At 72.1% G+C, this 57671-nt stretch carries 44 protein-coding genes, 1 tRNA gene and 4 pseudogenes (2 of these 49 only partly in view); 31 read left to right on the top strand and 18 right to left on the bottom strand.

Going from position 1 to position 57671, the window contains the following annotated elements:
• Together DJ476_RS22955 and DJ476_RS22950 are read left to right on the top strand one after the other, a co-directional pair.
• Positions 1–1560: the 3' portion of an acyltransferase family protein gene (locus DJ476_RS22955; RefSeq protein ID WP_112491415.1), read on the top strand. Its footprint begins 1434 nt before the window's first position; 1560 of the gene's 2994 nt are visible here — the last part of the coding sequence; its start codon lies beyond the left edge, outside the window; the stop codon is at positions 1558–1560.
• A 133-nt stretch (positions 1561–1693) separates the two neighbouring features.
• Complete coding sequence (locus DJ476_RS22950; RefSeq protein WP_112491414.1) at positions 1694–3880, top strand: protein kinase domain-containing protein; 2187 nt, start codon at positions 1694–1696, stop codon at positions 3878–3880.
• Between the two features lie 69 nt (positions 3881–3949).
• Here DJ476_RS22950 and DJ476_RS22945 read toward each other — a convergent pair whose 3' ends face one another.
• From DJ476_RS22945 to DJ476_RS22935, 3 genes are all read right to left on the bottom strand, one after another.
• Positions 3950–4573 carry a TetR/AcrR family transcriptional regulator gene (locus tag DJ476_RS22945; RefSeq protein ID WP_112491413.1) on the bottom strand — a complete coding sequence of 208 codons (624 nt, stop codon included), beginning with the start codon at positions 4571–4573 and terminating at the stop codon, positions 3950–3952.
• A 293-nt stretch (positions 4574–4866) separates the two neighbouring features.
• Complete coding sequence (locus DJ476_RS22940) at positions 4867–5532, bottom strand: GOLPH3/VPS74 family protein (RefSeq protein WP_112491412.1); 666 nt, start codon at positions 5530–5532, stop codon at positions 4867–4869.
• A 256-nt stretch (positions 5533–5788) separates the two neighbouring features.
• The gene (locus tag DJ476_RS22935; RefSeq protein WP_093756302.1) at positions 5789–6424 is read right to left on the bottom strand and encodes an SACE_7040 family transcriptional regulator; all 636 of its coding nucleotides are present in this window, start codon (positions 6422–6424) and stop codon (positions 5789–5791) included.
• A gap of 110 nt (positions 6425–6534) precedes the next feature.
• On the opposite strand from DJ476_RS22935, the gene DJ476_RS22930 reads away from it, so the two are divergent.
• The 7 genes and pseudogenes from DJ476_RS22930 (at position 6535) to DJ476_RS22900 (ending at position 14330) form a co-directional block, all read left to right on the top strand.
• Positions 6535–8157, top strand: coding sequence for a carboxyl transferase domain-containing protein (locus tag DJ476_RS22930; RefSeq protein WP_103418306.1), 1623 nt, complete (start codon positions 6535–6537; stop codon positions 8155–8157).
• Positions 8158–8164: 7 nt separating this feature from the next.
• Positions 8165–10123 carry an acetyl-CoA carboxylase biotin carboxylase subunit gene (locus DJ476_RS22925; RefSeq protein ID WP_112491411.1) on the top strand — a complete coding sequence of 653 codons (1959 nt, stop codon included), beginning with the start codon at positions 8165–8167 and terminating at the stop codon, positions 10121–10123.
• Positions 10120–11090: pseudogene (locus DJ476_RS22920) on the top strand (hydroxymethylglutaryl-CoA lyase). Before DJ476_RS22925 ends, DJ476_RS22920 begins: the two are co-directional and overlap by 4 nt.
• A gap of 8 nt (positions 11091–11098) precedes the next feature.
• Positions 11099–12265: an acyl-CoA dehydrogenase family protein gene (locus DJ476_RS22915; RefSeq protein ID WP_112491410.1), complete on the top strand. Its 1167-nt coding sequence runs from the start codon at positions 11099–11101 to the stop codon at positions 12263–12265.
• 205 nt (positions 12266–12470) lie between these two features.
• Positions 12471–12957 (top strand): annotated as a pseudogene (locus DJ476_RS22910) (SAM-dependent methyltransferase).
• A 28-nt stretch (positions 12958–12985) separates the two neighbouring features.
• The gene (locus DJ476_RS22905) at positions 12986–13633 is read left to right on the top strand and encodes a YdcF family protein (protein WP_112491409.1); all 648 of its coding nucleotides are present in this window, start codon (positions 12986–12988) and stop codon (positions 13631–13633) included.
• Between the two features lie 40 nt (positions 13634–13673).
• A complete protein-coding gene (locus DJ476_RS22900) occupies positions 13674–14330 on the top strand; it encodes a YdcF family protein (protein ID WP_112491408.1) in 657 nt (218 codons plus the stop codon).
• A 51-nt stretch (positions 14331–14381) separates the two neighbouring features.
• On the opposite strand, the pseudogene DJ476_RS22895 reads toward DJ476_RS22900, so the two are convergent.
• Together DJ476_RS22895 and DJ476_RS22890 are read right to left on the bottom strand one after the other, a co-directional pair.
• Positions 14382–14842: pseudogene (locus DJ476_RS22895) on the bottom strand (MarR family transcriptional regulator).
• Entirely contained in the window at positions 14839–15333 is a 495-nt protein-coding gene (locus DJ476_RS22890; RefSeq protein ID WP_103418260.1) for a MarR family winged helix-turn-helix transcriptional regulator, read from the bottom strand. The pseudogene DJ476_RS22895 and the gene DJ476_RS22890 overlap by 4 nt, the downstream one beginning before the upstream one ends.
• A 396-nt stretch (positions 15334–15729) precedes the next feature.
• Here DJ476_RS22890 and DJ476_RS22885 point away from each other — a divergent pair, with 396 nt between their 5' ends.
• The 9 genes from DJ476_RS22885 to glmS all read left to right on the top strand — a co-directional run bounded on the left by DJ476_RS22885 (position 15730) and on the right by glmS (position 26121).
• Positions 15730–16386, top strand: a complete 657-nt coding sequence (locus DJ476_RS22885) for a GNAT family N-acetyltransferase (RefSeq protein ID WP_070201305.1) — start codon at positions 15730–15732, stop codon at positions 16384–16386.
• Between the two features lie 262 nt (positions 16387–16648).
• The gene (locus tag DJ476_RS22880) at positions 16649–17512 is read left to right on the top strand and encodes a siderophore-interacting protein (protein WP_103418258.1); all 864 of its coding nucleotides are present in this window, start codon (positions 16649–16651) and stop codon (positions 17510–17512) included.
• Positions 17513–17746: 234 nt separating this feature from the next.
• Positions 17747–19195, top strand: a complete 1449-nt coding sequence (locus DJ476_RS22875) for a pyridoxal phosphate-dependent decarboxylase family protein (protein ID WP_103418257.1) — start codon at positions 17747–17749, stop codon at positions 19193–19195.
• A complete protein-coding gene (locus DJ476_RS22870; RefSeq protein WP_103418256.1) occupies positions 19179–20456 on the top strand; it encodes a lysine N(6)-hydroxylase/L-ornithine N(5)-oxygenase family protein in 1278 nt (425 codons plus the stop codon). Before DJ476_RS22875 ends, DJ476_RS22870 begins: the two co-directional genes overlap by 17 nt.
• On the top strand, positions 20453–21049 hold the full coding sequence (locus DJ476_RS22865) for a GNAT family N-acetyltransferase (protein ID WP_103418255.1): 597 nt from the start codon (positions 20453–20455) through the stop codon (positions 21047–21049). Before DJ476_RS22870 ends, DJ476_RS22865 begins: the two co-directional genes overlap by 4 nt.
• A complete protein-coding gene (locus tag DJ476_RS22860) occupies positions 21046–22824 on the top strand; it encodes an IucA/IucC family protein (RefSeq protein ID WP_112491407.1) in 1779 nt (592 codons plus the stop codon). The genes DJ476_RS22865 and DJ476_RS22860 overlap by 4 nt, the downstream gene beginning before the upstream one ends.
• 123 nt (positions 22825–22947) lie before the next feature.
• Positions 22948–23838, top strand: a complete 891-nt coding sequence (locus DJ476_RS22855) for a DUF4429 domain-containing protein (RefSeq protein WP_070201311.1) — start codon at positions 22948–22950, stop codon at positions 23836–23838.
• 97 nt (positions 23839–23935) lie between these two features.
• Positions 23936–24211 carry a hypothetical protein gene (locus tag DJ476_RS22850; RefSeq protein WP_018488852.1) on the top strand — a complete coding sequence of 92 codons (276 nt, stop codon included), beginning with the start codon at positions 23936–23938 and terminating at the stop codon, positions 24209–24211.
• 80 nt (positions 24212–24291) lie between these two features.
• A complete protein-coding gene (gene glmS, locus DJ476_RS22845) occupies positions 24292–26121 on the top strand; it encodes a glutamine--fructose-6-phosphate transaminase (isomerizing) (RefSeq protein WP_103418253.1) in 1830 nt (609 codons plus the stop codon).
• A 196-nt stretch (positions 26122–26317) separates the two neighbouring features.
• Here the strand turns inward: glmS and DJ476_RS22840 are convergent, their stop codons facing one another.
• On the bottom strand, positions 26318–26839 hold the full coding sequence (locus tag DJ476_RS22840) for a universal stress protein (protein WP_053561136.1): 522 nt from the start codon (positions 26837–26839) through the stop codon (positions 26318–26320).
• Between the two features lie 903 nt (positions 26840–27742).
• On the opposite strand from DJ476_RS22840, the gene DJ476_RS22835 reads away from it, so the two are divergent.
• From DJ476_RS22835 to DJ476_RS22825, 3 genes are all read left to right on the top strand, one after another.
• Complete coding sequence (locus DJ476_RS22835) at positions 27743–28963, top strand: helix-turn-helix domain-containing protein (protein WP_053561135.1); 1221 nt, start codon at positions 27743–27745, stop codon at positions 28961–28963.
• A 10-nt stretch (positions 28964–28973) separates the two neighbouring features.
• Positions 28974–29612, top strand: coding sequence for an oligoribonuclease (gene orn / locus DJ476_RS22830; protein WP_029395639.1), 639 nt, complete (start codon positions 28974–28976; stop codon positions 29610–29612).
• Positions 29613–29699: 87 nt separating this feature from the next.
• Positions 29700–29772: transfer RNA gene (locus DJ476_RS22825), tRNA-His, on the top strand.
• 113 nt (positions 29773–29885) lie between these two features.
• Here DJ476_RS22825 and DJ476_RS22820 read toward each other — a convergent pair.
• From DJ476_RS22820 to DJ476_RS22790, 7 genes are all read right to left on the bottom strand, one after another.
• Positions 29886–30476, bottom strand: coding sequence for a lytic polysaccharide monooxygenase auxiliary activity family 9 protein (locus DJ476_RS22820; protein ID WP_103418252.1), 591 nt, complete (start codon positions 30474–30476; stop codon positions 29886–29888).
• Between the two features lie 237 nt (positions 30477–30713).
• Positions 30714–32780 (bottom strand): TerD family protein, encoded by a 2067-nt coding sequence (locus tag DJ476_RS22815; RefSeq protein ID WP_162638877.1) that lies wholly within the window; start codon positions 32778–32780, stop codon positions 30714–30716.
• A 166-nt stretch (positions 32781–32946) separates the two neighbouring features.
• Complete coding sequence (locus DJ476_RS22810; RefSeq protein WP_019766520.1) at positions 32947–33978, bottom strand: LacI family DNA-binding transcriptional regulator; 1032 nt, start codon at positions 33976–33978, stop codon at positions 32947–32949.
• 195 nt (positions 33979–34173) lie between these two features.
• On the bottom strand, positions 34174–35637 hold the full coding sequence (locus DJ476_RS22805; RefSeq protein WP_112491406.1) for a GH1 family beta-glucosidase: 1464 nt from the start codon (positions 35635–35637) through the stop codon (positions 34174–34176).
• 70 nt (positions 35638–35707) lie between these two features.
• Positions 35708–36628 carry a carbohydrate ABC transporter permease gene (locus DJ476_RS22800; protein WP_103418249.1) on the bottom strand — a complete coding sequence of 307 codons (921 nt, stop codon included), beginning with the start codon at positions 36626–36628 and terminating at the stop codon, positions 35708–35710.
• Positions 36625–37647: a carbohydrate ABC transporter permease gene (locus DJ476_RS22795; RefSeq protein WP_103418248.1), complete on the bottom strand. Its 1023-nt coding sequence runs from the start codon at positions 37645–37647 to the stop codon at positions 36625–36627. The genes DJ476_RS22800 and DJ476_RS22795 overlap by 4 nt, the downstream gene beginning before the upstream one ends.
• Before the next feature lie 97 nt (positions 37648–37744).
• On the bottom strand, positions 37745–39070 hold the full coding sequence (locus tag DJ476_RS22790; RefSeq protein ID WP_103418247.1) for an ABC transporter substrate-binding protein: 1326 nt from the start codon (positions 39068–39070) through the stop codon (positions 37745–37747).
• Between the two features lie 398 nt (positions 39071–39468).
• Between DJ476_RS22790 and aspT the strand changes: the two genes are divergently transcribed.
• Together aspT and DJ476_RS22780 are read left to right on the top strand one after the other, a co-directional pair.
• Positions 39469–41145, top strand: a complete 1677-nt coding sequence (gene aspT / locus DJ476_RS22785; RefSeq protein ID WP_112491405.1) for an aspartate-alanine antiporter — start codon at positions 39469–39471, stop codon at positions 41143–41145.
• Between the two features lie 23 nt (positions 41146–41168).
• Positions 41169–42824 (top strand): bifunctional aspartate transaminase/aspartate 4-decarboxylase, encoded by a 1656-nt coding sequence (locus DJ476_RS22780; protein ID WP_112491404.1) that lies wholly within the window; start codon positions 41169–41171, stop codon positions 42822–42824.
• A gap of 430 nt (positions 42825–43254) precedes the next feature.
• Here the strand turns inward: DJ476_RS22780 and DJ476_RS22775 are convergent, their stop codons facing one another.
• Positions 43255–44727: a sensor histidine kinase gene (locus DJ476_RS22775; RefSeq protein ID WP_103418244.1), complete on the bottom strand. Its 1473-nt coding sequence runs from the start codon at positions 44725–44727 to the stop codon at positions 43255–43257.
• Positions 44728–44909: 182 nt separating this feature from the next.
• Positions 44910–45638: pseudogene (locus tag DJ476_RS22770) on the bottom strand (response regulator transcription factor); the annotation flags it as partial.
• 191 nt (positions 45639–45829) lie between these two features.
• Here DJ476_RS22770 and DJ476_RS22765 point away from each other — a divergent pair.
• Positions 45830–46396, top strand: coding sequence for a hypothetical protein (locus DJ476_RS22765; protein WP_112491402.1), 567 nt, complete (start codon positions 45830–45832; stop codon positions 46394–46396).
• Between the two features lie 16 nt (positions 46397–46412).
• Here the strand turns inward: DJ476_RS22765 and DJ476_RS22760 are convergent, their stop codons facing one another.
• Positions 46413–47309 carry a spermidine synthase gene (locus tag DJ476_RS22760; RefSeq protein ID WP_112491401.1) on the bottom strand — a complete coding sequence of 299 codons (897 nt, stop codon included), beginning with the start codon at positions 47307–47309 and terminating at the stop codon, positions 46413–46415.
• A gap of 139 nt (positions 47310–47448) precedes the next feature.
• Positions 47449–47919, bottom strand: coding sequence for a hypothetical protein (locus DJ476_RS22755; RefSeq protein WP_181006520.1), 471 nt, complete (start codon positions 47917–47919; stop codon positions 47449–47451).
• A 252-nt stretch (positions 47920–48171) separates the two neighbouring features.
• Between DJ476_RS22755 and DJ476_RS22750 the strand changes: the two genes are divergently transcribed.
• The gene (locus tag DJ476_RS22750; RefSeq protein ID WP_112491400.1) at positions 48172–49620 is read left to right on the top strand and encodes a tetratricopeptide repeat protein; all 1449 of its coding nucleotides are present in this window, start codon (positions 48172–48174) and stop codon (positions 49618–49620) included.
• Positions 49621–49771: 151 nt separating this feature from the next.
• Here DJ476_RS22750 and DJ476_RS22745 read toward each other — a convergent pair whose 3' ends face one another.
• On the bottom strand, positions 49772–50386 hold the full coding sequence (locus DJ476_RS22745) for a histidine phosphatase family protein (protein ID WP_103418239.1): 615 nt from the start codon (positions 50384–50386) through the stop codon (positions 49772–49774).
• A 241-nt stretch (positions 50387–50627) separates the two neighbouring features.
• Between DJ476_RS22745 and DJ476_RS22740 the strand changes: the two genes are divergently transcribed.
• The 6 genes from DJ476_RS22740 to DJ476_RS22715 all read left to right on the top strand — a co-directional run.
• Positions 50628–51668: a phosphatase PAP2 family protein gene (locus tag DJ476_RS22740; protein WP_112491399.1), complete on the top strand. Its 1041-nt coding sequence runs from the start codon at positions 50628–50630 to the stop codon at positions 51666–51668.
• Positions 51574–52779, top strand: coding sequence for a hypothetical protein (locus DJ476_RS22735; protein ID WP_241565570.1), 1206 nt, complete (start codon positions 51574–51576; stop codon positions 52777–52779). Before DJ476_RS22740 ends, DJ476_RS22735 begins: the two co-directional genes overlap by 95 nt.
• The gene (locus DJ476_RS22730; RefSeq protein WP_112491398.1) at positions 52770–54386 is read left to right on the top strand and encodes a hypothetical protein; all 1617 of its coding nucleotides are present in this window, start codon (positions 52770–52772) and stop codon (positions 54384–54386) included. Before DJ476_RS22735 ends, DJ476_RS22730 begins: the two co-directional genes overlap by 10 nt.
• Positions 54387–54411: 25 nt before the next feature.
• Positions 54412–55746: an AAA domain-containing protein gene (locus DJ476_RS22725; RefSeq protein ID WP_070201325.1), complete on the top strand. Its 1335-nt coding sequence runs from the start codon at positions 54412–54414 to the stop codon at positions 55744–55746.
• 155 nt (positions 55747–55901) lie between these two features.
• Complete coding sequence (locus DJ476_RS22720; protein ID WP_019764739.1) at positions 55902–56249, top strand: hypothetical protein; 348 nt, start codon at positions 55902–55904, stop codon at positions 56247–56249.
• 1053 nt (positions 56250–57302) lie between these two features.
• A protein-coding gene (locus DJ476_RS22715) for a Cys-Gln thioester bond-forming surface protein (RefSeq protein ID WP_162638770.1) crosses the window boundary here: on the top strand, positions 57303–57671 show its 5' portion. The gene runs 1152 nt beyond the window's last position; 369 of the gene's 1521 nt are visible here — the first part of the coding sequence; the start codon lies at positions 57303–57305; its stop codon lies off the right edge, out of view.

Below are 57671 nucleotides of genomic sequence, written 5' to 3'. Positions count from 1 at the left end.
CAGGTCGCCCCGGAGGTGACCCGCAGCCCGCAGTGCCTGTTCGGGGCGGTGGACAGCCCGGACCGGATCGTGCTGCTCGGTGACTCGCACGCGGGCCAGTGGTTCTCCCCGATGCTGGCGCTGGCCGCCCAACGCGGCTGGGCGCTCCAGGAGTTGGTCAAGCAGGGCTGCCCGCTGCCGCAGTTGACGGTGGACAGCCCGCAACTGGGGCGCGCCTACCGGGAGTGCGACACCTGGCGCGCCGACGCCCTGGACCGGTTGCGTACGGGGCCGAAGCCCCGGCTCATCGTGATCGCCTCGCTCAACCGGTACACCACCGACCGTGAACTCCTCGCCGCCGCCTGGGAGAAGACGCTCGGGCCGCTGCGGAAGATCGGCGCCCCGATCGTCTACATCGAGGACACCCCGGTCCCCGGCACGGACATCCCGGCCTGTGTCTCCGGCGCCCCGGCCGACGCGGCCGCCTGCGCGTTCGACCGGGCGGAGGCGGTCCGGGACGATCCGCTGGCGCGCCGGATCGCGTCGGGCGCGGTGCCGGGCGTGCGGACCATCAGCGTGAACCCGGCCCTCTGCCCGGGCGACGGCCCGACCTGCCCGGCGGTCCGGGAGCGCATCCTGCTCTACCGCGACGACGCCCACCTCACCAATGTGGCGGCCGTCGTGCTCACCCCGCGCCTGGAGCGGCTGCTGACGGAGGCGGGCGCACTGCCCACCACCGCAACGCCCACAACTGCCCCGGTCCCCGGGCCTGATGGCTGGACCGAACTGCTGCGGGACGACTTCGACGGCCCGGCGGGCACCCGCCCCTCCCCCGCCCACTGGCAGTACGACCTCGGCACCTGCTACCCCGGCTGCCCGGCCCCGCAGTGGGGGACGGGCGAGATCACGGCCATGACCGACTCCACGGAGAACGTGCGCCTGGACGGCCGGGGCGTGCTGGAGATCGTCCCCACGAGGAAGGGGGACCAGTGGAGTTCGGGGCGGATCACGACCGTACGGTCCGACTTCGCGCCGCCGCCCGGCGGGGTGCTGCGGATCGAGGCGTCGATCGCGCTGCCGGAGGTGACCGGGGCCGGGGCGGCGGGGTACTGGCCCGCGTTCTGGACCCTGGGCGCCTCGCTGCGCGACGGGTACACCGGCTGGCCGGGCGTCGGCGAGCTGGACATCATGGAGTCCGTCAACGGCCGTGACTCCGTGTTCGGTTCGATGCACTGCGGGGTGCTGGAGGGCGGCCCGTGCCGGGAGCCCGTGGGGCTGACCTCGGGTCCGCAGGCGTGCGCGACCTGCCGTACGGAGTTCCATACGTACGCCGTGGAGGTCGACCTCGGCGCGGACGAGGTCCGCTGGTATCTGGACGACCGCGTGTACTTCCGGGTGCGGGCGGAGCAGATGGACCGGCGGACCTGGCAACAGACTGTGGACCACGGGGTGTTCCTGATCCTCAACGTGGCGATCGGCGGTGCACTCCCGCTGGCGGACGGGGCGACGGCGGGTCCCGCCACCGAGCCGGGCCGTCCGATGCGGGTCGACCACGTCACCGTACGGACCAGGGAGGGCTGAGCGCAGACCCCCGGAGGCCGTGGACTGGCGCACACGCTCCCGTGTCGGGCAGGCTACTGCCACGATCGCAAGATCGGCTTCGACCGGCGGTGCGCAGGCGCCGGACGCCAGGTTTCACGGGGGAGGACCGAACATGTGGCCGCTGGATCAGGCGGATCCCGCCCGGATAGGGCCGTACCGGCTGCTGGCCCGGCTGGGCGAGGGCGGCATGGGGACGGTGTACCTCGCGGTGGGCGGCGGGGGTGAGCGGGTCGCCCTGAAGTCCATCCGGTACGGCTTCACCGAGGACCCCGACTTCCGGGTGCGCTTCGCCCGCGAGATCGAGGCCGCGAGTCTCGTACGGGCCGGGGGCATCGCCCAGGTCGTCGCCGCGGAGCCCGGGGCGGACGGCCAACGGCCTTGGGTGGCGACCGAGTTCGTCCCCGGCCTGCCGCTCCAGCGGCTGGTGGCCACGCAGGGCCCGCTGCCCGCCGCCTCCGCCGGAGCCCTCGCGGCCGGGCTCGCCCGGGCCCTGGAGGCGGTGCACGCGGCGGGGCTGGTGCACCGCGATGTGAAGCCGTCGAACATCCTGCTCACCGTCGAGGGGCCCCGGCTCATCGACTTCGGGGTGGCCAAGCTCGTCGACGCCTCGACCGGCGGCGGGCTCACCCGCACCGGCGCGTCCGTGGGGTCACCGGGCTATATGTCGCCCGAGCAGGTGCTCGGCCGCGCCCTCACGCCCGCGAGCGATGTCTTCGGGCTGGGCGGCGTCCTGGTGTTCGCGGCCACCGGGCGGCTGCCCTTCCCCGTACCGGACTCCACCAACCAGCACGCGCTGATGTACGCCGTCGTCCAGGACTCCCCCGCCCTGGACGACGTCCCCGACGAACTGCGCCCCCTCGTCGCGGAGTGCCTGGCCAAGGACCCCGCCGACCGCCCCGACGCCCCCGCCCTGGCCTCCCGGCTGGCCCCGTACGCAGCGCTGCTCGACGGCGATGGGGACGGCGATGGGAACGGGGCCGGCAGCACCGGGGCTGGTGCCGGGGCCGCCTTCGCCGACCCCTGGCTGCCCGCCCGTGCCCTCGCTGAGGTCGCGCGGATCTCCGGCCGGGCGGCGGCCCAGGGCGAGTGGCGACCGGGCGGGGCCGGTGGGGAGGCCGCGGGAAGCACGCCGGAACCAGTGGGTCCGGGTCCGGCTGCGGGATCGGGCGCGGGCTCGGGTGCGGGCTCGGGTGCGGGTGCGGGTGCGGGCAGCCCGTCGGAGCCGCCCGCCGCCTCGGCCGCCGCTGGGAGCGCCCCTTCAGCCCCGCCCGCCGCCGGGCACACCCCCTGGGCCCCGCCCGTCCCGGGCCACCGCCAGCCCGTCTCGCCGCCACCGCCGCCGTCCGCCCCGCTCGCGTACGTACCGACGATCGCCGCGGCGCCGGGCCCCGCCCCGCAGGCGGCCCCGCGCCCACCCGGGTCCGTACCACCGCCGACGCCACCGGAGCGGCCCGCGGCGGCACCCCCCGCCCGGGCCCCGGAACCGGCCCCCGCACCGGCGGACCCCGCCCGACCCCACTACGTACGTCAGGAGCCGTCCCCCGCCACGCCACCACGCCCGGCCCCGGCCCCGAACCCGGCCTGGTCGGCGCAGCGGGCGGTGTTCCGGTCGCCGGAGAGTCTGGCCATCGCGCTGTCGTGGCTCTACGGGGTCTACATCGCCTTCAAGTGCGTGGCCGTCGTGATGCACCTCGGCTTCGCGGGCGAGATCGGTGACTGGAAGAAGGCGGACTTCGCCCTGTGGACCGATGTCGAGACGCTGGTCGGGAAGGCGGACACCCTGATCCTGGTCGACAGCCTGCTGGCGGTCGCGGCAGGCGTCACCACCCTGGTCTGGTTCTGGCGCGTACGGATCAACGCGGAGGCCTTCGCGCCGCGCGAGCACCGCTACTCCCCCGGCATGGCGATCGGCAGCTGGTTCATCCCGGTAGCCGGCTGGATCATCCCGGGGAAGATCACCTTCGACATCTGGTACGCCTCGCTCCAGGAGCGGCACCGCGGCAGGCCCGACGAGTGGGGCTGGCAGACGACCCGGCGGTGGCCGGGGCGGCGGTTGCTCGGCCTGTGGTGGGGGTGGGGGATCGTCTTCTCGGTCAGCGCATCCGTCGTCTACTTCCTCCCCGATGTGATGCGGGGCGCGGTCGACTATCCGAACGCGATCCACTTCGACCGGATGCTGTCGGCCGTCCACTGGGGCACGTTCCTGAACCTGCTGTGCATTCCGGGCGTCGCCCTGTCCATCGCCGTGGTGCGGCGGCTGACGGAACTCCAGGACATCCGCTCCGCCGGGCCCAGCTGAGGAGGGGTGGCGGACCGGTGTGATCCGGCGCGTGCAGGACCGCGCCAGGTCGGCGCTCACCGCCGTGCGTCAGACCGGTTCGGGCTCCGCCCCGTCCGGGAGCGGGCGGAGGGAGGCCCAGATCCGGTCCGGGAGGATGCGGGCGGCCTGCCGGAGGTCGATGTCGTACGTGCTGGAGAGCCAGCGGCGGGCGGTCTCCTCCACCGGGCCCATCACCAGCACTTCGAGCATCGGGGTGGGCAGCGGCAGCACCGCGCCGGACGCGACGTGCGGGCGCAGCCAGTCGGCGATCGCCGCGAACTTGGTCTCCTTGAACGAGCGGATCTCCTGGGCGTGGGCGGTGAGATGGCCGGAGTACGCGGAGGCGTGGAGGAAGAGGGCGATGTCGCGGTGTTCCTCGGTGAACCTCAAGTAGTGCTGGACGATGGCCCGTACGCCGGCCCGTACCGTACGCGTACGGGTCAGCCCCGCGAACACCTCGTCGCACAACTGCCCCATGCAGCGGAGGTAGAGCTGGGCGGCGAGCCCGTCGAAGCTGCCGAAGTGGTGGTAGAGGCTTCCCAGGCTGACCCCGCTGGCCGCCGTGACCGCGTTCACCGTGAAGCCCTGGCGGCCGCAACTGGTGTGCACCTGGAGGGCCGTGGTCAGGAGGCGGTCGACGGTGGCCTCGCCGCGCTGCTGCTTAGGAGTCATGCATCAGGAGTCGTGCTCGGGAGCCGTCACGTTCATGACGGCGAGCCTAGCGCAGGCGCCCCTTCCCCGGACCTCGGCGGTCGGGGCCTCTGACCAGGGCTTCCGGCGGTCCTTCGGCTGCGCGCGGCAGGCCGTGCGGAGAGATCGGCCACGCGCGGGTCCCTCCCCCGTTGCCCGGGGACCCGCGCGCGCCGTCGTACCGGAAGTATCACCCCACGCACGGCGCGGAGTCGAATGATTTTCTAGAATTCTCTTCTACTCAGGGGCAGTTCACGCACGTGGCCGACGGCAGCTCACGGCACCACGGAGAGCACCGTCACCACGGTCACCGTGGAGATCGCGGCCTGGAGGTTGCGGATGGCCTCCCGCACGCTCACACCCGCCCAGTGGCCGTCGGAGATCTCCGCCATGCGCGGGGCCACCTGCTTCTTCGGCAGCCCGGGGAAGGTCTGCGGGTGCATCCCCGTGGCGTGCACCAGGGCGACCAGGGCGCTCGTCCGGGCGTCCGGCACCGCCCCGTGCAGCACCACCGCGGCGAGCCGCGCCCGCAGCTCCCGCTCGACGGACCCGTCGGCCTCCGGATAGCGGCGTACGGGGAAGAGACCGAGGGCCCGGTGCCGCTCCTCGGTCACCAGGCCGCGGGCGCAGAGGCTGTCGACGACGTCCTGGGAGCCCTTCACATGCTCCCGGGTCAGCCAGTCGACCACCTTGCGGCTGCTGGAGGCCCCGTGGACCCAGCGGACCAGCCGGTCGAGCCGCCCGTCCAGGAGGGGGTCACCGGTGGGCGTCGGGTCGAAGACCTCGACGCGGCCGCCCTTCACCGTGACGCGGCCCGCCATCACCAGCTCCAGGAGCATCCCGGCCGCCACGCCCCAGCGGGCCGCCGACTCCCCCTTCGCCGCGCCGGTCGTGTCGTCCAGCGACAGCAGCATGATCTCTTCGCCCAGCGAGACGGCCATGGCGGAACTCCCCCGTGCTCTCTTCACTCTCTGTCACTCTCTTCGTTCTGACCGGACAGACGTGAAGAACCGGCCCAGGGTTGCCCGCCGGGTGAAACTCCTGCTCAGACGGGGTGCACGGGCCGTCGGCCCCCGCTCGGGCAGGGCGTCTCCCCCTCGGGCAGGGCGTCTCCCCCTCGGGCAGGGCGTCTCCCCCTCGGGCAGGGCGTCTCCCCCTCGGGCCGGGCGCCGCCCGCTCAAGCCGGATGTCTCCCGCTCAGGCCGGTTCCGCGGCCGCCGCCGCGAAGGCGCCGCGCGCCAGCCGGTGCAGCAGCGCGGCGGTGGCCTCGCGGCCGGGGCGGGCGTCGGGGCGGGACTCCGGCCGGGCCAGGTGCGGGGTGGAGTTCAGCAGGCCGAAGACGGCGTGCACGGTGACGCGGGCCTCGTTCTCGGCGAGGGCGGGGTAGAGGGCGCGGACGACGCCGACCCAGACCTCCACGTACTCCCGCTGGAGCCGCCGCACCCGCTTGCGGTCCGTGTCGCGCAGCCGGTCCAGCTCGCGGTCGTGGAGGGTGATGAGGGGGCGGTCGTCGAGGGCGAAGTCGATGTGGCCCTCGATGAGCGCGTCCAGGAGCGCCTCCGGGGAGCCGTCACCCCGGGCCGCGTCCTCCGACACCCGCAGACGGCCGCCCTCGAGGAGCCGCTCGCTGATCCCGACCAGCAGTTCGGCGAGCATCGCGTCCTTGCCGGGGAAGTGGCGGTAGAGGCCGGGGCCGCTGATCCCGACCGCCGCGCCTATCTCGTCAACGCCGACACCGTGGAAGCCGCGCTCGGCGAAGAGGCGCGCGGCCTCCCGCAGGATCTGCTCGCGGCGGGTGGGGGCCGCGACGCGGGCGGCGGCATGGGTGCTCATGAGGATTCATTCTAGACAGGGTCGTTAGCGCTCGTTAACCTGAGGGAAATGCGTTAACGCTCATTAACGGAGCGCAGATGATCGCGGTACGGGCAAGGGGGCTCGACACGATGCAGCAGGCACCGGTCCTGGCGAGCGCGGCCGATCCCGCCTCGGAGGCCTGGCAGGCCAACGAGGCGGCGCATCAGGCGCTCTCCGACGAGCTGGCGGGGCGCCTCGCCACGGCGCGGCTGGGCGGGGGTGAGAAGGCCCGGGCCCGCCACGAGGCGCGCGGCAAGCTGCTGCCCCGGGACCGGGTGGACACCCTCCTGGACCCGGGTTCGCCGTTCCTGGAGCTGGCCCCCCTGGCGGCCGACGGGATGTACGGGGACCAGGCCCCGGCCGCCGGGGTGATCGCGGGGATCGGGCGGGTCTCGGGCCGGGAGTGCGTGATCGTCGCCAATGACGCGACCGTCAAGGGCGGCACGTACTACCCGATGACTGTGAAGAAGCACCTGCGCGCCCAGGAAGTGGCCCTGGAGAATCGTCTCCCCTGCCTCTACCTGGTCGACTCGGGCGGTGCCTTCCTGCCGATGCAGGACGAGGTGTTCCCCGACCGGGACCACTTCGGGCGGATCTTCTACAACCAGGCCCGGATGTCGGCGGCCGGGATCCCGCAGATCGCTGCGGTGCTGGGCTCCTGCACGGCGGGCGGGGCGTACGTCCCGGCGATGAGCGACGAGGCGGTCATCGTCCGGAACCAGGGCACGATCTTCCTCGGCGGCCCGCCGCTGGTGAAGGCCGCGACCGGTGAGGTCGTGACGGCGGAGGAGCTGGGCGGCGGCGAGGTCCACTCCCGGATCTCCGGCGTCACCGACCACCTCGCGGAGGACGACGCGCACGCCCTCCGCATCGTCCGCAACATCGTCGCCACCCTCCCGGGCCGTGCCCCGCTCCCCTGGTCGGTCGAGCCGGCCGAGGAGCCGAAGGTGGACCCGGCGGGGCTGTACGGGGCGGTGCCCGTGGACTCCCGTACCCCCTACGACGTACGCGAGGTGATCGCCCGGGTGGTGGACGGCTCCCGCTTCCAGGAGTTCAAGGCGGAGTACGGGCAGACACTGATCACCGGCTTCGCCCGGATCCACGGCCACCCGGTCGGGATCGTCGCGAACAACGGCATCCTGTTCGCGGAGTCGGCCCAGAAGGGCGCGCACTTCATCGAGCTGTGCGACCAGCGCGGCATCCCGCTCGTCTTCCTCCAGAACATCTCCGGCTTCATGGTCGGCAAGGACTACGAGCACGGCGGCATCGCCAAGCACGGCGCCAAGATGGTCACGGCGGTCGCCACCACCCGCGTCCCGAAGCTGACGGTCGTGGTCGGCGGTTCGTACGGCGCGGGCAACTACTCGATGTGCGGCCGGGCCTACGGACCCCGCTTCCTGTGGATGTGGCCCAACGCCAAGATCTCCGTCATGGGCGGCGAGCAGGCGGCCTCGGTCCTGGCCACCGTCAAGCGCGACCAGTTGGGCGACGAGTGGAGCGCCGAGGACGAGGAGACGTTCAAGGCCCCGATCCGCGCCCAGTACGAGACCCAGGGCAACGCGTACTACGCCACCGCCCGGCTCTGGGACGACGGTGTGATCGACCCCGTGGACACCCGCCAGGTCCTCGGCCTCGCCCTGACCGCCTGCGCCAACGCCCCGCTGCCCGAGAAGGACCCGGCCGGGCCCGGCTTCGGCGTCTTCCGGATGTGAGGAACAGATGACGACGATGTTCGACACCGTGCTGGTCGCCAACCGCGGCGAGATCGCCGTCCGGGTGATCCGGACCCTGCGCGAGCTGGGGGTGCGCTCGGTCGCGGTCTTCAGCGACGCGGACGCGGACGCCCGGCACGTACGGGAGGCGGACACGGCGGTCCGGATCGGCCCGCCGCCCGCCGCCGAGAGCTATCTCAACGTGCCGGCGCTCCTGGCGGCGGCCCGCCGCACGGGCGCACAGGCGGTCCATCCCGGGTACGGATTCCTCGCGGAGAACGCCGAGTTCGCGCAGGCGTGCACGGACGCGGGCCTGACCTTCATCGGCCCCCCGGCCTCCGCCATCGCGCTCATGGGCGACAAGATCCGGGCGAAGGAGACGGTCGCGGCGTACGGGGTCCCGGTGGTCCCCGGCTCCTCGGGCAGCGGCCTCACGGACGCCCAACTGGAGGAATCGGCACGGGAGATCGGCACCCCGGTCCTCCTCAAGCCCTCGGCGGGCGGCGGCGGCAAGGGCATGCGCCTGGTCCGGGACGCGGCGGTGCTGGGCGAGGAGATCGCGGCGGCGCGACGGGAGGCCCGCGCCTCCTTCGGCGACGACACGCTGCTCGTCGAGCGGTGGATCGACCGCCCGCGCCACATCGAGATCCAGGTGCTGGCCGACGCCCACGGCAACGTGGTGCACCTGGGCGAGCGCGAGTGCTCGCTCCAGCGCCGCCACCAGAAGATCATCGAGGAGGCGCCGAGCGTCCTGCTGGACGAGGCGACCCGGGCGGCGATGGGCGAGGCAGCAGTCCAGGCGGCGCGGAGCTGCGGCTATGTCGGGGCGGGGACGGTGGAGTTCATCGTCCCGGGCAGCGACCCGTCCTCGTACTACTTCATGGAGATGAACACCCGCCTCCAGGTCGAGCACCCGGTCACCGAGCTGATCACCGGCCTGGACCTGGTGGAGTGGCAGCTGCGGGTGGCGTCGGGCGAGCAACTCCCGTACGCCCAGGAGGACATCACCCTGACCGGCTGGGCGATCGAGGCCCGGGTCTGCGCCGAGGACCCGTCCCGCGGCTTCCTGCCCTCCGGCGGTACGGTGCTGGCGCTGAGCGAGCCGCAGGGCGGCGGGGTGCGGACGGACTCGGGGCTCAGCGAGGGTGTGCCGGTGGGCAGCCTGTACGACCCGATGCTGTCGAAGGTCATCGCGTACGGTCCCGACCGGGCGACGGCCCTCCGCAAGCTGCGGGCGGCCCTGGCGGACACGGTGATCCTGGGCGTCCCGACCAACGCGGGCTTCCTGCGCCGCCTGCTGGCCCACCCGGACGTGGTCTCCGGCAACCTGGACACGGGGCTGGTGGCACGCGAGGCGGAGGGCCTGGTGCCGGACGGCGTCCCGGACGAGGTGTACGCGGCCGCGGCGGCGGCCCGCCTCGACGCGCTGGCGCCCCGGCCGGACGCGGAGGGCTGGACGGACCCGTTCTCGGTGCCGAGCGGGTGGCGGACGGGGGGTGTGCGGGCGCCGCTGCTCTTCCCCTTGCGCGTAGCGGGAGTTGAACCCGTCACTCGGAGCGCTCCGGCTGCCGCGACCGTCACACCCACCCGGGTCACGGTCGAACTCGACGGCGTGACGCACCACTTCCACCGCAACGGCGACTGGCTCGGCCGGGACGGCGACACCTGGCACGTCCAGGACCACGACCCGGTGGAGGCGTCCCTGAGCGGGGCGGGCCGGGCCGGGGCGGACACGCTGGCGGCCCCGATGCCTGGCACGGTCACGGTGGTGAAGGTGGCCGTCGGGGACGAGGTCGAGGCGGGGCAGAGCCTGCTCGTGGTGGAGGCGATGAAGATGGAGCACGTGATCTCGGCCCCGCACGCGGGAACGGTGACGGAGCTGGACGTCACGGCCGGAGCGACGGTGGCGATGGACCAGATCCTGGCAGTCGTGGCCCCGCTGACCGAGGGGGAGGACGCGTCATGAGCGCACAGGGTCTCCCCATGAAGGTCCCGGCGGCCGGGCTGCCGCCCCGGGTCCGCATCCACGAGGTAGGAGCGCGGGACGGCCTCCAGAACGAGAAGGAGACGGTCCCGACGGAGGTGAAGGCGGAGTTCATCCGCCGCCTGGCCGTGGCCGGTCTCACCACCATCGAGGCGACGAGCTTCGTCCACCCCAAGTGGGTGCCCCAACTGGCGGACGCGGAGGCGCTGTTCCCCTCCTAGGCGACATCGCGGAGGCACGGGAGGTCTCCCTCCCGGTCCTGGTGCCGAACGAACGCGGCCTGGAACGGGCGCTGGCGCTCGGGGCCCGGTCGATCGCGGTGTTCGGCTCGGCCACGGAGACGTTCGCGGCCCGCAATCTGAACCGTACGGTCGACGAGTCGCTGGCGATGTTCGAGCCGGTGGTGGCGCGGGCGAAGGCGGAGAAGGTCCAGGTGCGCGGGTACCTGTCGATGTGCTTCGGGGACCCGTGGGAAGGCTCGGTGCCGGTCGCCCAGGTGGTGAAGGTGGCCAAGGCCCTGATGGACCTGGGCTGCGACGAGTTGTCGCTGGGCGACACGATCGGGGTGGCGACGCCGGGCCACGTAACGGAGTTGCTGGCAGCGTTGAACGCGGCGGGGGTCCCCACCCCGTCGATCGGCGTCCACTTCCACGACACGTACGGCCAGGCGCTGTCGAACACCCTGGCGGCGCTCCAGCACGGTGTGACCACGGTGGACGCGTCGGCGGGTGGCCTGGGCGGCTGTCCGTACGCGAAGAGCGCCACGGGCAACCTGGCCACCGAGGACCTGGTGTGGATGCTCGACGGCCTCGGCATCGAGACGGGCGTCGACCTGACCGCCCTGACCGCCGCCAGCGTCTGGCTGGCCGAACACCTGGGCCGACCGAGCCCATCCCGCACGGTCCGAGCCCTGACCCCTCCCTCTTCTTCCCCCTCCCACAAGGAGTGAGTGACCCCATGTCCCTGGACCACCGGCTGACCGCCGAGCACGAGGAACTGCGCCGCACGGTCGAGGAGTTCGCGCACGACGTGGTCGCGCCGAAGATCGGCGACTTCTACGAGCGCCATGAATTCCCGTACGAGATCGTGCGCGAGATGGGGCGGATGGGCCTGTTCGGGCTGCCGTTCCCGGAGGAGTACGGCGGCATGGGCGGCGACTACCTCGCGCTCGGGATCGCCTTGGAGGAGCTGGCCCGGGTCGACTCCTCGGTGGCGATCACCCTGGAGGCCGGGGTCTCGCTGGGCGCGATGCCGCTGCACCTCTTCGGCACGGAGGAGCAGAAGCGCCAGTGGCTGCCGAAGCTGTGCGCGGGTGAGGCGCTGGGCGCGTTCGGCCTCACCGAGCCGGACGGCGGCTCGGACGCGGGCGGCACGCGGACGACGGCGGTGCTGGACGAGGCAACGGACGAGTGGGTGATCAACGGCTCGAAGTGCTTCATCACCAACTCGGGCACGGACATCACGGAGTTGGTCACGGTCACGGCCGTGACGGGCCGCAAGGAGGACGGCCGCCCCCGGATCTCCGCGATCATCGTCCCCTCCGGCACCCCCGGCTTCACGGTCGCGGCCCCCTACTCCAAGGTCGGCTGGAACGCCTCGGACACCCGCGAACTGTCCTTCACCGACGTCCGCGTCCCCGCCACCAACCTCCTGGGCGAGGAGGGCCGGGGCTACGCCCAGTTCCTGCGCATCCTGGACGAGGGCCGCATCGCCATCTCCGCCCTGGCCACGGGCCTGGCGCAGGGCTGCGTCGACGAGTCCGTGAAGTACGCGGCCGAACGCCACGCCTTCGGCAAGCCGATCGGCGCCAACCAGGCCATCCAGTTCAAGATCGCCGACATGGAGATGCGCGCCCACATGTCCCGCATCGGCTGGCGCGACGCGGCCTCCCGCCTGGTGGCGGGCGAACCGTTCAAGAAGGAGGCGGCGATCGCCAAGCTGTACTCCTCCACGGTCGCGGTGGACAACGCCCGGGACGCCACGCAGATCCACGGCGGCTACGGCTTCATGAACGAGTACCCGGTGGCGCGGATGTGGCGCGACTCGAAGATCCTGGAGATCGGCGAGGGCACGTCCGAGGTCCAGCGGATGCTGATCGCCCGGGAGTTGGGGCTGCCGGCCTGAGCCTGTCGCTGTCTGCTGTTGCTGTTCCGACCTGACCGCCCCGGCCGCCGTGGAACGTTCCATGGCGGCAGGGGCGGTCGCGCCAGCCCTTCGACGAGCTCGGCAACCGGCCCGCGGCCGTGCCGGGGCCAGTAACCTGATCACGCTGCCGCCGGGAGCGGTGCGTAACTCGACTGCTGGCTTCCACCCGAGGTGAGAGAGATCCGTGTTCACAGCTGCGTTCGAGGTACGGCCTGTGGCCCACGTGGTCGGCGGTCACAGTAGACCGGCGGACGACTTCCAGGGTGGGGTGCGGTCCATCATCCGCCTCGACGAGGAGTACCCGCTCGAAACCCTCCAGGGGATCGAGGAGTTCTCGCACCTCGTCGTCACCTGGCACTTCCATCTGGCGTCCCCCGACGATGTCGCTCTGCACGCGCGCAGCCCCCGGAGCAACACGGACTGGCCCGCAACCGGCACGTTCGTCCACCGCAACCATCGTCGCCCGAACCAGTTGGCCACCTCCTTCCCCTCGTCTGCTCTCGGTGGAGGGCCGCGACCTCCAGGTGACGGACCTGGACGCGGTGGACGGCACACCGGTCATCGACCTCGCGCCCTACTTCCGGGAAATGGGCCCTCGCGGAGCGGTCAGGGAGCCGAGCTGGCCCACGGAGATGCTGGGCGACTACTGGCGGGATGCCGACTCGCGGTGAGGGCAGCGACGAAGGAAGCGCTCGTACGGTGATCCCCCTGTCCGCGTGGTCCGACGCCCGGTGTCTCTGGGACCACCACCTCATGCACCACACCCCCCGCCCCTGCTCGGTCATCGTCGGGCTCGGCAGCCATGACCTGGGCGTGGCCGACGCGGCGGTGGGGCTCTACCTGCGTGGCCTGGCCCCCGTCATCGTGTTCACCGGCTCGACCAGCCCCACCACCCGCGAACGGATGCCGCGCGGCGAGGCCGTGCACTACCGGGAGCGGGCCATCGAGTTGGGCGTGCCGGAGTCCGCCGTGCTGATCGAGCCGAAGGCCCGCAACACCGGGGAGAACATCCGCTTCTCGCGGGCCGTCCTCGGCTCGGCCGGCATGGAGGTGGACTCCGTACTGCTGGTCAGCAAGCCGTACGAGGAGCGGCGCGCCTACGCCACGGCCCGCAAGCTCTGGCCGGAGGTCGACATCGTGAGCGCGTCGGGCCCGATGACGTTCGAGGAGTACGTGGACTCGATCGGGGACGACCGGATGGTGATCGACATGCTCGTGGGGGCCCTGCAGCGGCTGCTCGTCTACCCGGCGCGGGGCTTCATGATCGAGCAGCCCGTGCCGAACCAGGTCGTGGCCGCGTACGAGCGGCTGGTCGGGGCCGGGTTCACCGGCCGACTGATCACGTAGAGCACCGGGCCCCGCCCCTCCGATACGCCGAGGAGTACGCATGACCTCGATCACCGGCGCCGACCGGGACGACGCCCGCGTGCTCTGGGACTTCCACCAGTTGGACCATCGCGTCCGCCCCGTCTCGGCCGCCGTCGCCCTGGGCGGGTGCGACATCGGAGTCGTCTCCGCCGTGGCCGAGCTCTACCGGGCCCGGCTCTTTCCCACCGTGGTCTTCACCGGCGCTGTCACGGCGGCGACCTCGGGCCGCTTCCCCCGGGGCGAGGCCGTGCACTTCCGTGAGGCGGCTCTCGCCCTCGGTGTGCCGGACGAGGCGATCCTCCTCGAACCCGACGCCACCAACACCGGGCAGAACATCACCTTCGCCCGCCGGGTGCTGGTGGGCGCCGGAAAGCGCGTGGACTCGGTGCTGCTGGTCTGCATGCCCTACATGCAGCGGCGCGCGTACGCCACGTGCCGTCGGCAGTGGCCGGAGGTGGAGGTCCGGTGCGCCTCGCAGCGGGTGTCCTTCGACGCGTACGCCGAGGCGCAGGAGGACGAGGCGGAGTTCATCGCCATGATGGTGGGCGACACGCAGCGCGTCATGGAGTACCCGGGCCGGGGGTTCGCCGTCGAGCAGGACGTACCGGAGCGTGTACGTGACGCCTTCGAGCGGCTGTGCGGACGCGGCTACGACGCCTGGCTTCTGCGCGACTGACCTCTGTCCCCCCCCCCCCCCCCCCCCCCCCCCCGGGGGGAACCGGATCGGTCAGGCGGTCAGGGCCGCGAGTTCCGCGTTGGCGCGCTCGGTGACCAGGGTGAGGACACGGCCGGTGGCGGCCAGGTCCTCGGCGGGGATTCCGTCCCAGATACGGGCGGAGAGGGGGCGGTCTCCGCGCTGACCGCGGCGAGGAGTTCGCGGCCCGCGTCCGTGGGGCGAAGGTGCGGACCGTCCGCGACGAGCAGCCGCCCGGACCGCAGGTGGTCGATCGTGGTGCGGATGCCGGCCGGGTCGGCCTTGAGGGACTCCTGTACCCGGGCGAGGAGACCGTCGGGCGTCTGCGGGGTGTCGGCGGTGATGGCGGCGCGCAGGGTGACCTGCTGCTGGAACGTGATGCCGTGCCGGGCGAGGACGGTCTCCAGGACGCCCCGGGCCGCGTAGTGGGCCAGGGCGAGGTCACGGGCGTCGGCGGCCGGTGCGGTGGCGGGGGTGGACGCGGGGGTCGTCATGGCGTGGTCCTCCGGTTGCTCTCGTCGTACGGCGGGGGCGGCGCGAGAGGCGCGTCCAGCAGGGTCGTCAGTTCGCCGGTGAACGCGCGCGCCCGTGGGGCGTCGGGGCCGCCGAGGGGCTCCAGCAGTTGCTGGACCAGCTGCTGGACCACCTCGATGGCCTGTCGCGTGACCGCCTCGCCCTGCTCGGTGAGCGCGAGCCGCACAGCGCGTGGGTCACGGGGATCGCGGGTGCGGTCGACCAGGCCCGCCGACTCCAGGGCACGGGCCAGCTTCGACACGTACAACGCCTCCAGGCCCGTGTGGTCGGCCAGTTGGCGCTGGCTGGGGCGCTCACCGGCGCCCTGCATCCCGTGCAGCGAGGCGACCAGCGAGTACTGCGCGTGGGTGAGCCCCAGCGGGGCCACCGCACGGTCGACCGCGACGCGCCACTTGTTGGCGAGCCGCCACACCAGGAATCCGGGCGTGGGACCCGGTGAACCCTTGCTCATGACGGATACCGTACATGGACATTATGTCCATGGCTAGCATGTGGTGACCCCCGGGCCCGGGGAGAGCGGAGGCAGCAGGCGCGCAGGCACGCACGCATGACAACGTTGTCCAATCCCCGTCCGGGCGCGGGCACCACAGTGCTCGGCACAGTTTTCCCGTAGCGGACCGCCATGGGAAGACCTGGCCAACACTCCCGTCCCGAACACGTCACGCGGACGTGGTAGCGGCCTTCTCCTCCTCGGCCTGCCCGGTGTGGCGTTCGTGCCGGGTTCGGACCCCGGCCTCGGCTCCGGCCCCGGTTCAGATCCCGGCCCTGGTTCCGGCCCCGGAACAGGCCCGGGCCTCGCCCCGAATTCCGTTCGACAGACCGGCCTCCCGTCCGGCAAAGTCCCTGCATGAGCCACCCTTACCCAAGCCACCGCTACTGGCCCCTCCGGGCGCTCCGGATCCGTACGCCCCGCCTCGAACTGCGCCTGCCCGACGGGGAGCTGCTCGACGAGCTGGCGGCGGTCGCCGCCGACGGGGTGCACGCCCCGGACCGGATGCCGTTCCTCGTACCGTGGACCGACGGCGAGCCGGACGAGGTCGGCCGGGCCACCTACCAGCATGTGCTGGGCACCATCGCCGGGTGGACGGCCCAGGACTGGACGCTCTCCCTGGCCGTCCTCCACGAGGGCAAGGTCGTGGGGCGGCAGGACGTGATGGGCCGGGAGTTCGGCGTACGGCGTGAAGTGCTGACCGGGTCGTGGCTCGGCCTCCCCCATCAGGGGCAGGGCATCGGCACGGAGATGCGGGCCGCCGCCCTGCACCTGGCCTTCGAGGGGCTCGGCGCCCGGTACGCCGTCTCCGACGCCCGGACGGACAACGCCGGTTCGCTCGGCGTCTCGCGGCGGCTCGGCTACCGGCCCGACGGCCTCCAGATCCAGGTGATCCGTGGGGAGGCCGCCACCCTGCAGCGGCTGCGGCTGGACCGGGCCGGCTGGGAGAAGCACCGCACGGTCGACGTCACTGTGGAGGGGCTCGACGCCTGCCTCTCCGACTTCGGGGTGTAGGCGCCCGGGCGGGGCGAGTCGGGCCTCGCCGTACGCCTCCCGCGGCCCTCACGCACGCCACCCCACCCCCGTACGGCACCAATAGCCGCAGGTGGGAGCCGTGGCGGCCCATCCCGCGCAGCGCCGGCGCCCGACACCCCGGACGGGAACCCGCACGACACCGTGACCCCCTAGCAAGGTTAGGCTAACCTTCCTTCGAATTGCCCTCGCCGGAGCCGGGCCTGTCCGCCCGCTGCTCCTGCCCGTTCCGGAGGAGCCCTCGTTGACGACGACTGCCGCCGTTCCCCATGTCGCCCCGTTCCGGTTCTTCGACCTGACCGTCCTGCGGGTCAGGCGGCTCGGCCCCTCCATGCTCCGGGTCACCCTGGGCGGGCCCGGGACCGAGGGGTTCAGGGCCGGAGGGCGGGACCAGAGCCTGTCGATCTTCCTGCCGCACCCGGGCCAGAGCGAGGCCGTGGTGCCGGAGGGCGAGGACGGGGCCTGGTACCCGAAGTGGCGGGCGCTGCCCGAGGACGTACGGGCGGTGATGCGCTCGTACACCGTGCGGGCCCAGCGCGTGAGGGCCGACGGCTCCACCGAGGTGGACATCGACTTCGCGCTCCACGGTGACGGCGGGCCCGCCTCCCGCTGGGCGCTCATGGCGGCGGCGGGCGACCGGCTCAAAGTCCTGGGGCCGGCCGTCGAGGACAACACGTCCGTACGCTTCCGGCCGCCGAAGGACACCGACTGGGTGCTGATCTGGGCCGACGAGACGGCCCTGCCCGCCGCATCCGCCGCCCTGGAGTGGCTGCCCGCCGGAATGCCCGCCCGGGTCTGGCTGGAGGTGCCGAAGACGGAGGACCGGCAGGCCCTCAACACCGCCGCCAAGGCCCGGATCAGCTGGCTCGTCCGGAGCGAGGGTGCCCTGCCCGCCGTGGAGGCCGTGCGCGCCGCCGAACTGCCGGAGGGCACCCCGTACGTCTGGATCGCGGGCGAGTCGTCCGAGGTGCGGGCGCTCCGCCGCCATCTGGTCCAGGAGCGCGGCTTCGACCGCAAGCGGGTCACCTTCGTCGGGTACTGGCGGCGCGGGCTCAGCGAGGAGCAGCTGCGGGCGGAGACCATCGCACGCGCCGGGGCCGCGGAGTAGCCGCCCCCGGGCACGGAAGGCCGCGGGCAGGGAAAACCCCGGGCGTCGACCGGAATACCACCCGCCAAACACCCACCAAAGCGGACAACCACCCCTCTCAGGGGGGCGAGAACAGTCGTGATCGAAGTTAGGTTAGGCTAACCTCACTTCGACATCGCGTCTCTCGTCCCCCCTTTCTTCTTCCCCTGCCCGGAGGGACGCGATGAAGTTCCCCTCACCCGGGAGGACCCCTTCATGCGTTCGCACCTGCTCAACAACACGACTGCGGAGCACTACCGGCGTACCGTCACCGCAGGAGTGGAACGGGTCGCGGCCAAACTAGCCGCCACCGAGCGCCCCTTCAGCGGGGTCGGTGTCGACGAACTCTCCCCCGTCCTCGACGCGATCGACCTCGACCGGCCGCTGGGCGACGCCACCGCCGCCCTCGACGAGCTGGGCGAGGTCTACCTCCGCGACGCCGTCTACTTCCACCACCCCCGCTACCTGGGCCACCTCAACTGCCCGGTCGTCATCCCCGCCGTGCTCGGCGAGGCCGTGCTCTCCGCGGTCAACTCCTCCCTGGACACCTGGGACCAGAGCGCGGGCGGCACCCTCATCGAGCGCCGGCTGATCGACTGGACGAACGAGCGCATCGGCCTCGGACCGGCCGCCGACGGGATCTTCACCAGCGGCGGTTCGCAGTCCAACCTCCAGGCCCTGCTGCTGGCCCGGGAGGAGGCGAAGGTCCGGCCCGAGCACTACACCCGGCTGCGGATCTTCACCTCGGAGTGCAGCCACTTCAGCGTGCAGAAGTCCGCCAAACTGCTCGGCCTCGGGCCGGACGCGGTGGTCACCGTCCCCGTCGACAGCAACAAGCGGATGCAGGCCGTCGCCCTCGCCCGCGCCCTGGAGCAGTGCGTCGCCGAGGGTGCCGTGCCCATGGCCGTCGTCGCGACCGCCGGGACCACGGACTTCGGCTCCATCGACCCGCTGCCCGAGATCGCCGCCCTGTGCGAGCGGTTCGCCACCTGGATGCACGTGGACGCGGCGTACGGCTGCGGGCTGCTGGCCTCCCCCGAGCGGCGCGGGATGCTCGAAGGCATCGAGCACGCCGACTCGGTGACCGTGGACTACCACAAGTCCTTCTTCCAGCCGGTGAGTTCCTCGGCCGTGCTGGTCCGCGACCGGGCCACCCTGCGCCACGCCACGTACCACGCGGAGTATCTGAACCCGCGCCGGATGGCCGAGGAGCGGATACCCAACCAGGTCGACAAGTCCCTTCAGACGACCCGCCGGTTCGACGCGCTCAAGCTGTGGATGACGCTGCGCGTCATGGGCGCCGACGGCATCGGTGAGCTGTTCGACGAGGTCTGCGACCTGGCCGCCGAGGGGTGGAAGCTGCTCGCCGCCGACCCGCGCTTCGACGTGGTGGTCCAGCCGCAGCTCTCCACGCTCGTCTTCCGCTACATCCCCTCCGGGATCACGTCCCCGGACGGGATCGACCGCGCCAACCTCTATGCCCGCAAGGCCCTGTTCGCCTCCGGTGAGGCGATCGTCGCGGGCACCAAGGTCGGCGCCCGCCAGTACCTGAAGTTCACCCTCCTCAACCCCGAGACGACCGTGGAGGACATCGCCGCGGTCCTCGACCTGATCGCCGGCCACGCCGAGCAGTACCTGGGAGACTCCCTTGACCGCGCTTCCTGACCCCCACGACTTCATCGGGATCGGACTCGGCCCGTTCAATCTCGGCCTTGCCTGCCTCACCGAGCCGATCGACGAACTGAACGGTGTCTTCCTGGAGTCAAAGCCGGACTTCGAGTGGCACTCCGGAATGTTCCTCGAAGGGGCCCATCTCCAGACGCCGTTCATGTCGGACCTGGTCACGATGGCCGACCCGACCTCGCCGTACTCGTTCCTCAACTACCTCAAAGAGCGCGGCAGGCTCTACTCGTTCTACATCCGGGAGAACTTCTACCCGCTGCGGACCGAGTACAACGACTACTGCCGCTGGGCCGCGGGCAAACTCGGCAGCATCCGGTTCAACGAGACCGTGGAGGCGGTGACGTACGACGAGGGCGAGGCGCTCTACACCGTGACCACCGCCGCCGGGACGACCCTGCGCTCCCGCCATCTCGTCCTCGGCACCGGCACTCCGCCGTACGTCCCCGAGGCCTGCCACGGTCTCGGCGGGGACTTCCTGCACAACTCCCGCTACCTGGAGGGGAAAGCCGAACTCCAGAAGAAGAAGTCGATCACCCTGGTCGGCAGCGGGCAGAGCGCGGCGGAGATCTACTACGACCTGCTCTCCGAGATCGACTCCCACGGCTACCGGCTCAACTGGGTCACCCGCTCACCCCGGTTCTTCCCGCTGGAGTACACCAAGCTCACGCTGGAGATGACCTCCCCGGAGTACATCGACTACTTCCACGCACTGCCCGAGGAGACCCGCTACCGGCTGGAGACCGGGCAGAAGGGGCTGTTCAAGGGCATCGACGGAGAGCTGATCGACGCGATCTTCGACCTGCTCTACCAGAAGAACCTGCCCGGCCCCGTGCCGACCCGGCTGCTCACCAACTCGGCGCTCCTCAGCGCGCGTTACGACGAGGAGGGCGGCGCGTACAGCCTGGGGCTGCGCCAGGAGGAGCAGGGCAAGGAGTACGAGCTCACCACCGAGGGGCTCGTCCTCGCCACCGGCTACCGCTACGAGGCGCCCGCCTTCCTGGACCCGGTCCAGCACCGGCTGCGCCACGACAGCCGGGGCCGCTTCGACGTGGCCCGCAACTACAGCATCGACACCACCGGGCGCGGGATCTTCCTGCAGAACGCCGGGGTGCACACCCACTCGATCACCTCGCCCGACCTGGGCATGGGTGCCTACCGCAACGCGTACATCATCGGCGAACTGCTCGGCCGTGAGTACTACCCGGTCGAGAAGTCCATCGCCTTCCAGGAGTTCGCGATATGAACCGCCCCGAAACCAGCAGCGACAAAGAGCCCGGAAAAGACAACACCACCGGAAAAATCGGTACGTTCACCGTCAGGCCGCTGGACCCCGCCTCCGACGCCGAGCTGGTGCACGGCTGGGTGACCCACCCCAAAGCCGCCTTCTGGCTGATGGGCGGGGCGCAACTCCAGGACGTGGAGCGGGAGTACAGGGACATCGCCGCCCACCCGCACCACGACGCGTTCATCGGCCTGCACGACGGGGAGCCCGCCTTCCTGATCGAGCGGTACGACCCCACCGAGGTCGAGCTGAAGGGGCTGTACGAGGCGGAGCCCGGCGACATCGGGATGCACTTCCTGGTCGCGCCGACCGACACCCCGGTGCACGGCTTCACCCGGGCCGTGATCACCGCCGTGATGGATTTCCTCTTCGCCGACCCCTCGGTGCGCCGGGTCGTCGTCGAGCCCGATGTCACCAACAGCGCCGTGCAGGCCCTCAACAAGGCCGTCGGCTTCGAGGTGCTGCGGGAGATCGCCAAACCGGAGAAGGACGCACTGCTCAGCGCCTGCACCCGCGAGCAGTTCGAAGCAGCAACCGGAGGAACCGACCGATGACGACCGCGCTCACCGACAGCGTCGCCCACCTCTCCCCGGGCCGCTGGGCCACCGCAAACCGACTGCTGGTCCGCAAAGCACTGGCGGAATTCAGCCATGAACGGCTGCTGACCCCCGTTCCCGTCGGCGAGGACCGCTACACCCTCCGTAGTGACGACGCGGGGACGGAGTACCGTTTCACCGCACGGCTCTTCGCCCTGGACCACTGGCAGATCGAGGCCGAGTCGATCACACGCCACCGGCACGGCTCCGAAGTGCCGCTGGACGCGCTGGAGTTCTTCATCGAGCTGCGGGTCGCGCTCGGACTGAGCGATGATGTCCTGCAGGTCTATCTGGAGGAGGTCTCCTCCACTCTGGCCGGAACCGCCTACAAACTCACCAAGGAACCGGCCACCTCCCGGCAGCTCGTCGCCGCCGGTTTCCAGGCCATCGAGACCGGGATGACCGAGGGGCACCCCTGCTTCGTGGCCAACAACGGCCGGATCGGTTTCGGGGTCGACGAGTACCGCGCGTACGCCCCCGAGGCCGCCTCCCCGATCCGGCTGGTGTGGCTGGCCGCCCACCGCGACCGGGCCACCTTCACGGTGGGCGCCGGTCTCGACTACGAGACGCTGATCGCGGACGAGCTGAGCGAGGAGACCCGGGAGCGGTTCGCGGCCACCCTGCGCTCGCTCGGCCTGGACCCGGAGGCGTACTTCCTGCTGCCCGTCCACCCCTGGCAGTGGTGGAACAAGCTCGCGGTCACCTTCGCCGGTGAGCTGGCCGAACGCCATCTGGTGGTGCTCGGGGAGGGCGAGGACGCCTATCTGGCCCAGCAGTCGATCCGTACGTTCTTCAACACCGACCACCCCGCCAAGCACTACGTCAAAACGGCCCTGTCCGTCCTGAACATGGGCTTCATGCGCGGCCTCTCCGCCGCCTACATGGAGGCCACGCCCGCCATCAACGACTGGCTGGCCTCGCTCATCGAGCGCGACAGCCTGCTGACCGGCGCCCGGTTCTCGATCATCCGCGAGCGGGCCGCGATCGGCTACCACCACCGGGCGTACGAGGCGGCCACCGCCAAGGGCTCCCCGTACCGGAAGATGCTGGCCGCGCTCTGGCGCGAGAGCCCCGTGCCGGCCCTGGAGACGGGTGAGCGGGTCGCCACCATGGCCTCCCTGCTCCACACCGACCACGAGGGGCGCTCGGTGGCCGGGGCGCTGATCGAGGAGTCGGGGCTCGACGCGCAGGTGTGGCTGCGGCACTACCTGGACGCCTACCTGGTGCCGGTGCTGCACAGCTTCTACGCCTACGACCTGGTCTACATGCCGCACGGCGAGAACGTGATCCTGGTCGTGGAGGACGGGATCGTCACCCGCACGATCTTCAAGGACATCGCCGAGGAGATCGCGGTCATGGACCCGGACGCGGTGCTGCCGCCGAAGGTCGACCGGATCCGGGCCGAAGTCCCGGAGGACATGAAGCTGCTGTCGGTCTTCACCGACGTCTTCGACTGCTTCTTCCGCTTCCTGGGCGCGGGGCTGGCCACCGAGGGGATCCTGGACGAGGACACCTTCTGGCGGACGGTCGCGGAGTGCGTCCGCGGCTACCAGGAGTCGGTGCCGTATCTCGCGGAGAAGTTCGAGCAGTACGACCTGTTCGCGCCGGAGTTCGCGCTCTCCTGCCTCAACCGCCTCCAGCTGCGCGACAACCAGCAGATGGTCGACCTCAACGACCCTGCCGGAGCGCTCCAGTTGGTGGGACGGCTGAAGAACCCGATCGCCAAGTACTGAGCGGTCCGCACCGAGCCGGTGGGCGCCCGGGGACGGTCCCCCGGGCGCTCGCCCCCGTACCTCCGCGCAGGCCGCCGTCCTGGTCAGGGGCGTCCCCCGGAGGCGGCTGGCAGAATCGCGGGCATGGCAGAAATCATCCAGCGCGACGGAACGTGGACGTTCGACGGGGAGACGGTACGCATCGTGCCGGGGGGCAAGGCGCATCCGGTCCGGCTGGCCCTGGGTGAGCTGGCCGTTCCCGTGCGGGCACTGGCGGGCATCTCGTTCGAGCCGGAGCGCAAGGGCGGCCGGCTGCGGCTCCGGCTGCGCGGGGGCGCCTGCCCGGTGCTGCGGGCCGCCGACGGGCGGCTGAAGGACGGCTCCGATCCGTATGTCCTGGTGGTGGAGAAGGACCGTACGGGGGTGGCGGAGTACTTCGTGGACGAGGTCCGCAACGCGCTGCTGATCGAGCAGGTCCCCGAGGGGCCGGTGGACCGCTTCCTGCTGCCGGGGCCCGCGCTGCCGGTCTCCGGCGGGGGCGGCGACGGCACGGCCTCCTTCGACGGGGAGACCGTGCGGCTGACCTGGAACTGGAAGGCGGAGGAGTCCAAGACCGCCGGGGGCCCGGTCTCCTTCCCGCTGTCACGGATCGCGGGGGTGCGCTGGCTGCCCTCGATAGGCATGGAGAACGGCTTCCTGCGGTTCGAGCCGGTGGAGGGGGCGGTCTCGGCCCCGCCGAAGTACGACACGTACTCCCTGGATCTGTGGGGGCTCTCCAAGAAGGAGTACACGGCGGTCCTGGTCGCGGCGGCGGTCCTGGCCCGGCTGCCGCAGGCCCGTACGGCGGTGGACGCGCCCGCCGGGGCCCCGGCCCTCACCAAGGCGCCCGCGCCCGCCGCCCCCGTCCCCCCGCCCGCCGACGACCACGACGTGCTGCTGAGACGGCTGCGGGAGCTGGGCGAGCTGCACCGGGCCGGGGTCCTCACCGATGAGGAGTTCAGTACGGCGAAGCAGGCGATCCTGAGCCGGATGTGACCGGCGTGTGACCCGCTCGCGCTGTTTTCCCGACCCCTCCTGCCCGATATCGGGCAGATTTCTTGCGTAACCGCGTCCCGGCACGCAATATCGACGGGTGCTTGAACGCCGCTCGTCGCACGACGACCTCATCGACCACCTCGTCCGCTCCACCGCGCTCCAGCGCGGTGAGGCGGCGCGGGTGGTCCTCGACGTGCTGGCGTACTTCGACGAGAGCACCGACGACTTCGTCCGGCGCCGCCACCGCGAACTGCAGTCCGGCGGCCTGGTCAACACGGAGATCTTCGAGCGGATCGCGGCCGAGCTGCCGCACCGCGCCGTGGCGCCGCCGGAGCTCTCGCTCCGCCAGCTGCGCCGCATCGTCTACGGCTGAGCGGGCCGGGGCGCCCATGTGCGGGGCGCCGGACGCAGGCAGGTACGGAATGTGTACGTCGATGGAGGGGCAGAGAATCCATGTGCGGGATCGTCGGATATATCGGGAAGCGTGACGTCGCACCGCTGCTGCTGGAGGGGCTGCAGCGGCTGGAGTACCGGGGGTACGACTCCGCGGGCATCGTGATCACCGGCAAGGCCGCGGCGGGCAAGCCGGGCACGCTGAAGATGGTCAAGGCCAAGGGCCGGGTCCGTGAGCTGGAGGCCAAGGTCCCCAAGCGGTTCGCGGGCACCACCGGCATCGCGCACACCCGCTGGGCCACCCACGGCGCCCCGAGCGACGAGAACGCCCACCCGCACCTGGACGCGGAGAACAAGGTCGCCGTCGTCCACAACGGGATCATCGACAACGCCTCCGAGCTGCGCGCCAGGCTGACCGCCGACGGCGTCGTCTTCCTCTCCGAGACCGACACCGAGGTGCTGGTCCACCTGATCGCCCGCGCCCAGGCCGACACCCTGGAGGAGAAGGTCCGCCAGGCGCTGCGCCACGTCGAGGGCACGTACGGCATCGCCGTGCTGCACGCCGATTTCAACGACCGCATCGTGGTGGCCCGCAACGGCTCGCCGGTCGTCCTCGGCATCGGCGAGAAGGAGATGTTCGTCGCCTCGGACGTCGCCGCCCTGGTCGCCCACACCCGCCAGGTCGTCACGCTGGACGACGGCGAGATGGCCACCCTGAAGGCCGACGACTTCCGTACGTACACGACGGAGGGCTCGACCACGACGGCGACGCCGACCACGGTGGAGTGGGAGGCCGAGTCGTACGACATGGGCGGCCACGACACGTACATGCACAAGGAGATCTCCGAGCAGGCCGACGCCGTGGACCGGGTGCTGCGCGGCCGGATCGACGACCGGTTCTCCACCGTGCACCTGGGCGGGCTCAACCTGGACGCCCGTGAGGCGCGCGGGGTGCGCCGGATCAAGATCCTCGGCTGCGGCACCTCGTACCACGCGGGCCAGATCGGCGCCCAGCTCATCGAGGAGCTGGCCCGCATCCCCGCCGACGCCGAGCCGGCCTCCGAGTTCCGCTACCGCAACCCGGTCGTGGACCCCGACACCCTGTACGTGGCGGTCTCCCAGTCGGGCGAGACGTACGACGTGCTCGCCGCCGTCCAGGAGCTGAAGCGCAAGGGCGCGCGGGTGCTGGGCGTGGTGAACGTGGTCGGTTCCGCCATCGCCCGGGAGGCCGACGGCGGTACGTACGTCCACGCGGGCCCGGAGGTCTGCGTGGTCTCCACCAAGTGCTTCACCAACACCGTGGTCGCCTTCGCCCTGCTCGCCCTGCACCTGGGCCGCATCCGTGACCTCTCGGTCGCGGACGGCAAGCGGATCATCGACGGGCTGCGCCGGCTGCCGGAGCAGATCAGCGAGATCCTGGCGAACGAGGACGAGATCAAGCGGCTGGCGGCGGAGTACGCGGACGCCAAGTCGATGATGTTCATCGGCCGGGTGCGGGGCTACCCGGTGGCCCGCGAGGCCTCGTTGAAGCTGAAGGAGGTCTCGTACATCCACGCCGAGGCCTACCCGGCCTCCGAGCTGAAGCACGGCCCGCTCGCGCTGATCGAGCCCGCGATGCCGACCGTGGCGATCGTGCCGGACGACGATCTGCTGGAGAAGAACCGGGCCGCCATGGAGGAGATCAAGGCGCGCAGCGGCCGCATCCTCGCCGTGGCGCACCAGGTCCAGGAGAAGGCCGACCACACCATCGTCGTACCGAAGAACGAGAACGAGCTGGACCCGATCCTCATGGGCATCCCGCTCCAGCTCTTCGCGTACCACACGGCCCTGGCGATGGGCCGGGACATCGACAAGCCGCGGAACCTGGCGAAGTCGGTGACGGTCGAGTAGCAGACCGTACGGGAACGGGACCGGGCCCCGCGCCGTCGTGCTGGACGACGACGGCGCGGGGCCCGGCTCATGAACGGATGGACTCGCCGTGAGGGAAGGGCTCCTGACAGGGCCTCAGGGGTGCTCAGGGGCCCTCCGGCGGGCTCCTGGAGGGCGTTGAGGGTGCTCTTCCCCTGGCGGCGCCCTCAGGGGTGCCTCAGGGGATGACCACGACCGGGCGCTGGGCGCGGCGGGCGAGGCGGCCCGCGACCGAGCCGAAGATGCGGCCGACGATGCCGTGGGTGGAGCCGACGACGATGGCGTCGGCCGAGTACTCGCGGCCGACCTCCTCCAGCTCGTGGCAGATGTCGCCGCCGCGCTCGACCAGCACCCAGGGGACCTCGGAGAGATAGTCCGCGCAGGCCAGCTCCAGGCCGAGGACCTCGGTGCGGTGGTCGGGGACGTCGACGAAGACGGGGGGCTCGCAGCCGGCCCAGACCGTCGTCGGGAGCCGGTTGGCGACGTGGACGATGATCAGGCCGGAGCCGGACCTGCCGGCCATGCCGATCGCGTAGGCGAGGGCCCGCTCGCTGGAGGTGGAGCCGTCGAAACCGACCACGACTCCGTGCCGGAAGGCGGGATCGCACGCAGGGCGCGCTTCTTCGACCGTCCGCGGCTCCGACCGGGGGTCGGCTACCTGCTTGCGGTCTGCGGGTTCAGGGATTTCGTGACCGGCCATCGGTGTCTCGGCGAAGAGAATCCTCGTGAGGAGGGAACGGTTTCGACGTGCATCAGGGCGTCTACGGGCGGTGAACTCTGTCCGGGAAGCATCTTCCCAACCCCATACCCCCAAGGGTACGGCGTCACTCCTCCACTGCCCAGACCGCCGCAAAAGCCCGCGTGACGCTGGAGGGAGCATGCACGAGGCGATCCGGTATGGCAATGCCGGATGTGTCGTACACGGGCCTCGGCGGGGGGCGGGAGAAGGGTGACCGTCCTGTTTTCCGGGCCGTCCTCGGCGCCTTGGACCCCCGTGGGCGGCGCGTACCGGAAGGGGCCCTTCCCCGGCCCCGCACCCCCGGCGCCCGGCGGCCACGGACCCAGCGGTCGGTAATCCGGCCCCGGTCGCCCCGGGGGCCGGCCGGACCCCCTCACCCCACCCCGTTCCGTCATGGCGGCCCGAACGCGCCACGTTTCACCGGCCCGAGGGAGCGCACCGGGGCGGTCGTCAGGCGGAAGTTGTGCGCCCGGCGTGACTGGAACCCGCGCACGCAACCGCTTGTTTTCAGCCAACTTCATATCCTGGCTGAACCCTTCGCAGAATGGCCGGAGGGCCTACCGCCCACCAGGCAGGAAGAGACCGCGCGGTACGCTTTCACCCGACGCGGACGGGCCACCTTCGCGAAGGGCACTTCCCTGTGCGCTTCACGGGTGGAACGCTTCGTGATCGAACGCTTCACGCCACGTTTCCTTATCGACATAGCGCCGGTGGGGGAAGGTGTCACGGCGGGACCACGCGACGCAGTAGATTCGATCTTGAAAATCGGGGACTGGGGAAACGTGCGAAACCGAGGGGAAACGTGCAGGAGCGGCAGGCCCGTAGGGACCAGGGAGACGCGAACACCGAGGGGGGCTTAGCGTCATGAGCCAGGACTCCGCCACCGCGACGGAGGCCGCACGCAAGCTGACCGGGCGGCGACGCCGGGAAGTCGTTGCCGTGCTGCTCTTCAGCGGCGGCCCTATCTTCGAGAGCTCCATCCCGCTCTCCGTTTTCGGAATCGACCGGCAGGACGCGGGAGTTCCCCGCTACCGCCTGCTGGTCTGCGGCGGCGAGGACGGACCGCTGCGCACGACGGGTGGACTCGAACTGACCACGCCGTACGGCCTGGAGGCGATCAGCAGAGCAGGCACCGTGGTGGTGCCCGCCTGGCGGTCGATCACCTCGCCGCCGCCCGCCGAGGCACTGGACGCGCTGCGGCGCGCCCATGAGGAGGGCGCCCGCATCGTCGGCCTGTGCACGGGAGCCTTCGTGCTCGCGGCGGCCGGCCTGCTGGACGGCCGACCGGCCACCACGCACTGGATGTACGCACCGACGCTGGCCAAGCGCTATCCGTCGGTGCACGTCGACCCGCGCGAACTCTTCGTGGACGACGGCGATGTGCTGACCTCCGCCGGTACGGCCGCCGGCATCGATCTCTGCCTCCATATAGTCCGCACCGACCACGGCACCGAGGCGGCGGGCGCACTCGCCCGCAGGCTCGTCGTACCGCCGCGGCGCAGTGGCGGACAGGAGCGCTACCTGGACAGGTCTTTACCTGAAGAGATCGGCTCCGACCCGCTCGCCGAGGTCGTGGCCTGGGCGCTGGAGCATCTGCACGAGCAGTTCGACGTGGAGACGCTCGCGGCGCGCGCCTACATGAGCAGGCGGACCTTCGACCGCAGGTTCCGCTCGCTCACGGGGAGCGCACCGCTCCAGTGGCTGATCACCCAGCGGGTGCTTCAGGCACAGAGGCTGCTGGAGACCTCCGACTACTCGGTCGACGAGGTCGCCGGCCGCTGCGGTTTCCGTTCACCCGTCGCGCTGCGCGGGCACTTCCGCCGCCAGCTCGGCTCCTCCCCCGCCGCGTACCGGGCCGCCTACCGGGCCCGTCGTCCGCAGGGGGTGGCGGAGAGCGCCGCGACGGTGCTGGAGACGGTCGTGCCCAGCCAGGGCTCGCCGTCCGGCCGCAGGGGTGCCCCCATGGGCTCCTCGGCTCCGGTCTCCGTGGCGGCGTCAGCGGGCTCCTCGGAGCACTCGCTGCCGGTCCCCGACGCGTACGTTCCCGGGCGCCCGGCCCTGCCGGGACAGCGGAGCGCCCCGTAGGGTGGGGCGCATGAACGACCGCATGGTGTGGATCGACTGCGAGATGACCGGGCTCTCGTTGGCCGACGACGCACTGATCGAGGTGGCCGCCCTGGTCACCGACTCGGAGCTGAACGTGCTCGGTGAAGGGGTGGACATCGTGATCCGCCCGCCGGACGCGGCCCTGGAGACGATGCCCGAGGTGGTGCGGCAGATGCACACCACCTCGGGTCTCCTCGACGAGCTGGCCGGGGGCACCACCCTGGCGGACGCCGAGGAGCAGGTGCTGGCGTACGTCCGCGAGCACGTGAAGGAGCCGGGCAAGGCCCCGCTCTGCGGGAACTCGGTCTCCACCGACCGCGGGTTCCTGGCCCGGGACATGCAGCAGCTGGAGGGGTACCTCCACTACCGGATCGTGGATGTCTCCTCGATCAAGGAGCTGGCCCGGCGCTGGTACCCGCGGGCGTATTTCAACAGCCCCGACAAGAGCGGCAACCACCGGGCGCTGGCGGACATCCGTGAATCCATCGCGGAGCTGCGGTACTACCGGGAGGCGGTCTTCGTCCCACAGCCCGGCCCGGACTCGGAGCGCGCCAAGGAGATCGCGGCACGCCATGTGGTCCCCGCCACACCCCAGGAAACCCCTGGTCAAGGCCGTACCGACGGCTGACGGCCGACCCCGGGAAACGGTGGCGCGAGCACCCTCCCGGACCCTGTACACTTTTTCTCGGCCGGTCGGAAACGACCGGGCGACATGGTGGGTATAGCTCAGCTGGTAGAGCACCTGGTTGTGGTCCAGGATGTCGCGGGTTCAAGTCCCGTTACTCACCCTGAGGGAAGGGCCCCGGTCTTCGGACCGGGGCCCTTCTTCATGCTCGTACGCCTACCGCCTACGAGTCCTCACGCCCGGACGTGGTGCTCGACGCCCGGGGCGCGCACCGGATCAGAAGGTGACGTCGGAGCAGGCGTAGAAGGCGTTGCCGGTGTTCGAGACGGTCCAGACACCCAGGATCAGGTGCTTGCCGGACTTCTGCGGCAGGACGCCCGCGTGGCTGACGGTCGAGTCGGGCAGCCGACCGCCGAACGGCACGGTGAGGAAGGGCTGCGGCTCCAGGTCGGCGCGCGTGAGCGGCTTCTTCGGGTCGTAGCCGTCCTTGGTGACGTAGTACCGGAAGTCCGTCGTGGCGTGCCGCGCGGTGATCCGCCACCGGAACGTGTGGCTCTGCCCGGCCTGTACGGCGGTGGCGGGCCAGGCCCCGCCGCGCGGGTCGTCCAGCTCGGCGAACCGCTGGTTGCCCCCGGCACAGATCAGCCCGTCCCGGGGCCCGGCGGCCGGGAACCCCTTGGGGCCCTCGACGCTCGGCGGCTCCCACTGGATCTGCCCGCAGTTGCGGACGGTCCCGTTGCCGCAGAGCTGCTGCCGGCTGACGGGCGAGTCGGTGTAGCCGTGGCTCTGCGCGCTGCCGGAGGTGGCCAGCAGGGAGGCCCCGGCGACGCCGAGGCCGAGGAGTAAGGCGGTGATCTTTCTGCGCATGCGGTGCTCCTGAGGTGAGGGGTGGAGCTTGCGGACAGATGGATCTGCGGGGCCGTGGATCTTCCGTGGACCCGCGGCCGGACCGGCGACGGCTCATCGCGCTTGGTCTAGACCAAGGAGGAGGCTAGTCCCGTCGTTTGGTCATGTCCATACCACTGACGACAGGCGGGCCCGGGGCAACGGAACGGCCCCCGTCCGGGGACGGGGGCCGGTGTGGCGGGCCTTGCGGGGCGCCGGTCAGCCGGTCGGCTCCGCACTGCGGGAGCGGCGGGCCGGGGCCTCCAGATGGACGACGACCTGGGCGTGGAAGCGGTCGACCGCCTGGTCGACGCTGCGGATGAAGCCGGTCTCGGCGCTGCCCCGGCCGTTGCCCATGCTCTTGAGGAGGGAGAGCCGGAAGCCGGTGATCTGCGCACCGTCCTTGGGCACGATGTCGGCGGGCTCCGGGCGCAGCCTCTCCAGCGTGCCGCGCGGGCCCGTGCCCTGGCCGTCGACGAGCGTCTCGATGTGCAGGTCGGCGGGGGCGTCGGACAGCCTGCGGATCAGCCGCTTGACCCGGCTGAGCGGGTAGCCCGGCTCGGCGTCCGGGATCTCGATCGACGTACGGAGCTTGCCGGTGCGCAGATCGGCGGTGAGGGCCAGGACCCCCGGCGTGCCCTCGATCCTCAGCTCGGCGTTCAGCCGCCCCTGCTCGCAGAGGTGGTCGGCCAGCTCGGTCCGGAGGGCGCGCGGGTCGGAGCCGCGCCGGGTGCGCCGGACCGGGAGCACCTTCTGCCCCAGCTCGCCGCCCAGCCGCAGGCAGACCTGGCGGACCAGGCGCTCCCAGTTCTCGATGACCTCCAGCGCCCGGGCGTCGCCCTGGCAGAGGGTCTCGTCGTCGATCCCCCGGCGCACCGGGACCCAGGCCGCCCCCATGTTCTGGAAGCCGTGGCAGCCGGAGTTCTCGTGCTGGAGGTAGTGGAGCAGTTCCTGGAGCAGCCAGGCGTGGGCCGCGTTGCCGACGCCCTCGTGGCGGATCAGCAGCTGCGCCTGGTGCACGACCTCGGCCCAGGACAGGTGCCACAGGGCCACCTTGTGCTTGCGCCGGCCGTCGATCCGTACGTCGACGAGCGGACTGCCCTCCAGCGCCACGTCGTTGGAGAGTGTGATCACGGCCTCGTACCCCCGCCGGGCGGCGATGTCCATGTAGGCCTGCACCTGGTCGGGCTTGAGCGCGTTGCCGTTGGTCTTGGTCTCGACGAGCGCGGTCCACAGCTTGCCCGCCCGCTCGACCCGGATCACCCCGTCAGGGCGCCGGGGCGACTCCCCGTGCGGCAGGGTCACTTCGGTGTACGTCTCCATCCGGCCGGCCGGTGCGCCGAACCCGGCGGTGAGGCGACGGCCGAACTCCGGCACCTGGGCCATCACCGAGAGGACGACGGAGGTGGCCCGCGTCTCACGCTCCCGGTCGCTCTTGAGCGCCGAGACGGGGAACAGCCGGGCCGCCCGCCACGATTCGTTGTCGGCGAGGCTCTTCCTGGTGGTCCGGGGGAGGGTGACCTTCTTCTTCGCCGTACGGGGACGGCGTGCGGGCTTGGGCGCGGCGGGCTGCTCCGGGGCCGGGGGCGCGGGGGTGCCGTCCACCCGGGGGCCGGCGGCCTGGGCGGGGACCCGCGATACGGGGGACTCCCCCAACGGCTCCTCCGGCCGCGGCGGTTCGTGCACGGGCCGGTCGGGCTGCGGCTGACCGTCCTCCGCGAGGTCCGCCGGCTCCGGGGCGTCCTCCTCCGTGTCGTCGATGTCGACGCCGTAGTCGGTCGCCAGCCCGGCGAGCCCCGAGGCGTAACCCTGGCCCACGGCGCGGAACTTCCACTCCCCCGAGCGCCGGTACAGCTCGCCGAAGATCACCGCGCTGACCTCGTCCGCCCCGTCGACGGCGAACCGGACCAGGCCGTCGCCCGTGCTGTCGGCGAGGGTCAGGCGGAGGTCGTCCAGCTCGCCGAAGCGCGATCCGCCGTAGCGGCTGGCGGCGACGACCACCTTGTCGATCTCCTGCGGCACGGCGTCCAGATCGAAGCTGATCCGGTCCTCGCTGCCGTCGGCCGTCGGGGTCTTGCCGAGCAGCTGCACACTGCCGTTGCCCGCCACGGGGTTGTTGTAGAAGCAGAAGTCGCCGTCGCTGCGGACCTTGCCGTCACCGTCGAGCAGGAGGACCGAGACATCGGCGTCGCCCTCCCCCGTGGCGCTGCTCCAGCCCAGCCCCACCACGACCGAGCCGACGTTCTCGCTCAGCGCCGTGAGTCCGACGTTGGCGCCCTTGACCATCTCGTGCACGAGGCCCCCCAGATGCACCGCCGCACGGAACGCACCCGGGCAGCTCGCTGCGTGACGTGTGTGGTGCGTCACACAATCGCCGTACTTCGCGAACAGTAGTCGCCGGAACACGGGCGCGTGAAGAACTCGTGAAATCCGGAGGCTCGGCCCCCGGATGTCACGACGAGTCGCGGACCACCAGCTCCGTCGGGAGCACCACCGTCGGCCGTTCGCCGGAGCGGCCGGCGATCTCCTCCAGCAGGAGTTCGGCCATGCGGCGGCCCATCTCCTCGATCGGCTGGCGGACGCTGGTGAGGGGCGGGTGCATATGGCGGGCGACCACCGAGTCGTCGAAGCCGATCAGGGCCACGTCCTCGGGGATGCGGCGGTCCGCCTCGCGGAGGACCTGGCGGGCGCCGGCCGCCATCACGTCGGAGGCGGCGAAGACCGCGTCCAGGTCGGGGCGGCGGGCCAGGAGTTCGCGCATCGCCCGGGCGCCGCCCTCCTCGGTGAAGTCGGCGGGGGCGATCAGGCGCTCGTCCGGGGGCAGGCCCGCGGTGGCGAGGGCCGCGCGGTAGCCGTCCAGGCGGCGCTGGGCGCCGTAGACCTCCAGGCGGCCGGTGATCGTGGCGACCCGGCGGCGGCCCCGGGAGACCAGGTGCTCGACGGCCGCCCGCGCGCCCTCGAAGTTGTCCGAGTCGACCGAGGCGAGGGGCTCGGCCGCATGGCGCGCACCGCTGATCACGCAGGGCATCCCGAGCTGTTCCAGCAGCTCCGGCAGCGGGTCGTCCGCGTGCACGGCCACCAGCAGGACGCCGTCCACCCGGTGCGCGGTCAGATACTGGGCGAGGCGGCGGCGCTCGCGGTCGTTGCCCGCCAGGGTGAGGAGGAGCTGCATCTCCGTGTCGGCCAGGGCCGCGCCCACGCCGCGCACGATGGCGGAGAAGTACGGCTCCGCGAAGAACCGGGTCTCCGGCTCCGGCACCACCAGCGCGATGGCATCCGTACGGTTCCCGGCCAGGGCGCGGGCGGCGCGGTTCGGGACGTAGCCCAGCTCCGCCACGGCCGCCTCGACCGCCTCGCGGGTCGCCTCGCTGACCCGGGGCGAGCCGTTGATGACCCGGGAGGCGGTGCCGCGGCCGACGCCCGCCCGGGCCGCGACCTCTTCGAGCGTGGGCCGCCCGCCGTTCCGTTCCCGCCCTGCCGCCATGGCCGCCTCCCCGTTCCCGGTCAATTTCTCACAGCCGTACAGTCAATCCAAGTCCTGGATCGATCACCCCGACGAGCGTACGGACAGTGTATTGGGAGCGCTCCCAAAGGGTGGTGACAGGCGCGGACCCCGGCCGGGGAGTGGCCGGGGTCCGCTGGTCCGTAGGGGTTCCGTGCGGTCTGGGGTTCCGTGCGGTCAGGCCTCCGGCGGCAGGCCGTGGCGGGCGATCACCTCGCTGTACCAGTGCGCGCTGGACTTCGGCGTGCGGCGCTGGGTCGCGTAGTCGATGTGGACCGCCCCGAACCGCTTCGCGTAGCCGTACCCCCACTCGAAGTTGTCCATCAGCGACCAGAGGAAGTAGCCGCGCACATCCGCCCCGTCCGCGATCGCCCGCTGGACGGCGGCGAGATGGCCCTGCAGATACGCGATCCGCTCCGGGTCGTGGACCCGGCCGTCGGCGTCCACGGTGTCCTCGAAGGCCGCGCCGTTCTCGGTGACCATCAGCGGCAGGCCCGGGTTCTCGCGGGCGACGTCCATGAGGAGGGCGTGCAGGCCGTTCGGGTCGACCGACCAGTTCATCGCCGTACGCGGCTTGCCCTCGGCCAGATGGAAGGCGACGTGCTCCGAGCCGGGCCACGGGGAGTGGTCGCTGCTGCCGTGGCCGTCGTTGCGGGTGTCGCCGGTGCCGTCGGCGGGCGTGGAGACGATCGTGGGCGTGTAGTAGTTGATGCCCAGCACGTCGATGGGGGCGGCGATGGCGGCGAGGTCCCCGTCGTGGATCAACTCCGACCAGTTCAGGATGCGTTCGGTGTCGGCCAGCAGATCTTCCGGGTACGCGCCCTTCAGCATCGGGCCCGTGAAGATCCGGTTGCCCACCGCGTCGATCCGGCGCGCCGCGTCCGCGTCGGCCGCGCTGCCGGTGAGCGGGCGGACCTGGTGGAGGTTGAGGGTGACCGAAGTGCGGGCGGCGGCCGGGAGGTTGGCGCGCAGGGCCTCGGTCGCCCGGCCGTGGGCCAGGTTGAGGTGGTGGGCGGCCCGCAGGGCGGCGGCCGGTTCGGTGCGGCCGGGGGCGTGGACCCCGGAGCCGTAGCCGAGAAAGGCCGTGCACCAGGGCTCGTTGAGCGTCGTCCACGTCCCGACTCGGTCGCCCAACGCGCGGGCCATGATGGCCGCGTACTCCGCGAACCGTTCGGCCGTCGCGCGCTCGGGCCAGCCGCCCGCGTCCTCCAACTCCTGGGGCAGGTCCCAGTGGTAGAGCGTGGCGACGGGTTCGATGCCCGCCTCCAGGAGTTCATCGACGAGCGCGCGGTAGAAGTCCAGGCCGCGTTCGACGGCCGGGCCCCGGCCGGTGGGCTGGACGCGGGACCAGGAGACGGAGAAGCGGTACGCCTTGAGGCCGAGCCGCTTCATCAGGGCGACATCGTCGCGGTAGCGGTGGAAGTGGTCCGCGGCCACGTCCCCGGTGTCGCCGTTCAGGACCTTGCCGGGGGTGTGGCTGAAGGTGTCCCAGATCGAGGGCGTGCGGCCGTTCTCGGCGGCCGCCCCCTCCACCTGGTACGCGGCCGTGGCGGCGCCCCAGACGAAGCCTGTCGGGAAGGGGGCGGGGGCGGCGGAGGCCGCAGCCGGCTGCGGGACCGTGTCCGGTCGTACTGCTGTCATGTGGGAGCGCTCCCAAAGAGGGTGATGGGGTGGGGTGGAGGGGAAAGGGGGCCGCTGCGGCCCGGCGGGGTCAGCCCTTGACCGCGCCCGACATGATCCCGCCCACGATCTTCTTGCCGAAGACCACGAAGACCACCAGCAGCGGCAGCGTGCTGATCAGCGCGCCCGCCATGACGATGGACTGGTCGGGGGTGTACGAGGCGCTGAGCTGGCCGAGCGCCACCTGAAGGGTCGGGTTCTGCTGGTTGAGGGCGAGATAGGGCCAGAAGAAGTCGTTCCACGCCTGGACGAAGGTGAGCATCCCGAGCACCATCATCGCGGGGCGGGCCACCGGCAGCACCACGCTCACCACGATGCGGAAGTTGTTCGCCCCGTCGATCTTGGCCGCCTCGATGAGCTCGTACGGCAGCGCCTCGATCAGGTACTGGCGCATGAAGAAGACGCCGAACGCGCTCACCAGCGTCGGGAAGATCACCGACTCGAGCTGGCCGCCCCAGCCGAGGCCGGACATCATCATGAAGAGCGGGACGACGCTGAGCTGCGGCGGGATCGTGAGCGTGGCGATGACGGCGGTCATCAGCCACCCCCGGCCCCGGAAGCGCATCTTGGCGAAGGCGTACCCGGCGAGCGTGCAGAAGAAGAGCGTGGCCGCCGTGATCGACGACGAGACGATGACGCTGTTGACGATCGCCTTGCCGAGGTTGGCCTGCTCCCAGGCCGTCTGGAGGTTCTCCACCAGCTTGCCGCCGGGCAGGAACGGCGGAGTGGAGGCGAGGACTTCGTCCTGTGTACGGGAGGCCGCCACCAGAGTCCAGTAGAGCGGGAGCAGCGAGCCGAAGCCGACGACGGCGAGCGCGAGGTAGGCGAACGGGCCGCCCTTCAGCTGCTGGCCGGCGCCCATCCGGAAGCGGCTCGGGCGGGCGGGCCCGGCGCTCTTCGGGGCCGGTGCGCGCTTCGCGGGGGCGGTGGGGGTGGGGCTGGTCAGGGTCATCGGGTCGCTCCCGTTCGGACCGCGGAGTCGGACGAGCGGGCGGCGCGGCCGATGAGCCAGTTGACGGCTGCGATGAGGAGCAGCAGCGCGAGCATCGCCCAGGCGACGGCGGCCGCCGGGCCCAGATGTCCGAGGTTCCAGCCGTAGTTGTAGAGGTAGATGCTGAGCGTCTCGTACTGGTTCTCGTTGCCGCCGGTGGCGCCGAGCGCGCCGCCCTCCAGCAGCAGCGGCTCACCGAACAGCTGCATGGACCCGATGGTCGAGATGACGATGGTGAACAGGATCGTGGGCCGCAGCGAGGGGATGGTCACCTTGAGGAACTGCTGCCAGCGCGAGGCGCCGTCCAACGAGGCCGCTTCGTAGAGGTCGTTGGGGACCGCCTGCATGGCCGCCAGGTAGATCAGCGCGTTGTAGCCGGTCCACCGCCAGATCACGATGATGGAGATCGCGAGCTTCGAAGTCCAGTGTCCGTTGGCCCAGTTGACCGGGTCGAAGCCGACCAGGCCGAGCGTCCAGTTGAGCAGTCCGCCGTCCGCCCGGAAGACCAGGGCGAAGACGAGGGCGGCGGAGGCGACGGAGGTCGCGTACGGCGTGAGGATGATCGTGCGCCAGAACGTGCTGGCGCGCAGGCGGTAGTTGAGCAGGTGGGCCAGGCCCAGCGCCATCAGGAGCTGCGGGACGGTCGAGATGACGCCGATCAGGAAGGTGTTGCTGACCGAGGTCCAGAACTCCGGGTCGTGCAGGATCTTGTCGAAGTTCTCCCACCCCACCCACTCCATGGTGTCCAGCCCGGTCATCGAGACCCGGTGCAGGGCGATCCAGCCGGTGTAGAGGAGCGGGTAGAGGCCGAAGGCCCCGAAGACCAGGAAGAACGGGGCGATGTACGCGTACGGGGAGGCCTTGTCGTCGAACCGCCACAGCCGGCTGCGCCACAACTGCCGCCGCTCGGACGGCGGTTCCTTCTGCGGTGGGCGGGGCGGCGGTACGTGCGCGTCCCGGGTGGGGGTCGAGGTTGCCACGGTCGGGGGTCCTTCCCTGGAGGTGCGGTGGTGGACGGGCGGGGCGGGCGGGCGCGGCAGGGTTCGCCCGCCCGCCCCGGCCCGGGGGCGGTCAGGCTCAGCCGATCGCCTTGTCGACCGTGCGGACCGCCGCGTCCCACGCCGCGTCCGGCTTCGTCCCGCGCTGCTCCATGTTGTTGATCTGCGTGGAGATCGAGTCCTTGATCACGCCGTCCTTCGGGCCGAGCACCGCCTCGGGGATGGACTTCGCCCCGTCCGCGTAGATCTGGCCGATGGGGGCGTTGTTGAAGTACGGGAGGGTGGCGCTCTTCACGTCCGGCAGCTCGTAGGCACCCTGGTTGGACGGGAAGACCCCGATCGCCTTGAAGACGGCGGCCTGCTGCTCGGGCGCGGTCAGCCACTTGACCAGCTTGGTGGCCTCCTCCACGTTCTTCCCGGACTTGGGTACGGCGAGGAAGGAGCCGCCCCAGTTGGCGGAGGTGCCGCCGGGGGCGGTGGTGATGTCCCACTTGCCCTGGTTGGCGTCACCGGCGTACGTGGAGATCTGGCCGGCCATCCAGGCGGGGCAGACGACGGTGGCGACGGTGCTCTTGCGCAGGGCCGCCTGCCACTGGTCCTCGAACTGGGCCAGGCCCTGCGTCAGCTTCTTGGACGCGGCCTCGGCGGCGAGGTTCCAGCCCTTCCGGACGCTCGCGCTCTCCTTGTAGACCGGCTTGCCGCTCGCGTCGTAGTACTGCTCGGGGCTGGAGCTGACGACCGCGTTGAACATGGCGCTGGCGGAGTCCATGAAGAACGTGCCCTCGGGCGCCTTCTTCTTGTACTCCTCGCCCAGCGCCAGGTAGTCCTCCCAGCCGCCGGACATCCGCTTCGCCACCTCGGCGCGGTCGGTGGGCAGACCGGCCTTCTCGAACAGCTCGCGGTTGTAGCAGAGGGACATGGGGCCGATGTCGGTGCCCGCGCCGATCACCGCGCCGCTGGGGGCGGTGGCCTGCTTGGCCTTCCAGGAGACCCACTGGTCGACGTCGATCACCTTGGAGAGGTCGGTGAAGGAGTCGGCCTTGGTGTCGACGATCTCCTTGATCCGGCCGACCTCGATGCCCTGGACGTCCGCGAGGCCACTGCCCGAGTTCAGCTGCTGGAGCAGCTTCGGGTAGTAGTTCTTCTCCTCGGCGGTGGTGTCCTCCTTGACCGTGATCTTCGGGTTCAGCTCGTGGTACTTCTCGAAGAGCCCGGCCTCCTTGTACCCGAACTGGCCGAAGTCGGCCACGGTCAGCGTGATGTTGCCGTCGGCGTCGGCGCCCTTGCTGCCGGAGTCGGACGAGCCGCCGCAGCCGGTGAGCAGCAAGGCGGTGACCGTCAGACCGGTGGTGGCCACGATCGCGGTTCTCCGGCGCCGGCCGGCGACGCTGCGGGTGATGCGCATTCCACTGCTCCTTGTTCCGGGAAGTTCTGCGGGAAGGTTCTGCGGGGGGCTGGGTGTCTCGGGGGCTGGGCTGGGGGCTGGGGGCGTTCTGCGGGAGAGCCCTCGGAAGGACGGAAGGGAAGCGCGCGGGACCGCCGCCCCCCAAAGTGTGGGAGCGCTCCCATGCGCCGATGCCGGAAGGTTCCTTCCTCAAGGGGGCGGGTGTCAAGAGTTGAAGACGATTCCGTTGCCGAGGGATGTCCGGCACGTCACGCGGGGGCTCCCGCCCGGTCCGGCCGTCGAGAGATGAACGCGCACGTGAGGAGCCCCGGCCAGGTGCGGGCGAGGTGCCGGGCGGGGGCACCCCTGTTAATTTCTCCCTTATGTCACCTATGACCGAACGTGGCGAGTGAGGCGGGATGGGCGTTCTGCGTGACCATCCCGAACTGGCCCTCTTCTTCTGTCTCGCGGCCGGCTATCTGGTCGGCAAGCTCCGCGTCGGCCCGATCACGCTGGGCGGCATCTGCGGCACGCTGATCGTGTCGCTGCTGATCGGCACCCGGCACGTCAGCGTCGACGACGACGTCAAGACCGTCTTCTTCGCGCTCTTCATCTTCTCGCTCGGCTATATGGCAGGACCGCAGTTCTTCGCCAACCTCAACCGCAGGAGCCTGCGCTTCTTCACGCTCTGTCTGATCGAACTGGTCTGCGTCCTCGGGATCGCCTACGGGCTCGCCAAGGCCTTCGACCTGGACGTCGGTACGGCGGCCGGGATCCTCGCCGGGGCGGCCACCGAGTCCGCCGTCGTGGGAACGGCCACCGAGGCGATCGGCAAGCTCAGCGACCTGACCTCCGAGCAGATCACCCAGTACCAGGGGCACGTGGCGACCGCCTACACCGTCTGCTACCTGTTCGGTCTGATCACCATCGTCCTCTTCACCAGCCAGATCATGCCGATGCTGCTGCGCATCAACCTGGCCGACGCCTCCCGTGAGCTGTGGGAGAAGATGCGCGGCGGCCACTCCGGTCTGGAGGCCGACGAGCGCGAGGCGCTGCCCGGCACGGTCGGCCGCACCTATCTGGTGACCCGCGCCGACGGACGTACGGTCGGGGAGCTGGAGAGCGCGCTCGGCGGGCACATCACGGTCGAGGGGGTCAAGCGCGGCAGCAAGCTGCTGACGCCCTCCCCCGAGCTGGAGCTGACCCTCAGCGACCTGGTCCAGATCGTCGGCCGGCGCTCCGCGATCATCGAGGCGGGCCGGGAGATCGGCCCGGAGACCCCTGCCGTCCCGGGGCTCGACACCCCGCTCGCCACCAGCCAGGTCGCCGTCACCGAGAAGGCCACCGCCGGGGCGAGCATCGACCGGCTGGAGAAGCGGCACCCGGAGTTCCGCGAGGACGGGGTCTACATCACCGACGTCCTCCGCAACGACCAGCACCTCCCCGCCAGCGCCGAGACCGTCCTCCAGCGGGGCGACGTCCTCACCCTGGTCGGCGCCCGGGGCGGGCTGAACCGGCTGGTCGCCAAGATCGGCGCGGTGGTGAAGAACGACTCCACCGACTTCGTCTACATCGGCTTCGGCATCGTCGCGGGCTCCCTGCTCGGCCAGATCGTGGTCAAGCTGGGCGATGTCCCGATGTCGCTCGGCACCGGCGGCGGCTGTCTGATCTCCGGCCTGGTCTTCGGCTGGTTCCGCTCCCGCAAGCAGACCTTCGGCGCCTTCCCGCCGCAGGCCGCGACCACGCTCAAGGACATGGGCCTGGCCGTCTTCATCGCCTGTACGGGACTGGCGGCGGGCCCGCAGGCCTGGCCGCTGCTCAAGGAGTACGGGGCGCTGCTGCCGTTCGCCGGGATCGCCATGGTCCTGGTGCCCGCGACGATCTCCCTGGTCGTCGGGCGGAAGCTGCTGAAGATCGAGAAACCGCTGCTGATCGGTGCCATCGCCGGACAGCAGTGCTCGACCCCGGCGATCACCTCCATCACCCAGGTGGCCCAGAGCTCCGTCCCGCTGCTCGGCTACACGATCACGTACACGCTCTCCAACTTCCTGCTGCCGCTGACCGGGCCGATCCTCGTCGGCGTCCTGGGGGCCTGACCAACGTACGGAGCGGACACACCATGCCCAAGACCAAGCTCAGCCGGGAAGAGATCCGGTCCTTCGCCCGGCTCTCCCCCTTCGAGCTGAAGGACAAGTTCATCCAGATCGCGACGGAAGCGCAGAGCGACAAGCCGGGGCAGAAGGGGAAGACGACCCGGGCCATGCTCAACGCGGGCCGGGGCAACCCCAATTGGACCGCGACCGGCCCCCGCGAGGCGTACCACGCGCTCGGCTACTTCGCGATCGGTGAGTCCCGCCGGGTCTGGACGGCGGACAACCTGGGCGGGATGCCGGAGGAGGCGGGGTGCGCGGAGCGGTTCGAGCGCTTCGTCCGTACGCATCCGGAGCTGCCGGGCATCGAGCTGCTGAAGGCGAGCGTGGACCTGGCGGTGAAGCGGTTCGGCTTCGACCGGGACGCGTTCGTGCACGAGCTGGCGGACGCCTCGATCGGGGACAACTACCCGGTGCCGGACCGGATCCTGCGCCACACCGAGGAGATCGTGCGCGGCTATCTCGCGGACGAGATGTTCGACCACCGGCCGCCGGAGGGGCAGACGCTGAGCCTGTTCGCCACCGAGGGCGGCACGGCGGCGATGTGCTACATCTTCGACTCGCTGATGAGGAACGGGATCCTGGCGAAGGGCGACCGGATCGCCCTGATGGTCCCGGTGTTCACCCCGTACCTGGAGATCCCCGAACTCGACACCTACGGCTTCGACGTGGTCCATGTGGAGGCGAACCTCTTCACGGAGACCGGGGTGCGGCAGTGGCGCTATCCGGAGGAGGAGATCGCCAAGCTGGCGGACCCTTCGGTGAAGCTGGTCTGCTGCGTCAATCCGAGCAACCCGCCTTCGCTGGCGCTCTCTTCGCGGGTGAGCGAGCAGATCGTCTCCATCGTCGGTGAGCGGAACCCGAATCTGATCATCGTGACCGACGACGTGTACGGGACCTTCGTCGAGGGCTTCCGCTCGCTCGCCGCCGACCTGCCGCGCAACACCCTGCTCGTCTACTCCTACTCCAAGCACTACGGGGCGACCGGCTGGCGGCTCGGGGTGATCGCGCTGCACGACGACAACGTGATCGACTCGCTGCTGAAGGAGCAGGGAGCGGAGCAGAAGGAGCGGCTCAACAGGCGTTACGGAACACTGTCGTTGGAGCCGGAGAAGATGCGGTTCATCGACCGGATGGTGGCGGACTCGCGGCAGGTGGCGCTCAACCACACGGCGGGGCTCTCGCTCCCCCAGCAGGTGATGATGGCGCTCTTCTCGCTCTTCGACATGCTCGACGAGGGCCAGGAGTACAAGCACCGCATCCGGGCCATCGTGCGGCAGCGGCTCGAACTCCTGCTGGAGGGCGTGCACATGAAGGTCTCGGAGGACCCGAAGCGGGCCGCGTACTACATCGAGCTGGATCTGCTGGCCGAGGCGGAGCGCGTCCACGGGAAGCCGTTCGCGGGCTTCCTGGAGGCCAACTACGAGCCGGTGGACCCGCTGTTCCGGCTGGCCGAGCAGACGTCGGTGGTCCTGCTGAACGGGGGCGGGTTCGACGGGCCCGAGTGGTCGGTGCGGGTGTCGCTGGCCAACCTGGACGACCTGGACTACCTGAAGATCGGCCACCATCTGCGGGCGATCTTCGACGAGTACGCGCAGGAGTGGCGGGCCGGGGCCGCCCGGTAGGACGCGACGAGCGGTGGGGCGGAGGGGGCACGTCCCGGCCGGGGGTGGGGTGTGGCCCGGCCGGGACGCGCGCGTGGGGGGCGCGAGGTGGTCTGGGGGACCGGATTCCCCGCCGCCACCGGGGCGGACGGTGGCGGCGGGGGTCGGCGTGGGGGTCGGTGCGCTCGCGCGGGGGGACGCGGGCGGGTCTTCGGGGTTCCCGGGCGGCCTGGGGGCCGAGGCCCGGGGCTGGGGGTGAGCCGGGTGGGGCGGAGGGGCGAGTCGGGTGGGGTGTGAGCTGCGGGTGTGGGAGACGTGACGGGATGGAGTCGGGCGTGGTCCCGGGGTGGAGGACGTGAGAACACGCTAGCGGCAGGGCAACGGGCAAAGGGGGCGTTACGGACCGGTGTTGATGTTCTTAGGGTTCGCTTAAGGGACGCATGGGCGCGGGTTAATGCTGGGCCCCGGGACCGGCCGTGGTCCGGGGTTCCTTGCGGCGCTGCCGGCCGACCCGGCGGCCCACCCGGCGGCCGTGGCCGCGCCCGCCGCGCTCGGGGCCGCCGCCGCTGCCGTTGAGCCCGATCCAGATCCGGACCTCCGTGCCGCCGAGCACGGACCGGCCGATGCGCAGATCGCCGCCGGTGGACTCGGCGACCCGGCGCACGATGTCCAGGCCGAGCCCGGTGGAGCCGACCGCGCCCTTCGCCCGGGAACGCCCGCTGGCGCCCCGGGCCAGGGCCGCCTCCGGGTCGTCGATGCCGGGGCCCGCGTCCGAGACGAGGACGATGGCCGCGTCCCCGCTGTGGTGGACGTCGACGGCGAAGGCGGTGCCCTCCGGGGTGTGGCGGAAGACGTTGCCGAGCAACGCGTCGAGGGCGGCGGCCAGTTCGGGGCGGGCGACGGGGATGCGTACCGTACGGTCCACTCCCGCGAGCCGCACCTCGCGGCCTTCGTCCTCCGCCAGCGCCGACCAGAAGCCCATCCGCTCCCGGATCACCTCGGAGAGGTCGCACCCCGCTCCGGCGCCCTTCTGCACCCCCTGCGTCTGCGGGCGCTGTTCGCGGGCGGTCCGGATGATCGTGTCGACCTCGTGCTCCAGCTGCTCGACCGCCGCCCGGGTCTGGTCGGCCGCCGGGCCCTCGCCGAGGGACGCGGCGTTCAGCCGGAGGACGGTGAGCGGGGTGCGGAGCCGGTGCGAGAGGTCGGCGGCCAGCTCGCGCTCGTTGGCCAGGAGCTGGACGACCTGGTCGGCCATGGAGTTGAACGCCACCGCGGCGGAACGGAGTTCGGTGGGGCCCTCCTCGGGGACCCGGGTGGCGAGCTGTCCCTCCCCCAGGTCGTGGGCGGCCGCCGCGAGGCGCTGGGCGGGCTGGACCATCCGGATGCCGAGCCGGTCCGCGACCGCCACCGAGCCGACGATCAGCGCGACGCCGACGCCCGCCAGGATCAGCCAGGCGGTGGCGACCCCGTTGGAGACCTCGCCCTCGGGGACGAAGACCTCCACCACGGCGATGTCCCCGGTGGAGAGCGCGGTGGGCTGGAGGAGGGCGAAGCCGCCGGTCACCTCGGTGATGGAGGCGCGGCCCGCCTTGCGCACGGTCGCGATGTCCTTGGCCGGGGCGCGCCGGGTGCCGATGTGCAGCGCCTCGGCCGCGCCGCCGCCGTCCACCGCCTTGCCGGGGTCGGGGACATGGACGGCGAGCCGCCCCCGGTCGCCCGGTTCGGTGGAGAGGACTGCCCGGGTCAGCTCCTCGCGGTCGGTGGTGATGGAGAGCGCGGGAGCGATGGTCGCGGCCTGGCGTTCGGCGTCGGAGAAGGCCCGGTCGCTGGCCATCTCCCGGATGACGAGCCCGAGGGGTACGGCGAAGGCGATGACGACCATCGCGGTGACGGCCAGACACACCTTGACCAGGGCCCATCTCATGCGGGCGGCTCCACGGCCGGGGCGCCGGGGTGGACGCCCGGGTGGGCCGGGGCGCCCGGGTGCGGCACATCGGCGGGTGGCGGCATGTTGGCGGGTGGCATACCGGCAGACGGCAGCTGAGCCGGAGGTATCTGGGGCGGCGGCATCTGGGGCGGAGACGTCCGGGTCGGCGGCACGTGGGCCGATGGCGGTTGGGCCGACGGCAGTTGGGACGGTGGCGTGTCGGCCGGGGGCTGGAGCTTCACGCCGACGCCGCGCAGGGTGTGCAGATAGCGCGGGCGGGCGGCGGTCTCACCGAGCTTGCGGCGGAGCCAGGAGAGGTGGACGTCGATGGTCTGGTCGTCGCCGTACGACTGCTGCCAGACCTCGGCCAGCAGCTCCTTGCGGGCCACGACCACCCCGGGGCGCCCGGCCAGGAAGGTCAGCAGGTCGAACTCGCGGCGGGTGAGGTCGAGTTGGGCCCCGTCCAGCTCGGCGCTGCGGCGCAGCGGGTCGATGGCGAGCCCGCCGACGCGGATGACCCGGGGCGGCGGCGCCTGCTCGCCGGACGCACGGGCGCGGCGCAGCACGGCGGCCATGCGGGCGGAGAGGTGCTCGACGGAGAACGGCTTGGTGAGGTAGTCGTCGGCGCCGTCGTTGAGGAGCCGGACGATCTCGCTCTCGTCGTCCCGGGCGGTGGCGATGATGACGGGGACGTCGGTGATGGAGCGCAGCATCTTGAGCGCCTCGCCGCCGTCCAGGTCGGGCAGCCCGAGATCGAGGACGACCACGTCGAAGCGGAAGTGCGCGACCTCGCGGAGCGCTTCGAGCGCGGTGCCCACACTCCGTACCGTGTGGGAGGCCTCACTGAGGTGCCGGATGAGGGCGGAACGTACGAACTGGTCGTCCTCGACCACGAGCACACTTGCCATGGGCCGCACCGTACGCCATGGCACGGGGCCCGGTCCCGCCGCCGCCGGAAACCTCCGCAAAGGCCGGAACAGGAGGTGTTCCGAGCCGGAACGGACGGAACCGGAGGGGCACGGTCCGGGTGTGGGCGGAGGGACACCGGGGGGATACCCGCGGGGGACAGTTCCGGTGCGGGTGGGGCAGGATGTGCCCGATGCAACGAGGACTCGTACACGCGCTCGCGTGGTCGCTCGCCACCGGCGCGGCGGTCACGCTGTCGTGGTGGGGTGTGCACACGGTCATGACGGGGACGGCCTACGACCCGCCCCGGGCCGTGCCGATCTCCGTGGGCGCGGGAGCACCGCAGCGCATCGGGCAGGCCACCGAGGAGCCCCTCGTCTCGTCCACCCACCGCGCCTCGCCGTCACCCTCCCCCTCGGCGCGGAGCAGCGAGCCGAGCCCGTCCCCGTCCACCGCGCGCCCGTCCCGCACGCCGTCGAGCGCCCCGGCCGAGCCGCCCGCGTCGGCCAAGGCGGTCACGGCCTCCGGTGAGGTGAAGGGGTACCGCACCAAGGGCGGCCGGGTCGTGTTCGAGCTGGGGAAGAGCTCGGCGAAGCTGGTCTCCGCGACGCCGGAGCCGGGCTGGTCGATGCAGGTGTGGACGAACGACGCCTGGATCCGGGTCGACTTCAGCGACGGGGGCGGGGTGAACGGGAAGACGTACTCGGTCTTCTGCACCTGGAACGGGACCCCGCCGATGGTGCAGGTCGTCGAGCCCTGAGCCTTCCCTTCGGGGCTCAGAGGTCCTCGAAGACGGACGGCGGAGGCGCGGGCGACGGCTTGGCCGCCGCGTCGGTGACGACCGCCGCGCCGCCGGTGAAGTCCCTGAGCGCCCGCCCGTGTTCGACCCGGCCGGGGTGCGGGTCGCTCGCCACCCGGCGCGTGAACTCGGCCACGGGCAGCGGCAGGGCGGAGGCCAGCAGGACCGCGTTGCCGAAGCGACGGCCGCGCCAGACCACGGGGTCGGCGGCGAGGGCCAGTTCGGGGAAGACGGCGGCGGCGGTGGCGATCTGGCCGCGCAGATGGGCCAGCGGCGGACCGTCGGCCAGGTTGGCGGCGTACTGCCCGGAGGGCTTCAGCACCCGGCGTACGTCGGTGAGGAATTCGGCGGACGTCAGGTGCGCGGGGGTCCGGGCCCCGCTGAAGACATCCGCGACGACCAGGTCCGCCCAGCCGTCCGGGAGCTTGGCGAGCCCTTCGCGGGCGTCCACCGACCGGACCCGGACGCGCGCCTGCGGGTCCAGCGGGAGCCGTTCGCGCACGAGCCGCACGAGAGCCGCGTCGATCTCCACGATCTGCTGGGTGGAGCGGGGGCGGGTGGCGGCGGCGTACCGGGCGAGGGTGAAGGCGCCGCCGCCCAGGTGCAGGACGTGCAGGGGCTGGAGCGGGGGCGCGGCGAGGTCGATGACGTGGCCGAGCCGGCGCTGGTAGGCGAAGGAGAGGTGCGCGGGGTCGCCGAGGTCCACATGGGACTGCGGGGCGCCGTCGAGCAGCAGCGTCCAGCCGTCCGGGCGCTCCCGGTCGGGTATCAGCTCGGCGCGGCCGCTGTCGACGGGGGCGGCGAAGGGCTCGCGCTCCTCCCTGCCCCGGGTGCGGTCCTTCCTGCCCTTGGCCGGCGCTCCTTTTCGTGCCACGTACGCGGGTCCTTGCTGGTGGAGGGGCCGGGGTGCCGGTGGCGGAGGGTTCCGCCCGTACGGCCATTATGGGCGCCCCGGGGTCACCGGCGGTCTCCGGATGAGCGGCAGCCCTCTCCGCCCGGTGGCGGCGGACCGGTCACCGGCAGTTGTCGGCGGCTTCCAGGAGGCGGGCCGCCTGGTCGAGGGCGGCACGGAGGACGGCGGGGTCGGTGACGGGGGCGTCCTCGGCGGGCGGGAGCAGCCAGCCGGAGCCCGCGGCGGGCGGTTCGGCGGGGATGCGCAGCCCGCGCCCGTCCGTCCGCGTACAGGCGCTGCCCGGTACGTCCCAGGCGTCGGCGGTGCCGGGCGGCACGAGGAAGCCGAGGGTGTCGCAGGCGCCGTCGTGCAGGACCGGGCCGACGCCGACGTGGTCCCGGCCGCGGCGGAGGATGTCGACGGCCTCCAGCCCCTGGCGGGCGGGGACGGTGACGAGGTCACAGGGCTGGTCCGCCGCCGCGGATGCGCAGGCGGGGGCGGGGGCGGATGCCGGGTTCGTGGTGGGGGTCGTGGTCGTCGTCGGGTTCGTCGCGGTCGTCCGTGAGCCGGTCTCCATGCCGAGGTGCAGCAAGGGAACCCCTCCTCTCATCGCCGAACGGAGCCACACTCCGTCTCCGCATGGACCAACGGCGCGGGGGCGTCAAGGGCTACGGGAACACACCGCCGCAAAGGGTGGCAGTTCATGGCGGATCACGCTCGATATGAGCGGTTTTGCAGAGAAAAATGGCCTGTGTCCTCCGTCACAGCAGGTACGTTCATGCTCCGCCGGGACACCGGAAAGCAGGACCCGGCTTGCACCGCTTGCACCAGAGAGGGGCCGGCCATGGTGTCGACAGGGGCAGTTCCCAACCTCGCCTTCCGCCAACTGCGCGGACAGCGCTCCGCGGGGGAGTTCGCGGCCGCCGTCCGCAGAGCGGCGCGCGAGATCGGTGAGCAGGTCGCGTGCGACGCCCGGTACATCGGACGCGTGGAGTCCGGGGAGATCCGCTGCCCCAACTACGCGTACGAGCGGGTCTTCCTGCACATGTTCCCCGGGGCCTCCCTGGCCGACCTGGGCTTCTCGGCCCGCGAGAGCGTACGGGGACGGGGGGCGCGGTCCGGCTCCGCTCCTGCCGCTCCCGCAGCCCCCTCCGCCCCTGCCTCCCCCTCCGTCCCTGACGAGTCCCACCACACCGACGAGGAGAGCGACGTGCTGCGTCGCGTGTTCATGATGGGCGGTACGGCCACGGTGGCCGCCGCTTCCCTGGGGCTGGGCGGCCCGTCCGCCTCCGCCGCCGGGGTCTCCCTGCCCGCCCAGCGCCGGGTCGGTGAGAGCGAGGTGGACGCCGTCGAGCAGGCGGTCCGGCGGATCCGGGTGCTGGACGACCGGCGCGGGGGCGACGGGCTCTACCGGCAGGCCGCGCGGCCGTTGCGGGCGGCGTACGAGCTGCTCGACACCGGGACCGCGACCCGGCGGGCGGTGGCCGACCGGCTGCACGCGGGGGCGGGTGAGCTGGCCATCTCGGTGGGGTGGCTGGCCCATGACTCGGGGCGCTTCGCGGATGCCCGCTCGCACTACGCGGAGGCCCTGGCGACGGCACGACTGGCCGGGGACGCGGGTCTTGAGGCGCACGCGTTCTGCAACACCTCGTTCCTGGCCCGGGACGCGGGGCGGCCGCGGGAGGCCGTACGGGCGGCGGAGGCCGGGCAGCGGGCGGCCCGCACGCTCGGCTCGCCCCGGCTGCTGGCGCTGCTCGCGCTGCGGGAGGCGGGGGGCCGGGCGGGGCTCGGGGACCGTACGGGGTGCGACCGGGCGATCGGGCGGGCGCGGGCGGCGTTCGAGCGGGGGGCGGCGGCCGGGGACCCGGAGTGGATGAGCTTCTTCCGGGAGGCGGAGCTGGAGCTGCTGGAGGCGCAGTGCTGGTCGGCGCTGGGCGACTGGTCCCGGGCGGCGCGGCACGGGCGGCGGGCGGTGACGCTCCAGGACGCGCACTTCACCCGGAACCTGGCGCTGTACCGGGCGCAGCTGGCGGGGGACCTGGCGCGGGCGGGGAAGGTGGAGGAGGCCGCGGCCACGGGCCACCAGGTGCTGGACCTCCTGGACCGGGTCCGCTCGTCCCGGATCCGGGGGATGGTGGCGGGGGCGGCGCGGGTGCTGGAGGGGCGGGCGGGCGGGGTGTCCGGCGCGGAGTCCTTCCTGACCCGCCACCGAGCGTCTGAGGGCGCCCACCCGAGCCTGCCTGAGGGTGCCTCCTCCAGCCCGTCCCGGGGTGCTTACTCCAGCCCGTCCTGAGGAGCCCACTCCAGCCCCGTCCCGGGGCGGCCATTCCAGCCCGTCCGGCGTTTGAGGACGGAACCCTTGCCCGGGTGAGGGGATGCCCTTCGGATCCCGTGGCGCGGGAAAGCCATGGAGCGCACCCGGAACGTGCTCGACGGTTCCGTCCTCAAACGCCGGACCGGCTGGAAAGCTCCAGGTGCCCCGTGTCGTTCCAGCGTTCCATCGCCGGCGCCCCGTACGCCCACCCCAGCACCGACAGCGACGTCGGCTCCAGGCGGATGCGGGCGCCGAAGGACAGGTCCTCGCCCAGCCAGCGCGCGGCGAGGGCGCGCAGGATGTGGCCGTGGGCGAAGACCAGCACGTCACGGTCGGCCGACCGCGCCCAGCCGACCACCTCGTCCGCGCGGGCGGCGACCTCCGCGAGGGACTCCCCCTCCGGGACCCCGTCGCGCCAGATCAGCCAGTCAGGGCGGTCCGCCTTGATCTGCGCCGGGGTCAGCCCCTCGTACGCCCCGTAGTCCCACTCCATCAGCGCGTCCCACCGCTCGGCCCGCTCCCCGAACCCGGCGATCTCGCAGGTCTCGGCGGCCCGGACCAGCGGGCTGGTGCGCACCTCGACGCCGGGGAGCCCTTCCCACGGCGCCCGGTGCAGCCGTTCGCCGAGCAGCTTCGCGCCCTCGCGGCCGGTGTCCAGGAGCGGGATGTCCGTCCGGCCGGTGTGGTTGCCCTGGACCGACCACTGGGTCTGTCCGTGCCGGGCGAGGAGGATGCGCGGTGCCATGCGGGGTGCTCCCTGGAACGGTGGTGCGGCCTTCCATCATCCCGTACCGCCCCACCGGGCAACCTCCGGGCCCACCGCGGCGTCCCTACCATGAGCAGCCGCTCGCAGCGGTGGGAACGCCACGGCGGGGCAGGCTGCGTACGGGATGTCCGGGAGGGGACCCCGGGGGACAGGGCGGCCCGCCACCGCCTTACGGTTGAACGCTGACCGTCGGCCGCATGAACACGGGGAGAGCCACCGGATGCCGCACGCCACCGCCCTGCCCGCGACCGGTCACCGGCCCCGCTGGTGGACGGAGCTGCCGCTGATCGCGGTGGTCTACGGGCTGTACTCCGTGGGCCGCCTCCTGGTCCGCGGGGACGTGTCGACGGCGGTCGACCACGGGCTGGCGATCCTCCGGTTCGAGCAGGCGCTGTATCTGAACGCGGAGACCCCGCTGAATCGTCTCTTCACCAGCACCCCTGCCCTGGGCATACCCGCCGACTTCGCCTACGCCACGCTGCACTACCTGGTCACCCCGGCGATCCTGGTCTGGATGTTCCGGCGCAGGTCGGCCGCGTACCGGGCGGCCCGGGTCTGGCTGATGAACTCCACGCTGCTCGGTCTGGTCGGCTTCACGCTCCTGCCGACCTGCCCGCCCCGGCTGCTGGACGCGAGCCACGGGTTCGTCGACACGATGGCGCAGTACAGCGCGTACGGGTGGTGGGGCGAGGGCGCGAGCGCGCCGCGCGGGCTGAGCGGGATGACCAACCAGTACGCGGCGATGCCGAGCCTGCACGTCGGCTGGTCCCTGTGGTGCGGCATCCTGCTGTGGCGCCACGGCCGCCACCCCCTGCTGCGGGCCGCCGGGGTCGCCTACCCCCTGATCACCACCATCGTGGTCATGGGCACCGCGAACCACTATTTCCTGGACGCGGTCGCGGGCGCCGCCGTGATGGGCGCCGGAGCCCTGCTGACCAGGCCGGTCATCCGGCTGGCCGACCGGATCAAGGGGCGGCTGCGGGCCGCACTCGCCACCGTGCGTACGGCCTCCGAGCCGGTCAAGTCCCCGATTGTCAGTGGCGGATGCAAGACTTCCGCGGGTGAGCGAATCCCCGGCCAGCGGACCTCCTCCGCAGATTCCCCCGACGCGTCGGCCGACGGGCCGGCAGCACCCCGTGGCGCGGCAGCCGACGCCGCAGGACCGGGTGCGGGGCCAGGCGGCGCAGGACCCGGCGGCGCGGCCACGGACGCCCGCGCCGGAGCCCCGGCCGACGACGACGCTCCGGCAGCGGCTCGCTGAGCTGCGCGGCCCCTCCGTCGCACCGCACCCGCTGGACGCCCGGGCGCTGGCCGCCCTCGCCGCCAACCCCGGCTGCAAGCGGCGTGCCCTGCTCGACGGCGCCGGGGTCGACAAGGGCGTGCTGGCCCAGGCCCTCGGCTCCCCCGCCCCCTTCGGCCAGTCCCAGTTCGCGTTCATGCGGGGCAACGCCTTCGAGGCCCGGGTCAAGGCCGACGGCGGCGCGGAACTGCTGCGCCTGCTGTACGAGCGGCTCGGCGGCTCCTCCCCCGCCCCGGGCCCGGATGTCGCCACGCCCGATCTGAGCGCCGCCGGCCCCGAGGGCCGGGCCGCCCGGACCGCGCTCGCCCTGCGGGAGGCGACGGCGGCGGGCGGCTGGGCGCTGCTGGACCACCCGATGCTGGCCCTGGAGGTGGCGGGCTCCCCCGCCTATCTGGAGCCGGACGCGGTGGTGGTGCACCCCGACGGCCGCTGGACGGTGGTCGAGATCAAGTCGTTCCCGATGATCGACGCCTCCGCCGACGCCGCGAAGGTCGGGGCCGCCGCCCGCCAGGCCGCGGTGTACGTGCTGGCGCTGGAGCGGGTGGCGGCGGTGACCGAGGGCGCGGAGGTGGACCACCGGGTGCTGCTGGTCTGCCCCAAGGACTTCTCCAACCTGCCGACCGCCTCCGTCGTCGACGTACGCAAGCAGCGGGCCGTGACCCGCCGCCAGCTGACCCGGCTCACCCGGATCGAGGACATCGCGGCGGCCCTCCCCGAGGGGACGACCTTCGACCCGGCGTGCTCGCCGCAGGAGCTGGAGTCCGCCGTCTCCGCAGTCTCCGCGGCGTACGCCCCCGAGTGCCTGGCCGCCTGCGAGCTGGCCTTCCACTGCCGGGCGCGGTCGCGGGCCGAGGGGGCCGTGGAGACGCTCGGCCGGAGCGTGCGCGGCGAGCTGGGCGGGCTGACCACGGTGGCCGGGGTGCTGGCCGCCGCCGCGGGCAAGGAGGGCGATCCGGCCGACCCGACCGTGGCCGCCCTGCGCCGGGCCGCCGCCCTGCGCGCGGAGGCCCTGGAGAGCGCGGCCGTCCTGCGCGAGCGTGCCCGCGAGGAGGAGTCCGCCGTATGTCGCTGATCACCACCCTCGCCCGGCTGGAGGCCGTCGACTCCGGCCGCGCCCAGCCGCTCGCGACCGTCCGCCACCGCCATCTCACCGACCGCCCGCTGGTCCTGGTCCCGCTCACCACCGCCGGGGAGGCCGGGGCCCCGCTCGGCGCCCTGGTCGGCACCGACCGCGAGCAGCCCCGGCTGCTGGCCGTGGCCCAGCCGCGCGACCGGGACCTGCGGTTCGCGTTCCTGGCCGAACTGGCGGAGGCCGTCCTTCCGCACATCGAGGCGTACGAGGACGTCGTCGAGCCCACCGAGCGGAACGAGACCGATCCGGCCACCGGCAAGAAGACCAAGGTCGAGGTCGAGCTGTGCACGGACGCCCCGCAGCTGATCGTGCCGAGCCGGGCGGGCATCGAGTTCGTCCGGCTGCTCGGCCGCTCCATGCGGTTCCGCCGGACCGCCGAGGACGACCCGGAGACGCCGTACCCGGCCCCGGTGCGCGTCCCGCTGCTCGGCCGCTGGCTCACGCACTACGGGGAGCGGGCCCGGGTGCCCGGCTCCTCGCTGCTGCTGGCCGCCACGGACCTGCTCAACCGGCACTGGGCGACCGGCCAGAGCAGCCTGGAGGACCAGCACCTGGGGGCGCTGCTCGCCTGGATCGACCCTCCGGAGGGCTCGTCCGGCGCGGAGGCCGCCCTCGCCGCCGAGCTGGCCCGGGACGCGGACGGCCAGCTCCTCTGCCCGCCCGCCGGACCCGCCACCGACCCGGCCTTCGACAACCGGCTGCTGGCCCCGGCGATCGAGCGGTACGACCGGGCCCGTACGGCGTTCGCGGCGGCCGAGGACGGGCTCGCCGCCGACGAGGGCCACGGTGAGCTGAGCAAGGCCGAGCGCGAGATCCGCTCGCACCTCGCCAAGGTGCTCCTGCCGACCTGGGACAAGGTGTGGCAGGGGCTCGACCTGCTGCGGGAGCTGCCCGAGGGGTCCCGGACCGAGGATCGGTGGACCCGGGACCGCTGGTCCTTCACCGCCCACCGGGACCGGGTGCGGTCCGGCGAGCCGCCGCAGCCCCGCCGCGACGACGCGGTGACGGCCGCGCAGAAGCTGGCCTCCCGGGAGACCGCCCAGGCCCAGCTGGAGGCCCAGGAGGCGCTGGACGATCCGCTGGTGCTGGCCGGGCGGCGGTTGGCGGGCGAGGCGTTCCTCGCGACGGTGACCGGCGTCGAGATGGCGTACACCGAGTCCAAGCGGCCCTCCCCGCGCCCGCTCGTCACCCTTCGCACGGACGAGCGGCCGCATCTCGGCGAGCGGACCAAGGTCTACCGCTCGCTGGACGGCAAGCCGCAGACGGCCGAGTTCGTGCGGGCCGGGCAGGAGGAGGGCCCGGACGGCGAGATCCTGATCGTGCTGCGGATCATGGACCGGATGGGGCGGGGCAAGGAGCCCGCGCCCGGTTCGCTGCCGGAGCTGGGCGAGCGGATCGCCTGGACCCTGTTCGAGCACGACCAGCGCGGCGGGCCGAAGCTGCCCGACCCGGAGGAGACCCCGTGGACCCACGGCGGCCCGCCCGGCGCGGACGCCGTGGCGCGCGCGGAGCACCCCGACCCCGTGACCCCGGAGGACCTGCTGTGACGACCCTCGGCTGGGAGGACCCGCTGTGACCACCGTCTTCGACCCCGGCGCCGCGGCGGCGCGGGCGACCGGGGCGATCCTCGACGACACCCTGCGCGGCTCCGCCCGGGGCATCGTCGTGGACTCCCCGCCCGGGGCCGGGAAGTCGACCCTGGTGGTCCGGGCGGCCCTGGAGCTGGCCGCCGCAGGGCACCCGCTGATGGTGGTCGCGCAGACCAACGCCCAGGTCGACGACCTGGTGGTGCGGCTCGCGGAGAAGGAGCCCGAGCTGCCGGTGGGCCGGCTGCACAGCAACGACTCCGACCCGTACGACAAGGTGCTGGACGGATTGGAGAACGTACGAAAATCGGCCAAGGTGGCGGACCTGGCCGGGCTGGACGTGGTGATCTCGACGGCCGCCAAGTGGGCGCACGTGAAGAACGTGGAGCCGTGGGGGCACGCGATCGTCGACGAGGCGTACCAGATGCGGTCCGACGCGCTGCTGGCCGTGGCCGGGCTGTTCGAGCGGGCGCTGTTCGTCGGGGACCCGGGGCAGCTGGACCCGTTCTCGATCGTGGGCGCGGACCAGTGGGCGGGGCTGAGCTACGACCCGTCCGCGAGCGCGGTCTCCACCCTGCTCGCGCACAATCCGGAGCTGCCGCAGCACCGGCTGCCGGTCTCCTGGCGGCTCCCGGCCTCGGCGGCACCGCTGGTGTCGGACGCCTTCTACCCGTACACCCCCTTCCGCAGCGGTACGGACCACGGGGACCGGAAGCTCTCGTTCGGGGTGGCCTCGGACGGGTCGGGCCCGGACCGGGTGCTGGACGAGGCGGCCGAGGCCGGGTGGGGGCTGCTGGAGCTGCCGGCCCGGCACACCCCGCGTACGGACCCCGAGGCGGTACGGGCGGTGGCGCTGGTGGTCCGCCGGCTGCTGGACCGGGGCGGCGTCGCCACCAGCGAGCGGGCGGACGAGCCGGTGCCGGTCACGGCGGACCGGGTGGCGGTCGGCACGGCCCACCGCGACCAGGCGGCGGCGGTGCGGGCGGCGCTGGCGGAGCTGGGCGTCACGGGGGTGGCCGTGGACACGGCCAACCGGCTCCAGGGCCGCGAGTTCGACGTCACGGTGGTCCTGCACCCGCTCTCGGGCCGCCCCGACGCCACCGCGTTCCACCTGGAGACGGGGCGGCTGTGCGTGCTGGCCTCGCGCCACCGGCACGCGTGCGTCGTGGTGTGCCGGGAGGGGGTGGCGGAGCTGCTGGACGAGCACCCGTCGACCGAGCCGGTGCAGCTCGGCGTCACGGTGAAGTTCCCGGACGGCTGGGAGGCCAACCACGCGGTCCTGGCCCATCTCGCGGAGCACCGGGTGCGGTGGCGGCCGTAGACCCGCCGTTCCCTCTCCACCCGGGCGGTGCGCCCGGTTCCGCCGGGCAGTGCGCCTGGGCAAAGCGTCCGAAAGCCGGTCGCACTCTTGCGCGGGGTTGGACAATGGAGGGTGGCCGTCCGGGCTGTCCGGACCGCCTGAGGGAGGAACAGCACATGACACAGTCCGAGCGGAACGAACGGCAGCGGCTGCGCCCCGCGCCGCTGCTCTTCGAGCCGTCGGAGGCAGTGGCCGATCCGGAGCACTTCTTCGACCTGGAGTCGGTGGAGGACCCCCGTGAGCTGCTGGCCCGCGCGACCGAGCTGACGCAGGCCTTCCGCGCGGCGACGGACCGGTCGGTGGAGTTCCAGGCGATGGCGGCGGCACAGCTCGCCGACCCGCGCCGGTTCGACCGGCTGACCGCGGCGGATGTCGCGGAGCGCGCGGAGTGGACCGAGGACTACGCGAAGAAGATGATCGAGTTCGGCCGCTCCCTGCTGGACGCCTCCTCCTCCCCGGCGTGATCAGCGGCTCGGGCCCGCGCGCGAGGGGCGCGAAGGGCCCGAGCGGTTTCCCGATCGGCCGGCCGGAGCCGACCGCGTACCGGCACGCGATCAATACGTCTTTGCATTGACGAACCCCCGGTAACCGCCGACCCGTCCGCGGCGAGCGCCCGGGCCCTGACACCACATCAACCAGCGCGCCCAGGGCCAGCGTTGAGCTATTGACGATCTTCATCACCACCCGAAAGTCACGCATCCCTCGCCTACGCGGTGAATTCACCAGGGATTCTCCCGCCCCGACCGGCCCCTCTCGGCGGTACCCACCGGATTCGGCAGCGACAGTTTTCCCCCCGGTACCGGCGCATAGCGGACTGCGACAGGCATCCGATGAATAAATCGACTTCTGTATTTAAGGAGCTGTCAACAACGGAGCCATCGCACGGCACTTTCCCGACGGCGGACCCGCGAACACGACACCCACTCGGGCGCCCCGGCCCCCCGCGGAAGGGCCCGCACCGCAACCCGGGACCGGGCGGGCCGCGCCTCCGCCCGCCGTCCAGAGCTTCACGCATGCCCGGGGCACCTCAGGGCTCCCGCAAGGGGCCACCTCCCGCGATGCGTTCGGCATACGGCCGGAGCCGCCGTCGCGAGCCGTTCCCGCCGGGCCCCTTTCGGCCAACTCACCGTCGGGCAAGGCACGCAGAGGCCGCCCGGCTCCGGCCGGGCCACGGGCATCACCCCGCCCCGGCCGGCCTCCTGCCGGAGCGGCCGCAACCGCGTAATCGGGTGGACAGACTCGTAACTCCCCGTTTCCGGAAGGTAGCGGCCGGTTGCGATAAAACGCGCGTACCGGGAACGCCGTAGCCGCGACGGATCGGGGCTACACCCTTCGGAGGTAACGATTCCGATTCAGAACACTCAAATCATGCCGCCAAGGAGCGCGCGGCGGCACTCTCTCCATAGGATCTGCGCGTGCTCACAGGGCACTTGGCACTGGTTTCGCGACTCTCCCACGTATCTCGTGTGGCGCATCTGACGCGCCTGCAAGGATGAGCCGCATCGGAGGGGACTTCTGTGTTTGCAAACTTCTCATCACCCACCGCGACCGGGCGGGGTATCACCGGTCGCCGAATAGCGGCCTCGGTCGCCACGGCCGGACTTCTGGTCCTGGGCTCCCTCGCCGGGGCCGGCAGCGCCGCAGCCGATGGGGGCGACGTCCACCACCAGGGTGGCGCGGTGGCCACGCTGGACGGCCTGAAGACGTACGACACCGCCCGGCTCACGACCGGCAACGGCCAGACCTCGGAGATCTCCGCGGGCCTGTTCGAGATGAGCGTGGAGGGCGGCGGCCGACTGCAGACGTACTGCATCGACATCCACAACCCCACCCAGAACAAGGCGAAGTACCTGGAGACCCCCTGGGGCCAGACCTCGCTCGGCAAC

The sequence above is a fragment of the Streptomyces bacillaris genome (assembly GCF_003268675.1).
Classification (GTDB): domain Bacteria; phylum Actinomycetota; class Actinomycetes; order Streptomycetales; family Streptomycetaceae; genus Streptomyces; species Streptomyces bacillaris.
Note: the sequence above shows the minus strand (reverse complement) of the source record. Positions and strands in the feature narration are given on the sequence as shown.

Bases quoted from the DNA above. Each gene is read 5' to 3' on its own strand.
- DJ476_RS22945 (WP_112491413.1), bottom strand. From the start codon at position 4,573: ATGACTCCTAAGCAGCAGCGCGGCGAGGCCACCGTCGACCGCCTCCTG.
- DJ476_RS22875 (WP_103418257.1), top strand. From the start codon at position 17,747: ATGCGTTCGCACCTGCTCAACAACACGACTGCGGAGCACTACCGGCGT.
- DJ476_RS22885 (WP_070201305.1), top strand. From the start codon at position 15,730: ATGAGCCACCCTTACCCAAGCCACCGCTACTGGCCCCTCCGGGCGCTC.
- DJ476_RS22730 (WP_112491398.1), top strand. From the start codon at position 52,770: ATGTCGCTGATCACCACCCTCGCCCGGCTGGAGGCCGTCGACTCCGGC.
- aspT (WP_112491405.1), top strand. From the start codon at position 39,469: ATGGGCGTTCTGCGTGACCATCCCGAACTGGCCCTCTTCTTCTGTCTC.
- orn (WP_029395639.1), top strand. From the start codon at position 28,974: ATGAACGACCGCATGGTGTGGATCGACTGCGAGATGACCGGGCTCTCG.
- DJ476_RS22740 (WP_112491399.1), top strand. From the start codon at position 50,628: ATGCCGCACGCCACCGCCCTGCCCGCGACCGGTCACCGGCCCCGCTGG.
- DJ476_RS22790 (WP_103418247.1), bottom strand. From the start codon at position 39,070: ATGCGCATCACCCGCAGCGTCGCCGGCCGGCGCCGGAGAACCGCGATC.
- DJ476_RS22780 (WP_112491404.1), top strand. From the start codon at position 41,169: ATGCCCAAGACCAAGCTCAGCCGGGAAGAGATCCGGTCCTTCGCCCGG.
- DJ476_RS22890 (WP_103418260.1), bottom strand. From the start codon at position 15,333: ATGAGCAAGGGTTCACCGGGTCCCACGCCCGGATTCCTGGTGTGGCGG.
- DJ476_RS22925 (WP_112491411.1), top strand. From the start codon at position 8,165: ATGACGACGATGTTCGACACCGTGCTGGTCGCCAACCGCGGCGAGATC.
- DJ476_RS22800 (WP_103418249.1), bottom strand. From the start codon at position 36,628: ATGACCCTGACCAGCCCCACCCCCACCGCCCCCGCGAAGCGCGCACCG.
- DJ476_RS22935 (WP_093756302.1), bottom strand. From the start codon at position 6,424: ATGAGCACCCATGCCGCCGCCCGCGTCGCGGCCCCCACCCGCCGCGAG.
- DJ476_RS22900 (WP_112491408.1), top strand. From the start codon at position 13,674: ATGACCTCGATCACCGGCGCCGACCGGGACGACGCCCGCGTGCTCTGG.
- DJ476_RS22720 (WP_019764739.1), top strand. From the start codon at position 55,902: ATGACACAGTCCGAGCGGAACGAACGGCAGCGGCTGCGCCCCGCGCCG.
- DJ476_RS22855 (WP_070201311.1), top strand. From the start codon at position 22,948: ATGGCAGAAATCATCCAGCGCGACGGAACGTGGACGTTCGACGGGGAG.
- DJ476_RS22940 (WP_112491412.1), bottom strand. From the start codon at position 5,532: ATGGCCGTCTCGCTGGGCGAAGAGATCATGCTGCTGTCGCTGGACGAC.
- DJ476_RS22810 (WP_019766520.1), bottom strand. From the start codon at position 33,978: ATGGCGGCAGGGCGGGAACGGAACGGCGGGCGGCCCACGCTCGAAGAG.
- DJ476_RS22820 (WP_103418252.1), bottom strand. From the start codon at position 30,476: ATGCGCAGAAAGATCACCGCCTTACTCCTCGGCCTCGGCGTCGCCGGG.
- DJ476_RS22950 (WP_112491414.1), top strand. From the start codon at position 1,694: ATGTGGCCGCTGGATCAGGCGGATCCCGCCCGGATAGGGCCGTACCGG.
- DJ476_RS22775 (WP_103418244.1), bottom strand. From the start codon at position 44,727: ATGAGATGGGCCCTGGTCAAGGTGTGTCTGGCCGTCACCGCGATGGTC.
- DJ476_RS22765 (WP_112491402.1), top strand. From the start codon at position 45,830: ATGCAACGAGGACTCGTACACGCGCTCGCGTGGTCGCTCGCCACCGGC.
- DJ476_RS22930 (WP_103418306.1), top strand. From the start codon at position 6,535: ATGCAGCAGGCACCGGTCCTGGCGAGCGCGGCCGATCCCGCCTCGGAG.
- DJ476_RS22815 (WP_162638877.1), bottom strand. From the start codon at position 32,780: ATGGTCAAGGGCGCCAACGTCGGACTCACGGCGCTGAGCGAGAACGTC.
- DJ476_RS22745 (WP_103418239.1), bottom strand. From the start codon at position 50,386: ATGGCACCGCGCATCCTCCTCGCCCGGCACGGACAGACCCAGTGGTCG.
- DJ476_RS22805 (WP_112491406.1), bottom strand. From the start codon at position 35,637: ATGACAGCAGTACGACCGGACACGGTCCCGCAGCCGGCTGCGGCCTCC.
- DJ476_RS22750 (WP_112491400.1), top strand. From the start codon at position 48,172: ATGGTGTCGACAGGGGCAGTTCCCAACCTCGCCTTCCGCCAACTGCGC.
- DJ476_RS22860 (WP_112491407.1), top strand. From the start codon at position 21,046: ATGACGACCGCGCTCACCGACAGCGTCGCCCACCTCTCCCCGGGCCGC.
- DJ476_RS22835 (WP_053561135.1), top strand. From the start codon at position 27,743: ATGAGCCAGGACTCCGCCACCGCGACGGAGGCCGCACGCAAGCTGACC.
- glmS (WP_103418253.1), top strand. From the start codon at position 24,292: ATGTGCGGGATCGTCGGATATATCGGGAAGCGTGACGTCGCACCGCTG.
- DJ476_RS22865 (WP_103418255.1), top strand. From the start codon at position 20,453: ATGAACCGCCCCGAAACCAGCAGCGACAAAGAGCCCGGAAAAGACAAC.
- DJ476_RS22840 (WP_053561136.1), bottom strand. From the start codon at position 26,839: ATGGCCGGTCACGAAATCCCTGAACCCGCAGACCGCAAGCAGGTAGCC.
- DJ476_RS22915 (WP_112491410.1), top strand. From the start codon at position 11,099: ATGTCCCTGGACCACCGGCTGACCGCCGAGCACGAGGAACTGCGCCGC.